The sequence below is a fragment of the Methylomonas sp. MK1 genome (genome assembly GCF_000365425.1).
Classification (GTDB): Bacteria; Pseudomonadota; Gammaproteobacteria; order Methylococcales; family Methylomonadaceae; genus Methylomonas.
The window spans coordinates 748,927-806,597 of record NZ_AQOV01000001.1 but is presented as its reverse complement, the minus strand read 5'-3'; the positions used below and the strand labels follow the sequence as shown (position 1 = coordinate 806,597).

Here is a 57,671-nt window from a genome sequence, read left to right as displayed (position 1 = left end):
CGCATCCTACGACCAAATTATTTTTCTGGTGTCGCTGGGTGCGGTGGTACGGCTGATTGCGCCGCATCTTAAATCCAAGGATGTAGATCCCGGTGTGCTGGTGATCGACGATGCCGCCGAATTCGTGATCCCGGTGCTATCCGGCCATGTCGGCGGTGCCAATGCTTATGCCGAAAAAGTCGCCGCGTTGCTAAATGCCACGCCGGTACTGACCACCGCATCGGACGTGGGCAAAACCATTCCGGTGGATATCTTGGGCCGTGAACTGGGCTGGCAAGTGGAAGCCCCTAAGGTCAACATCACGCGTGTGTCGGCGGACGTGGTCAATCAACTGCCGATTGCCTTCGTGCAGGAAGCCGGCAGCTCAAATTGGTGGACGCGGCCATCGCCGTTACCGGCCAATATTCATCTGTTCCAGCGTTTCGAGGACGTTGATACCGAACAATACCGGTCGGTTTTATGGGTTACACACCGGGCCATCGATCCGACTGTTTGGCAACAACTGGCTGAGCGACTGGTGGTGTATAGGCCGCCCAGGGATCAAGCGTAAGCGTATGAAAGTCATGATTGGCATGGGTTGCGACCGCAATGCCAGCCTGGATACCTTGCGGCAAGCCTTGGCCCAGGCCTTGTGGCGTTGCGGGCTCGATGTATCTACGGTAGCCGGTTTGGCCAGCATCGACAAAAAAAATGATGAAGCAGCCTTGTTACAACTAGCCCAGATATACGATTGGCCGCTGTATTTTTATCCGGCTGAGGCTTTGGCCACCATCCCGGTACCGAATCCATCCGAGGTGGTCATGAAATACATGGGTACACCGGCGGTGGCGGAAGCGGCGGCACTGAAAGCGGCCAATGCCGAGCTGACGGATTTACTGGTCGAGAAACATAAATATTGCGGTGTGGACGGCAAGAACGCCACCGTTTCGATAGCGAGAATTAAATGACAAAAGCAGGCAAAATTTTACTGGTGGGCATCGGCCCCGGCGCGCATGAGCACATGACTGCTCGCGCTCGCCAAGCGATTGCGGAAGCCGACGTGGTGATTGGTTACAGCACCTACATCAAACTGGTGCAAGACTTGCTCGATGGCAAGGAAGTCATCAAAAAAGGCATGACCGAAGAACTCGATCGTAGTATCGAAGCGTATGAACATGCCAAGCAGGGCAAAATCGTCGCTATGGTGTCGTCCGGCGACATCGGCGTTTACGGCATGGCCGGACCCACTTATGAACTGCTGCTGGACAGTGGTTGGACGCCGGATGATCCGATTCAGGTGGAAGTGGTGCCCGGTAGTACCGCGTTGTCGAGTTGCGCATCCCTGGTCGGGGCGCCGCTGACCCATGATTTTTGTTCGATCTCGCTGTCCGACTTGTTGACGCCTTGGCCGGTGATCGCCCGCCGCCTGGAAAGCGCGGCGCGCGGGGATTTCGTGGTGGCCTTGTATAACCCGAAAAGTGGTCGCCGCACGCAGCATATCGTCGAAGCGCAAACTATATTGCTGCGTCATCGTAGCCCGGACACGCCGGTTGCCATCGTTAAATCCGGTTATCGTGCTCGGCAACACATTCAGATGGTTCGCTTGGCGGAGATGGCCGATTGCGATATTGGTATGTTGACAACGGTCTTGGTTGGCAACAGCAGCACCTTCGTCCGTGCAGGGTTGATGGTGACGCCGCGCGGCTATGCCAATAAATATGACGCCATGACCGGCGAAACCCGCGCAGGCGAACAGGCGGGGCGTTCGCTGAGCATGGGATTGGAAGGCTGGAAAGCTTGTGTGCGGCAATATTTGCGCGACACGCCCAAGGTGACATTGCAACAGGCGGCAGCATACTTCGCGCAACCGCTGGCGGACATTCTCGACGCCGTCAGCCAGTCCACGCCGGGCGATCAAGCCGGTTTATTCTGCGCGCAACGTGCAACCCCAGACAGTCATGAACGTTTACTTGTGTCACTCCAGGGCTGGGGCAAATTACGCGCCGTGGTGCGCAGCGAAGCGGGTGTCGTGGCGGAATTGTTGATCAACGCCGCTGATTTGCAAAGCAAAAACGGCTGGGTGAGTATCGTCAACGACGCCTTTCATTTGCACATCGACTGGCGCAAAACGCAGCAGATTTGGTTTGTCAGCCGTGATGATCAAACCTATGGCATTCAGGTACTCGATCAACACGGCGACGCCTTATTCAACTTATGGTTAGTCGCTGACGAAGCAGGATTCGACAGCTCAGCCCTACAACACTACCGCAATGACCGAGCGCAATTTAGCGTCCCAACTGTTCTGGAACCAACCCACCATGACTGATAACACCATCCCCATGCCGGAAAAACCCAAAATGGGTGACTACAAACGCCACTTGCTGGTGTGTACCGGCCCCCGCTGCACCGAAAATGGCGAAGCGCAGGCCTTATTCGAAACCCTGGGCGAGAAGTTCAAAGCGGCCGGCATCGACAAAGGCGAACTCAGGGTTAAGCGCACCCGCACCCACTGTTTTGCCACCTGCAAATCCGGTCCCATCATGTGTGTACAGCCCGATGGCGTCTGGTATTACAACGTCAATGAAACCAATTTACAGCGCATCATTGATGAGCATTTGGTGGGCGGTCGACCTGTCGAAGCGCTGATTTATCATCAAAGTACTTGCTCGGTTCCATAGCAGTAAAACAAAGGGTTATGGATTATTTTCCTCTTTTCTTAAAAGTTAAAGGCCAAACGTGTTTGGTGGTAGGCGCTGGCGAAATTGCGGCGCGAAAAATTGAATTACTGGTCCGAGCTGGAGCGAACATCGTCGTCGTTGCTTTGGATATTGGTAACGCGGTAGCTGCTATGCAACAGTCAAATCAAATCGTTATCCGCCAAAAAGTGTTTACGCATGAGGATATCGACGGCATGGGACTCGTGGTTTCCGCTACCAATTGCCGCTCCACGAATATAGAGGTCTCCAAGCTGGCGAATCAGCGAAAAATCCCCGTAAATGTGGTTGATGATCCGGCGTTATGCTCCTTTATATTCCCGGCCATTATTGATCGTTCGCCCCTACTTATTGCCATATCCTCAAGTGGTGTATCGCCCGTATTAACGCGACTTTTGCGCGCCAGGGTGGAAAGTTCCATTCCGGCATCGTTTGGCCTGTTGGTGCAATTGGCTGAAAAATTCAAATTATTGGTCAAACAACGCATTCCGCAACCGAGTCTGCGTAGAGTTTTCTGGGAAAAGATTTTACAAGGGCCTGTGGCTGAATTAGTTTTTGTAGGCAAGCAGAGCGAAGCGGAAGAACTGCTGCGGTCGCAGCTGCAGCAGGCTGACCCTACAGCAAATCAGGGTGAAGTGTATCTAATAGGTGCCGGTCCTGGCGACCCCGATTTATTAACGTTTAAAGCCTTGCGTCTGCTGCAGCAGGCAGACGTTATTGTTTATGACCGGCTGGTTTCTATAGAAGTGCTCGATATGGCCCGACGAGACGCCGAGAAAATCTATGTCGGCAAACAGAGGGATAACCATAGCCTACCGCAGGAGTCGATTAATCAACTGTTAATTGATTTAGCTTTGGCCGGCAAACGGGTAGCTCGGTTAAAGGGCGGCGATCCTTTTATCTTTGGTCGTGGGGGTGAAGAAATCGAGTCCTTTATACAACTAGGGATCAGCTTTCAGGTTGTGCCTGGCATTACTGCAGCGGCAGGCTGTGCCAGCTATGCGGGCATTCCGCTGACCCATCGCGATCATGCTCAATCCTGCACATTTGTCACCGGCCACTTAAATGACGGCAGTATCAATCTCGACTGGCAGCAATTATCTCGTCCCCATCAAACCATTGTGATTTATATGGGACTGGCTGGATTGGGAATCATCTGCCGATCGCTGATCGAGTACGGTTGTCCGGCCAATCACCCCATTGCCGTCATTCAGGAAGGCACAACCCGAAACCAGCGGGTTTTAACCGGAACACTAGCGGATATGCCCAGTCGTGTGGAACAGGCCGAGATGACGCCGCCGACGCTGATTATTGTCGGTTCGGTAGTTACACTCCATCAACAATTGGACTGGTTTCAGCGTTCGGACTAATTCACAAGCGGAGGTTAGCATTACCCGAAACTGAGGCTTTTTGGTAAACGGTCTCATTAGGATTAGTTCTGTGGCACAATATGAGATTCTTAAAAACGAGCCAATCAACAGACGATAGCGAGTTTATGTTCAAGAACTGATGAAATTCAGCCTCGGATGTCAACCCTCGGATAAGGATAGAATGCGTCATCACCACCAAGACATCACTAGTGTCCGGCTAAGAATCGAATAGATTCAATTGTTTAGCATGGGCATTTTGATCGGATATGTATTCGATGCCCTGTAAAGCCTGTTGAATGGGGATTTTCCCGAACAAAGTGATCGAAAAAATCTGTAACAAAGTGTAGAGAGAAGCATCCAGATTGAGTTGTTTTTTGATGATGGCGATCAGGACATAAACCGAGACGGCGATCCAGATTTGGGATTTGACGGCATTTTCCGAGGTGCCATAGAAACACTTTATACGAAGATGTTGTTTGATCCATTTGAAGAATAATTCGACCTGCCATCGGCTTTTATAGAGCGTGCAAATCGTTAGCGATGGTAAGGTAAAGTTGTTGGTTAGAAAGACCCGCGTCTTGCCGGTTTCCGGGTCTTTAAATCGAATACGGCGCAAGTGTTGTGGATAGTCTTTTTGGGTATAGAAGCCATCGAGTGCGATAGTTTGGTCGCAGATGATACCGAGGTGACGGTCGGTTGGGGTTGAATAAATGCGATGGGCATCCAGATTGGATTTGGCTCGCGTCACGAAGAACGCACCGGCCAAATGCAAGACATACAATCTTGCGAAATCGACATAGCCGCGATCCATCACATAAATAGCTCCCGGTTCGGGTATCAGCAAGTCGAGCGCCTTGACGTCATGCATTTTGCCGTCCGAGATAGGGATAAAGCTTGGAATACTGCCGCGCAAATCCAGCAAGGTATGCAATTTGACCGCCGCCTTGGTGATGCGAAACTGGGCCCTGGGAAACACGGACAGACACAGATCAATCGTGGTCGAATCCAGTGCATAAACGGTATTGCTCAAGTCTAGCCCTAAGTCCTCGCTGGCGTAGAGTTTCCGCGCTTGCGCGATCAAACGCTGAGCAAATTCGGCATAGATGCGCCAATCACGGTTGGCATTGGCGTCGGCCAGTGTCGAGCGAGAAACCGTAGTGCGGATGCCCATGTGATAAAGCTTATTGGATTGAGCCGACAACCAGGCTTCGATGTCACGCAGACTTTCCCGATAGGTCAGTTGCGCGAAAGCCAGAATCCGAAACTGCTCGGCGCCACTGAGTGTTCGGATTCGGTAATCGCCATCGTAACGGGTCACGATGCGATGAAAGGTTTTCCATGGCAAAACGTCCATGATTTGGGCGAACAAAGTTTTGCCAATGTACATCGCGCTCTCCACCGGTTAAAAAACCAGCAGACTGCATGAAGATTGGTTTTTCCTTCAAGTTGGAGACAGCTTTTAGTCCTTTGAAACCCTTGCTACATAAGGCTAACCGCATTTTAGAGGCTCTTTTAACCGGACGCTAGTGGTTTCTTATCACTATTCATGAATGGAACTTTAGCGTGATTTCATTTGCGGTGATGAAAACGAGCGCATTATCCGGCTGGATAATGCGCTCGTATATAAAAGAGACTTAGCTACCTATATCAGCTACAAGTGTTTGCGCTTGAACGGATTTAGCCGCTGGATATGCCATCACCGAAGCCGGTTTGCCTTGCTGATCCAACTCTACCACGAAGGTTTTGCCGTACAGCGCAGGACAGCCGCAAAAATCCGGTAACAAGCGTTGCATAGCATTAGCTGGATCGCTGGCGGTATTGGCCACCACAAAAGCAACGAAAGCATCAGAATCGCTTTCAAAGGTCGATTCCTGAAATTCCTCGTATTCGCTTCTGAAGCTGGCCATTTGTTGCAACACCTGAGCCGAGCAATCGCCTTTGGGTACGATGATGTCATCGGCGTTTTCCTGCCCTTGGTAGCAGGCATGATCCCTGATTTCAACAACATCCCGCCCAAGCCGGATTTGGTAAGCCTCGCAAAACCGCACGTCGATCCAACACCAATCACCTTGGAATTGAGCCTGATGGGTTTCATTGACCGTTTCAATCACCAGCTCTTCATCATTGAGATGCCGAATTAATGTATGAATCCAATGCCCGTTATCCAACGTACCGTGGTAAAGCAAATAATCCCGGCCCCAGGCAAACAAATAACGCCCTGCGCCGTCTTGCTTGATGTCATCATCAATCGAGACGATGCCGCGAGCCGCTATGTCTGCACGAGTCATGGCTTTTTCCGGTCGCTGCTCAAAGCTACCAAAAACTTCGGTATCGCAAACTGGATAAGCAATGATTTCGCGCAAGGCTTCTGGCGGTACTACTGGCACATCGTTGAGTAGCTTCAACAGCTCCCAATGCCGCAGTATTTCATAAAAACCTACGAAATCTTCCGCAGACTGAGTGGCTTTCATCTGGATAAGCCGCTGTTCGATGGTTTGCGCCAGAACGGCTTTAACCAGTTTGATGACATCTGCTTCATCCACCAATTTGTCACGATCCGGCAAGCGGGCGTGAAAACGAGAAGAGTCCAGATGAATAATATGGCGATGCGATGTGTAGCTATGCGAAGAATAAATGGGCAAACCTTGCAGATAAATATCGAACTCATATTGCGCCCCATTGGGTTGGTCCATACCATGCAGATAGATTGCGCCAATCTCGGTTTCCACAAAGGTCAATCCGCAATCCAGCGCGCATGAGCGTTCAAGTAATTGATCGTTGAACAGCACTGGAATGGGGAAACCGAGTACCAAACGCTTTAGAGTCGTGGTAATTTGCCTCATGTCCATATCCACATCCTGCAAGGTAGTGTGATGCCGTTCCAATCTTGGACTGGTGTGATCGTCACCGGCTTAAATGCCAAAATGTGGTCGGTTTCGACGTCAATCGAGCCACTTTTACTAATGACGCTGATTTTCCGACAGGCAAACAGTGCCGATAAAAAGTCGGGTAAGGAAACAGCATTGCTGCTGCTTCCTCCCCTAAGAACCGGACATGACAGTTTCCCTTCATCCGGCTCAAGCCTCTACAAAGCTTCCTTACGGAAACCGGTGACACAGCTTACTTATCGGTGTTAGGTTTGGTTTTATACAGACAGTTGGGATGAATTAGGGTCAGATTGGATAGATTGTCCTTGCCGCCTTTGGATTTTGAGAGGATATGATGGATTCGCCATCCCGTTTCCTTCGTAATCCGCTGGCTACAAATGGAACATTTTCCCGCCTGTTCCAGCCACAATATCAGCAGCTGCCTTTTTCCTTTCGGGCTACCTTTCATCTTTAGACCAAGTCGGCCTTCAAAATAGGGTTCCCATTTCGGATCATAGGGATTGGCGTCCTTCTTGATTTTGTCGTGTCGCCGAATAGCGGTATCAGTGGCCTTAACCAGTGTCATTCGCTTCGGTTTTCCGTCTGATGCCAAGAAGGCTGCATTAAACCCCCAGCCGCGACTGCCGTTTGGACTGAAATATTTTCGCCTAATCCATACGCCACTCTTTTTCGGATGTCTGCGCACTGCCCATCGCCATAACAATTTCCAAATCTCATTGTCTACCTTGGAAAAGATAACCTTTGCGACCGCAGCTTTGTGATAATTCGCCCAACCTCTGATTTTTGGATTCAGGAGTCTTATCAGATTTATCTGCTTTGCTTGATTATTAGCCTTTACCGTTGCTCGGATTTCATCCAGAAAAGCCTTCACATTTTTCTTTGCTGGCTTGATGAGCAATTTCCCTTTGTACTTGCGTACATTCCATCCGAGAAAATCAAAGCCTTCGTCGATATGCGTGATTTTGGTTTTTTCCGCCGAGAGCAGTAGGCCGCGCTCATGCAGGAAGTTTTCAACCATGGGCTTGATTTCACTTTCCAGTAATTCTTTCGATCTACTGGTAATGATAAAATCATCCGCATACCGAACCAAGTTGACCTGATGCCTTGCTGCCATGCCATGACTAAACCGCCAAGTTCTATTCGATAAGGCGAATCTGTTCATTAACAAGGTTTCTAGCCCATCCAGAGTCATGTTGGACAACGTCGGCGAAATAATACCGCCTTGCGGGGTACCCGCTTCCGTTGGGAAGAGCTTATTTTGGTAGACGTATCCGGCCTTCAACCACTTTTGGAGTATCGATTTATCCATGGGGATATTTTCAAGCATCCATTGGTGACTGATATTGTCAAAACAGCCTTTGATGTCACCCTCTAAAATCCATTGCGGAGCATACGCACGACTCAATACCGTGAAGCATTGCTCTCTTGCATCCGCCGTGGATCGTTCAGGCCTAAATCCATAAGAATTCGGATCAGCCGTGGTTTCCGAGACGGGATCCAGGGCAAGCCGATATAGCGCTTGCATAGCCCGGTCCTTCATCGTCGGGATACCCAGCGGCCTTTTTTTCCCGTTACTCTTTGGAATATAGACCCGTCTCAGCGGAAACGGTTGGTAACCGCGTCTTCTGAGAGATGACACCGCCCGAGATTTGGCCTTCGGAGTTGACCAGATTTCCCCATCCACACCCGAAGTTTTCTTGCCTTTGTTTTCAGTCACCCGCTTGACGGCAATGGCCTTGCCGCTAAACGAGTGGGTCAGCAGCCATTGCAAGGCCTTCACCTTGCCCCAGCGACCTTCCTGTATTGCCTTCACGATACGCGATTGCAGCCTCCTGACTTGTTGATGGCACTGGCCCCAATTGATATTGTGCCAGTCAATTTCAAAGCCGGAGGCTGCACACGCTGATGTAACGACGTTCATTTGCTTTTCCTCCTTTTAGTAAGGTTCTAAAACCTCTCTCGTGACGAGAGACCAAGCGGAAGTCTGCACCGTTGCCGGTCGGGATGATGTTGCCTTGCAGCTCAATCCCTATCTACCCCATTACAGGGCAGCATTCGCTTTTTCCGCCATCCTATGCCCGCCCTCCATCAGCCTTCCTTGCGGTCGGCTTGCCATCGCTGGCGAAGAGTCGGGTTTACCGTGTTCCGCATAAGTAACAACAGTGGGTTAGGTTCTGTCTTTTCTCCGATGGCTTGATGTCCCTGTGATCTGAATCGGAAACAGATCAACCAGCCACATACCATTTTGGTTTAAAGCCTATCAGCACATTTGGCTTATGTTCGTCACGGAGTTTATCAACAGTTCACATATGTTAACCGTACCACCAAGCCTAGCCCCCTTCCGCGTTGTGCTCGCAGATACACTTCCCCCTCGCGGGATTGGTTTACCTCATATCGAGGATGGGTTTCATTGTCCCGCCAGCTTCACACCGCTCTGTTACCAGAACCGCATGTGGCGGTAGGCTACTGCCAAGGGAATGGCAGGTTTCATTGCCGCCGAAGCGGCCGAAACAGTTACTTATGCGACTTCACGTCGCACTCCGATTCCAAACGGATGGTCATGGGCAACCACGTCTGCATCCCAACCGGATTCGGCGACTGTCAGTAGTGTTGCAATCGAGTCGATGCCGCAGCCATCATCCAAAACCTGTAGCGTTTTGGTTTCAGAACAATAGTTAATCACCACCATGGCGGCATGGGCCCGGCGAGCATTTTGGATGAGCTCGCCGAGCACCGTGGTTTTGTTGGTGAAACTGAAGCGTAGACTTTTGACCAAGTTGGCTTGGTTCACTTTCATCGCGACTTCGTTAGTTTGTGTTTTCATGTGTTATATCCGGGTATAAAAAAAGCCCCGAGAACATGAAACAGACTACCCCCTTGGGGAGAACTGTTCATCTCCCCAAGGCGGGTGATACTGGGTTGACCAGTGATTATGTAAGCGTATTGCTTGAGGTTTTGTGCCCTGGCTATGAAGCTAAGGCCAAATTACTGTCAGGCAGACCATCCCAGTCCAATTGTCGGACACAGCCTTGATCGTTATCCAACAAGCTGTCGGGATCGATGCCTCGGCTGGCCAACACGCTGCTCATCGCCTGGGTTAACAGACGCTGGCCTTGTTCCCGTTCCGACGCGCCGCCGTGGTTGATGGCCCAATAGGGATTGAAACGGTAATTCCGACCCTCCAGTTTGGATTGCTTTTTCACTTCGGCATGAAACGCCTTATCGAAGCGTTCCGCTTGTTCGAACTGCTGCCAGAAACCTTGTCCGGCTTGCGTATCCACAGGCGGTAACCAGCGGCGCTGGCGACCAACCCACCGGTTCATCCGGTCGATCAGGGTTTTACTTTTCGGAAAAAAGTGGATGGTGCCAACGCCCGGATAATAGCGAACGTCAAAATAACTTCCACCGATCCATTCTCCGTTCCGAAGCTCTCGAAAATGCTGCCGAAACACCGACACCAAACTCACTTCCGCTTCGGTCTTGCCATCGAGCAAGGCAAACACCTTGTCGAAATCCGCTAATAGCCGTTCCGACTCCCAATTCAGACCGTTCTGGTAAGAACTCGAGCCATGGCCCGGCAGAATGAAGCGCGTGGTTTTGATCCGCATGCCCAGCGTGCGATGTTTATCATTGGATTTCCAGCCCATGTAAAACACCGCGTTATCGCTGTAATAGCGGGTGATCAAATCAAACACATCGCACACCATGCTCAGTTGAATTTCACCTTGCTGATCGATGATGCCCTGCAAAAAGCCGTAGATATTCGGCACGGTAAATTCCAAGGACTTGACCGTTTCAAAATCCGACTCCAAGCGTTTCTGCGCCGTCGTTGACAAGCGCGACGTCACCTGCGTAGAGCGTAAAATGCTGGCCCAGGCCCGATTCTTCAGATCGTGATAGCGTTTGAACAGCATCCGCTTCACCGCATCCGATGACGAGTCGTCTTCACTGCCGATACCTCCACCGCTTAGTTCGCCGAGCGTTTTACCCAGCATGGACCGATAGCGGCTGGCACGGGCTTCACTGACCACGCCCTGTCGCGCTGCTTCGACCGCTGCATTGAACATCAACACCGCGTTATCGATGAAGGCATTCGGCAAGGCCAACTCATGTGGCAGTTGAAACTCGCCCACTAAATCGTCGGCCTCCCGCCTATCCTGGCGCAAATCGTCCAGAATATTGCCGAGGATGTCCTGTTCGAACGTCGAAGTTTTTTTCAACCAGACCAGGGCCACGTCGACTGGCGTTTTGCGTTCGGCATCCTCGCCGGCGAACATTTCTTGCAGAAACTCGACCTCGCCGTGCTGCTCGATCAACCGTAATAACAACTGGCGTTCTTTCGAAAACGGATTGCGCACAGTTTCGGCATTGAGAATGGCGACGATTTCACCGTCAAACAAGATCTCCCAAGCCTTCAACACGTGTTTGGCGCCTTCGGAAAACGGCGGATTCATGATGATGTGCGAATAGACACTGCCGCTTTGAAACTGCAGAAAATCCATCCCCACCACCGGATAGCCTTCATCGCGCAGAACCGCGTGTTTGCGGATATCGATTTCAATGCAATCGATCGGCAAACGTTTACCGTACTGGTATGGCCCTGGACGAAGCAAGTGTCCTTCGCCTGCTGAAGGCTCTAATACCCGCGCGAATTGCTGGTTCTTGAACAACGCCCAAGCTTTACGGCTCAGTGCTTCTGGCGTTGGGTAATATTGATAGGGGTCTGTCATGGTATTCTCCAAAGAGCCCCTGGCGACCGATTCAACCCCTTTGGGATAGAATCATCCCGCAGGGGTAGAGTGAAAATCTCGGCTTAACCGAGTGTCAAAAATGAAAACGGCGCGTCAGATCAACGCGAACCGCTTACCTTGAATGAAGTCCTGGTACTGACGGGCTTCAGTTTTTACTTTGAACCGGGCATGCACGCTGCCGTCGATCCAGATTTCCCAGGGCAAGCGGTTAAGCTCACCTCTGACCAGTTCCACCGTGCCAACCCGAAAGTCGTCGTGTTGGTAAAGCACCTGGCGGGGACTGTCGACACGGACTATGCAGTGATCCAGTAATGCCGGACCGCCGATATCACCGGGTTCGATCAACAACGGCACTTTGATCGTGCCGGTCGAGCGGCCAATCCAGCCGATGACATCATGTTCATCGAGCCAGGACTGACCGGTTGTTGGATCGCCGTAATACAGCCGAATTTTGCGCCGGCTATGCCGAAGCTGTTCCAACAGCTCGACCACCGATTCCGGTGTGTCGGCGTGATAACAGGTGCCGGAGGCCAAACGCTGATATTGGATGCAATGCCCGGTGCCGAATGTGTGTTCAAAGATTTGTGTCATGATGTTGTCCTCAATGAAAAAACGGAAACATCACGAATCCCCAGCGGGAATAGGACATTCCCGTTTTGGTGGAAAAAAATGAGCGCCGCATCGAATGACTTGGCTAACTCAGGCTTTTACGAATTACGCGTCTGAACAACGCGCGCTATTTGTTTAGGATTTGATTTCGAGCGCTGTTTTTCCCAAGGCTTGCAATGCCAGAGGGATTAACTGATCCAAATCGTCCCAATCGATACTGCCGCCGCCGGCTTCACCTTGTTGATAGGCTTCAACCAATCCCCGGCAAACCCGCATGGCCGCTTGTTCTTTCTTCAATTGCCGTACCGAATGATCCGGTGCCGGCAGCTGTTCAACGGCCACGCATTCCCATACCAAGCTTTCATCGCCCGACTCAAGGTATTCATCCGACAATAACGGTATGGCGGCGGTGTCATCCCAAATGGTGGCGTCATTGAATGCCTGTTCGGCAATCTGTTGTGCCGATTCGGGACACTCCGCGGTGATGCCTACCGACACGCGATGGACATAGTCGATCTCGTAGGACACTACGAATAGTCGATTCATGCCTTCCGGCGTGGCATTGGCTAAGGCTGGTTCTTGGACTGGCGAGTCGGTTTCCGCCGATTCACCCTCGATCAATGCGCTTTCATAAGGCTCGATCTCCTTGTTACAGTCCGGGCAGCGATCGTTACAGCCGCTATCCCATACATCCGCCCATTCGGTTTTGCAGTAAGGGCAGCGGTACTGATTCAAATACCGAACACCTTCAATTTCAGAATGCGAATGGCTAACGCCATTTTCTAATGTTGATGACATGGTCATTGCCTCCAAAAAATCGCAGGAACGATCACCCGGCAGGATGACGTTCCTGCAGGTAAATAACGCTGATTAAAGCCGAAAAACGGCTCGTTCAGCGGGGTTGAATTCGCGTAAAAATCGGTATATGGTGGCTAAAACTCATTAAAAAGCAGAGAAAAAGCCATGATTGACGATATTTTGCGCATTTTTGACTTCCTCAGTCCGAAGCGGACAGAGGAGCTGATTCCAACGAAAAAACCGATGGCTATTCCTGTCGACGAACCACTAAAAGTCGTTCGACATTGCCAACAAATTTTCCAAAAATTGGATGTTTTGGAAGCCGACGTGCTCAATCGGGTTGACGATCCTGAACAAGCCTGGCCGTTTCTAAACAAAATTCGCCAAATACGTCGGGAAACCCAGAACGACCTGTTGTCGTTATTGCCCGAAGGTAGCTGGGTGTTTGCTGATGAATCCAACCAACGCGAGATTCCGGTTCGCAGCATAAATACAGGAACCGGAATCACGCTACGAGTATTCAATGGCGGGCTTGCTGATTAGCCGGTGCGTTGGCATTACCTTTCAGCGCTTCCCTCAATTGAAATACCTGTTGGGCAGTCTTAGCGGATTTGTCGTCCACCAGGGCTGAATCGCCCACTTTTTTAGACCGCCGACGGGGTTTATCCTCGGTTTCCGCCGAGACGATAGTCGGTTTGATTTTCAATAAATCCCGCTCTAGTTTGGCGATTTCAATATCCGCCTCGTAGAGTTTGATCGTTTTCTGTTTGGCTTGATATTGGAGTTCCAAGCGATCCAGCTCGCGATTCGTTTCACGATTGCGACTATGAATTTCCTGACGCACCGAATCTGACATCGCCAACCAATCCACTTCATGACGGATTTGGGGCAAGATCACCGGTAATCGGTTTCGAGCTAGGCGCTTTGCACGAAAGCTGTGAAACGTTTGAGACGCATGTTTCAATGCGCCCAGCAGTTGCAATGCTGTTGCCCAAATCACCCGCAAGGCGAGGATAAACATAGCCAGTAGGATGATGCCGAAAATAAAGTTCATTGAAGTTCCCCTTTGAAAATTTAAGAAAACACTTCGAATGAACAGCGCCCAGTCGGGCGATGGTCGCCCGAAGTGGGATGAATTGCAGACAATTTGCCAGGGCAAACTGCGATTAACATCGGGCTTAACGCACCCGACACGATCACGACTTAACGTGCTCGCCGTCTAAAGACGGAACGCCGACCGAAGTCGGATTCAGCATTCTTTGAAAAGAACGCATGAAATGTCTGTTTGTCGAATGGGCTCCAGGAAGTGAGTGCATTCGACAAACTGCGCTTGCAATCAGCTACCCATAGCCACAATCCAAGGCATTACGCCAAGGATTGGGCTACGGATAATTGACTGGCCGAGACTTAGGCCGCCAACAACACCGCTTTCGAGAGCTCGAACAATTGCGCTCTCAGCTCCTGAAGATCGTTAATGGTGATGGCAATCGGGAACAGATGACTCACATCCAGTCCCAAACCAATGCCGACAGTTTCAATACCGCTATCCCGGCAGCGCTGTAATATATCCAGCGTACTCAAGGTATCGTTGGGTTGGCCATCGGTCATTACCATCAATACCTTGCGCGGTTCCCGGCAACGCAGCAGTGATGCTGCACCAAACCAAATCGCTTCGGTCATCGGCGTACTGCCGGTAGCCGCCAGCGAAAAGGCGCCGGTTCGGGCATTCACGCGTTGTCCATGCTCAAGCAGACGAAAAACCGAGTCATCTTGATGTCCGGGAAACGCGGTGACGCCAGGATTAACCCCCGGAATACTTTCAAATGCCAACGCCAGTGCCAAGGCGGCTTCCAACGCAATCGGCATACGCGATCCGATGGGTTGGCCTTGGCTATCAGTCACCTGGTAACCCATGCTTTCGGATTTATCGAGTAACAGATGTATCGCCGTATTGGGTGCTGGTTTGGCCTGTTTGCACTGAAACACCTTGGTTTCACCCAAGGACAAACGGTGTAAACGCTTGCCATCCATCCGCCGTCCACGACAGGCGTGTTGCGAGCGGTTCATGGTTTGCGATTGCACCAGGCCTTGCAAAGCGGCGCGGATTTTTCCCGATTCGCCTTGCACCTTACGCAGCAAAAACGCACCGGCCCGATCATCCATAGGCGGCTCGTTGCCGCTCGGCATCAACAGTTCCGATACGTTTTCTGCGGCCAACGATAACGATGATTTCAGGGATTCGAACAGATCCTGGTCGATGTCACTGTCAGCAGCGGACAATAAGGTTTGCAAGACGCCTACAGGATCGGCATTCACCGTGCTCTCTTCGTCATCTCCTTGCGGGTCGGATGAAGAATTTTCTGCCTGCGCACTGGGTTCATCGTCAGGATTTTCCGGATTGGAATCATAGTTACCACCGGATTCTGAAGACTGTTCGTCGTCATTATCGGCAGGTAAACGTTGATCGTGTTCCATATCATCCTCGGAATCCGAGCCGTTCGAACCGTTCAAATCTGCAGATACAGCGGCCTGATCCGTATCATCCGGTTCAGGCGGTGTGTCCTCATCGGTCGATGACTGTGCCTGATTACGCTGCCGTTGTTGCTCGAATTCCTGCTCGATCATCGTCAGGATACGGTCGGTCAAGTGCAGACAATCGCTTTCTGACTGCAAACCCTGCGGCACTTCGGACAACAAGCCTTTCACCCGCGTTACGGCACCTTTCGGAAATTTCGCTTTCAGTGCCACTTCCGTTTGCGCGACCAAAGGCAATAAGGCCGTTTGACCCAGTACCCTTGCACGCAAATTTTTCAATACAAAGCTGTACAGAATATTGGCCGGATGATCATCGATACTACTGGCCACAAAGTCGCCTTTGACTATCATCTTTTCAATCACGGTGCGTATCGTCAGCCGTGTCCCCGGAAAGTCCTTGGCCAGTTCGTGCTCAATGCGGACATCTTCAATTGCATTGCATAAGCGCCGGCGTAAGACTGAGTTGCCATAACGCAAACTGAAATCCGAATACCGAATATGTGCAGCTTCATGAGCCAGCAAGCCCCAGGCGTAATCCTGATAATCTGGATCATCACCTTCATAGGCCGGCAGCCAAATGGTTTGGCCATCGGTTTCGGCTTGATCGCCGCCGACACAGACTTTGATGCCGAAGCGATTGCCGATGGCCGCCGCAACGATGGGGAACGCGTTGTGTAAGGTTCTATTTTTCATGGTGTGCTCCAAAAATCAGGGCAAACCATGATCCCAGCGGGACATGAATTTGCCCCAGTGGGTGAATGGTTAAATGGTGTTAGCTCATTCAGAACCAGTAGTCCTGGTCAGATTCGTCCGCCTCCTCATCGTCTCCGGCAGTCACCGTTGCCGGTTCTGCTGAATGCTCAGAAGAGTTGGATTCATCTGCATCGCTGTCGGTCACCAGTTTGGTCTGATTTTTATCCATCAAAACCTCAAGCGCCCAGTCCTCCGATACCGATTCAGGTTCTATTTCATCGTCAAAGATGCCGTCAAACAGATCGGAAAAATCGTGGCTGTCTGAAACGGTTTCAGCGATGACAGTTGTTGCTACTGTTGGTGGCTCTGTCTCCGCGTGTTCGATGACTTCATCATCAACAACGGGTGGTTGAGCTTCCAACAAGCCTTCACCGTGCCGCCGGGTTTTATCCGGATCGGACAACAGCATGGCCGTGGCCAGAATCTCCTGCAAAATACTGCCTTCAATGGCGCCCTTGGTAGGAATTCTCGCCAGTAGATCATCAATCGTGCTGACCACCGGTGCGACTCGATGATCCAGGAAACCTAAACCATCGAGTTTGTCCCGCATGCGGCGAATTGGCCGTAACGCATTGCGCGTCACTTGCTCCTTGCCGAGTAACGATTGCTCGACCAGCAAGTTGGCGTCCACCGCGATTTCATGGAACATCTGTTCGCTCAACGAACCGATTTTGCTTTCCAGTCGTGCGACATCCGCCGGCGGCAAGCTATCGGGTAAACCGACACTGACCACCAGAAAATCAAACGACAACCGCGTCGATACAAACTCCACTGAATCCACCGCTTGCTCGATGATGCCGGCAAATTCCGGATGGCGAACCACCCAGTCAGTCACCGCTGCATCGTAACCGGCAATAAACTCGGTTTTAGCCGCTGCAAAATCTAGCGCGATGCGTTCCAGTTCAGCGGTAATGCTCGAAGCAGACTCAACCGGTACGGCAAAGCCACCCAGAAAGCGAGTGCCGACGCGTAAACAAATGCGTTCGGCTTCTTTCTTCAGGCGGTTAAACACCGTCAACTGGTCAGGATCGAGCAAACGCTTGGAACCTAAGCTGGCTAAGTCCTCCGGCGGCAGTTTGCTACCGTCGGCCAGCACCAGATCTTCTTTTTTCAGTTTCTTGCGGGCACCGTAGATATTGGCTTCGACTTTCACCAAGACCACGCGATCTAAGATCACTTGCGTTTCATGCGACATGGGAACCTCCTAAAGAAAAGAGGCACAACCATCCCGCTGGGGCCGATGTGCCCCTTTCGGGTTAAATGAAAATTACAAACCGGTTAAAACCAGCAGTCGTCCGTGTCGGACATAGCCGCTGCCAGATTTAATCGGGGTTTGAGCAAACCTAAGACTTCAGCGGTTTCTCTGATGCTGTCCAGATCGGTGCCGAAAAATGCCAGCACCTCCTGTTCAGCTTTCAGATCGACCGAGAGGTCTCGGGCGGTTTCGGTGGCAATATCAATCTCCACGCCTTTGAAACCTTGATGCTTGAGAGCCAGTAAAAACAGACATGGCAAAACGCCATGAACCTGCTTGATTTGTCCGCTCAATTCAAAGACTTCGGTATGGGTGGTTGCATCAATCCACTGTTGCCAGCCATCCCAGTCTTGTTCAGGGTTAGACTGCTGATCCGACACGGTTTGAATAGCGCCGATCAGTCGCCTGACCTCGATACCCAAGTCTTCTCGAATTGCCTGTTTTGCACGACATTCGATGGTCCAATACAGCGACTCGACTGGTGGTGTTGGCAGGGGTTCGGGATTAGGATCAGGGCCTTGTGATTGAGTTGCCGAAGTCTTGCCCGGAAACACCACATTACCGTTCACATCAATATCAACTTCGCCGACCAACACATAGCCTTTGGCCTGCTTTTGTCGTTCGATGTCGAGCTGCTTAACGCCGTATCGGTTGCTAATGCCCGGCAAACTATCTGCCGTTTTCCCCCAACGAGTGGTGATCGAACCATCCGAATTACTCCTGACTGCCCAGTCTTTGGAACTGCCGTCACTGTTACGATGACGATATAAATTCCAGGCAGCCATGACTAGACCTGCCAGTCATCGCCGAACACATCCTTGGCGATCCGATGAATCGCTTCGCGTTCGGCGGGTTCGGCACGAAAGGTCAAGGCCCTATCCAGCGAATAGGCCAAGGCATTGGGCGCACTTTTGAAAGTGGCCACCAATGACGCCCAACGCACTAAACCGCGCGTCGATAACGTGACTGATAACATGCCGCCGCCATCCGCACCGCCGATAAACACCTTACGAATCTGGTTGGCCACTTTGATCATGCTTTCGCGTACCGTTTCCGGCATGCTCGGCACCACATCGGCCAACAGTTTCATTTCGTCTTCCGGCTCCGGGTAACCGACTTCCATCAGCCGAAATCGATCCAGAAACGCCAAGTTCTGACGTAACACGCCTTGGTACAAGCCCGATTGATCGCCGCTACCTGCACTATTGCCGGTGGCGACCAAACGAAATTTGGGGTGCGGTGTGATCACATCGCCGGTCTGCGGGATCGTCAAAGGCTTGCCTTCGACGATTTCATTCAGGCCAATCAATTCTGCGGGGTCGATGGCATCGATTTCGTTAATCAACAGCACATGGCCCAGGCGTACTGCCAGGGTCAAAGGACCGTCGATCCACTTCATCGCACCGCCGTCGACCAGCATGTACTGACCCAGCAGATCGTTGAGTTCCAGTCGGCCGTGACCGGTGACCGAATGCACGCCCCAATTAAGACGCGCCGCGACTTGCTCCAACAACGAGGTTTTACCGGAACCGGTGGGCCCCGTCAGGTATAAGCCGTCGCCGTTGTGCGAGCCTAAAAACGCCAACACATCGCGTAAGTGATCCTTGCGAAACACATACGGCTTTTGCGCGGGGACATAGGCGTTTTGTCCGGCCATAAAGCCTTCCACTTTCATGGTGGCCGGTGCAGGAATGCCGAAGGTGTCGGCGATGGAATACGATTGATACATGGTGAGCTCCTCGAGGACTAGCCTCAAATGACAAGGGGCGCACCACCCCGGTGGGGGTAATGAGCCCCATCGGGTGATTTAAACCCTGGCAAACCAGGGCAGATAAAAAAATTAACGCAACTGCATCACACAGTACATCGCCCATTCGGCGCGGGCCAACAGCTCCCGATCCATCAAGCGCAGGATGCGGTGAATGTCGCTTCTCAAACCGGGGTCCGAGATTTGACGGTGCATCTCCAGCAGCAACCGCTTTTTGGCCTGGATGTCGTCGCTATGCGCAACGTTCAACCAGCCGTGCAAGGTTTTCCAAAAGTCGTGATTCATGATGACCTCCTTCAATGATTAAAAGGGGTCACCGAGTCCCGTGCGGGTGATGAACCCCAACGGGACAAACTAAACACACCAGGCTTGACGCACCTGGCACACGAGGCAAACGCTCATGCCGCTTAACAACGGAACGCCGGTCGAAACCGGATTCGGGATTCCACGAAGGGAATGCCTGAACGATGCGAGTTTTGGGTTGGACTTTGTTGAAAGCTCAGCCTAAAACCGACATTGCCGAACTCAATCATGCCGTCAATGAATGAACATCCTGTAACCACTAGGGTTACAGGATGTCTTGAAACGAAACATCAAAACCAAAAGTCCACGCCCGCCAGGTCTTTCAAGGCCTGAGCGTCGAACGGGACTTCGGCGTGTTTACCGTCGTCGTCCCGGCAGGTCACACGGACTCGCGTGGCCGACGGTTTTCGGTAAACTTCCAGCGCCGAGGCCTGAACATCCGGTTGCAAGGCTTGGAGTGCTGCCTTGTAATCGATGGCGCCTTGGCTTTGAAAACGGCTGATACGCAACCCCGAGTGTTCGGCAGCCACGTATTCGCCCATCAGCAACACCAAAGTGTTTTCAATGGCCGCCTGACTATCCTCTAAGGTTTTGAGCTCCGCTTTCAAATCCGCGATTTTCACGGCACTATTGCGATAACTCGCCGCCAGTTGCTGCCACTGCTGCTCAGCATGACCTTTGGGCAAGAACAAATCGCGTTCGGGATCCTTACTCGGTTCCTTTTTCGATTTGACCGCCGACCAGAAATCCATCGCGGTATCGACCAGCCGGGTGAGAAAAGTCTCATCGCGCTGAATCTCGAATTCCACATCCTGGCCTTGGTGGTAGAAAAACAAAAAGCCGCGCTGTGCTTCGGAAACCAGCAATTGTTGCTGGACTTGGCACCAGTAAAGTTGATAGGCATCAGATGCTTCCCGATTCAACACCACATCCAAAAACGTGGTCTCGTGCGGGCATTTGATTTCGACGGGTTCATTCGCTTCGGACAAGCCGTCAAACGAGGCCCGCATCAAAGGATACTTTTCCGACTCGCCGCACAGCGGCAACAACATCAGATCGTGTTTATCCTCGAAACGCTGTAAAGCCTCGGGCTCTTGCTGGATGCCGGCGCGGATCAACGGGTTGTTGTCCAAGTTGGCTTCCAGTACCAGGCCGATTTTCTCGGCCCAGAGCCGCCACGGGGTTTTGTACGGCGAACGATTCATGATGACGGCCGCTTCGCTGGCACTGACGCCTTGTAATCGCCAATGCCGCCATACGTCGGAACGTTGCGATACGTCGACGACCTTCATCGCGAAAATCCGGTCAACTGTACCTGGCAGCCGAAGCGCACCGTCTCGATGCCGAGCTTGTGCAACTGGGTCTGGCAACGCCGGGCCCAATGGCCATCGCCGAACAGCAACAGCAGTTCGTCTTGCGCCGGCAGACACACACCGCCAAAACTCTCGGCCAGTGTCGTCAATTCAGGTCGGCTCAAGGGTTGCGGATTGGGTTCGTTGGCCTGGGGTCGCCACAGACGTTCCAGAAAACCACGGCCGTGACGGCGTAACACCGTGGGTGAATCGTAACGTTGCCAGTCGGTATGACAGGGCACGCGGTTTAATGATTGATCGTTTGTTTTCATGACCTCTCCTTACAAAAAACAAGAGCGTCATCTCCTACCCGGTGGGCGAATCATGACGCCCTCGTGGGTGGTTAAAGAAATTGGAATTGCAGCGCTTCTAAGCCGCGTGACCCAGGGTTTGACGGGCCTGATTCATCGCCATGTCTTTCGCGGACAAGGGTGGCATGCCAGTGTTTTCGGTTTGTTCCAGGGCTTGTGTTGCCTTGGGTTCAACTTGCGATACCTTGTCCAACTCGGCCAACGCAAAGGTCAGGTCGATGCCTTTGAACTTCTGGTGGGCATAGTCGTAGGCTGCTTTCCAGGCACCTGCCGCCTTGGTACGACGTACCAATTCCGCTACGGCCTTTTGCACCTTGGGATGGATTTGCGACAAGTTGATCACCTGAGGCGTGTGCTCGGGTGATTCGGCAAACCGATCCCCTGCATCGCCTTCCCACACAGTCGCTTCGCCATCAATGACGGTAGCGTCGGTGAGGTCGTCGAGCGTTTTGCCATCCATTTCCTCGGCGGCATAGCCGCATTCCTCCGGAAAGGCTGCCCTGAGCGACGCTGCTTTACCGCATTTGGATAATTGCCCCTTGGGGCGTTTGATCCACATGGCGGTCGGCACTTGCGAGTTTTTACCGCCGGCCGTGCTATAAGCCTCCAGCCAGTAGACTTCCTCGGTAAAGGCGCATCGTTTGCCGCCGACGATCCGATACACAGTAACCGCCACCCATTCGGGAAAAGTCACGGTGACACTAGATTCCTGCCATTGCTCGTTGTCGTCCTTATAGCGACCGGTAAAAGTCTTGGTAACATCAGGACCCCAGACGGGCCTATCCATGCCGGCCCAAACACCGGTTCGGGATGCGGTGGTCTGAATTTCCATGATGGACGGCCAGACGGTTTCGACATTGCGGCCTAAAGCGGCACTCCACATCGGCACGATATGCACCGGCTTTTTGAAGATGTCGAGCTTGCGGGCCTTGCAATAATCCAGCGCCATCAGGATGGCTTCCGGTGTTTTGGCTGTCGGGAAGGTCACTTCCGTCAGTACTTTCCAGGACTGTTCCGATAGGCCATAGCTTTGTTGCGCAGTGACCGGCATCGGCAGGTCGCGGGTTTTGGGTAAGTTGTTGCGGTTGTTTTGGCTCATGGTGGGTCTCCTTCAATAAAAAAAGGGAACGCCATTGCCCGCCGGGGAATGGAATTCCCCTTGGGGTTGAAATACCGAAGCCTGAAAAGGATCGGCGGTGTAAACGTTATATCCACGAACGCCAATAATCGGCGCGCCGCGGATTAATGCATAGGCATATCGCTGTAGTCGTCCTCCCAATCGGCATCTTCGGGCGCCGCTGGGGATGATGACGAGCCGCTTGCGGATGCCGATGCATTGGGACGATCCAGCATCTGCAATTCAAAGGCGGCGATTTCGGTACGGTAGCGCTTATCGCCCGCTTGACCCCATTGCTGGGTACGCAAACGGCCTTCGATGTAGATCTGACTGCCTTTGTGCAAATACTGTTCGGCGGTATCAGCGAGTTTTTTGAAAAACACCACCCGATGCCACTCGGTCCGCTCCTGTTTACCGTTTTTGGGATCGTTCCAGATTTCGCTGGTTGCCAAACGGATGGCGACGACTTTGCCGCCGTTATTGGGCATAAAGCGAACGTCCGGATCGGCGCCGAGCCGGCCCAGCAAGATGACTTTGTTCACGCCGCGATTGGCCATGATGACATTCCTCCTGTCGGCCGCGCCCGACTCAACGATAACAATACCCAGCGGCGCGGCGATGGGCATGCCGGCGCCTCGAATCCGAGGGGGAATCGATACGCCCGGCAGGGTTAAACAATTAATACTCACATCAGGCTTGACGCACCTGACACGCCGATGGAAAACCACCGTCGCCGCTTAAAAACGGAACGCCGACCAAAGTCGGATCAAGGCGGCCATGAAAGACCAGCCGAGAAAGTCTGGGGTGAAGCGGAAGGCTGATGGCCAACCATTTCAGTTGGCGGGTATTGAAGCAGAATTATTTTGAAGAGCTTTTGCAGCTGACGCCGAATTCGCCATCAGCTGCGGACAGGTTAAAAAAAATCTGGCTTACGATCACTGCCCATTCGTCCACATCAGGAAACAGTCATGTCCGAAACAGCTCCACAGCCTAAACCAGTCCCGCGCCGCGCTATCAGTCGGCCGATTTTCGAGCGTACGTTTAAGATCAACAGCGAACAAGCCATTCGCGTCATCCGGAACAGCTATCACCGGTTGATGGTGTCCTTGTACGCAATCGACGTGATCCTGCGCATCATCGGCCGGGAAGAAACCGTCGATGAAATCGAAAGCCTTGTCAGTCAGATGATTGCCGAATGCGCGGAGCAACTGCAGCAGGAAAAACTACGGTTGGAAAAACTCAAAGCCGACAACGGCATCACCGAAACGCCTACCTATACCCACCCCAGGGAATTTGTGGCGAAAATCGCTTCGCCGCAGATTGCGCAATTCGTCGAGTTGATTCGTTTACTGGACCAATTGATGATCGTAATGGACACATTGTGGCTATGCCAGGTCATCTCCAACAAGCATTGCATTGAGGCCCGTTATCAATGGCAGCAGCGGTTGCAGAGGCTAGCGAATAAAATTGTGACTATGGAACGGCATGCGCATCAGGCGGCATATGAGCAGGGGCATGGGGAAGAGGTGCGGGCAGCAAGAGAAGAGTCAGGTTTGATGCCAGAGCCAGAAGCGAGGAACACTCAAGATATCCCTCATGGTGCTGACTTTTGAAAATTGATTAGGGGGAATAAGCTAACCGTGTGATGGCTATCTGAGCCAATTCCTTTAATTATCTGGTTGCATGAATCGATAAATCGCTAACCTTAACTATATAATTACAGCGGAGGTATTCTTATGGCAGCTAAATCACAAATCGAATGGACAGAACAAACGTGGAATCCCACAACGGGTTGCACGAAGATTTCACCGGGTTGTAAGCACTGCTATGCTGAAATCATGGCAGGCAGACTGCAAGCTATGAAAGCAAGCGGATATGAGAATGGGTTCCAATTATCCATTTTACCTGAGAGGCTTACTCAGCCTTTGCGCCGTAAGAAACCAACGCTATATTTTGTAAATTCGATGAGTGATTTGTTTCATGAAGGTATTCCTGATCAATTTCTGGATCAGGTGTTTTCGGTTATTCAACAAACGCCCCACCATACCTATCAAATTCTTACAAAGCGCGCTGAACGATTACCTGATTATTTTAGCAAACGTCCATGCCCAGACAATGTCTGGTTAGGCGTGTCAGTTGAAGATCAGAAATATGGTGTGCCACGTATTGATTATTTACGGCGGATCAATGCAAAGACCCGTTTTCTATCAGTCGAGCCTCTGCTTGAAGATTTAGGCGAAATTGATCTGACCGGAATTCATTGGGTCATAGTGGGGGGCGAGTCCGGTCCAAAAGCACGCTTCATGAAATCGGAGTGGGTCGAAAATGTAAAGCAGCAAGCTGACAGCGTGGGGGCCGCCTTTTTCTTTAAACAGTGGGGTGGTTGGGGTGTTGACGGAAAAAAACGGGATAAAAAAGCAAATGGCCGTATGCTAAATGGACGCATTTTTAACGAAATGCCTGTCAATTTATAAGGACTAGAATGGCGAAAAAACACTATGAGTGGAACCCTGACTCACCGGCTGACATAGATCAACACAGCCTAGCCAAGCATGAAATATTACGATCATATTTGGTTAATTATGTACAAACGTTAATTTCAACCCCTTATCAAGAAGAGCTCAAATTAACATTAGTTGATGGCTTTTCAGGCGGCGGCATTTATAAGCACAGCGCTACAAACCAACTTGTTTATGGCTCTCCTATTATTATGCTCGATGCTATTAAAGAGGCTGAATTCTTAATAAACCGCGATCGCCGTAAAAAAATCGTTTTTAAAGTGGACTACTTTTTTATCGATAGCGATAAAAGTGCCTGTGCCTGTTTAAGCAGGGTGTTAATTGACAAAGGCTATGAGAGTTTAATTGGAAAATCCATATTCATTCACCAAGCAACCTTTGATTCTCAGGCAAATAGCATTATCGAATTTGTAAGCAAAAAAAGTACACGCTCTAAAAGGGCTATTTTCCTGCTCGATCAATACGGTTATTCAGATGTACCTACTGACCACATAAGAAAAATCCTGACGTCACTACCCGGTTCAGAAGTCATTCTAAATTTTAATGTTGACTCTTTTATAAATTATGCAAATGACGGACAGTTGACCAAAAATTTACTCAATAAAGCTGGTATTCCGAATGCCCTCAGAGGTCGTTCTATCGCTGATATTAAGCGATCTGAAAAGGACTGGCGTTTTTTTATTCAAAGTTGTTTATATCAAGAGCTAGTCCAGAATTGTGGAGCGCGTTATTACACTCCCTTCTTCATTCGATCATCTGGTGGTCATGGCGATTATTGGTTAGTGCATTTGTCGCAACATCACCGAGCACGGGATGTGATGACGCAAATTCATTGGCAAAAAAATAACTATTTTATCCACTACGGCAGTCCAGGCTTGGACATGTTTCAGATAGTTGGTTATATCCCTGAAAGAGATAGTGCTTATACGGGACAAATGGAGTTGGATTTTTGTTTTGATGATCCTGCTCAAGAAGCCAGTATTGATGCGCTTTCTCATGACATACCGCATCTGGTCTACGCACGAGACGAAGGCATTTCCTTTGGTGAATTATTTGCAACGACCTGCAACAATTCTGCAGCTTCGGCTGAAATTTATAGGGAAGCCATTGGTTGTTTAATTGATTATAAGCAAGTAGAAGTTATTTCAGAGAATGGTGCTAGACGCAAATCACCCAACACCATCCATGATAAAGACCAGATTATTGCACCCCGACAAAGATTGATATTTGAGTTTTCGAATTGATGTCAATCTATAAGTTGTTGTTGATGCTGATTGAGCATATTCCAAGCCGTTGACGAGAATTTAAAGCAGCACTAGAGCGATAATTTCTATCGTCTAATGCTCAAGGTCTGATTGACCATCAGTTTTGGATTGGGGACTTGGATTTGTTAATCGAGGATCATCCTCCCAGCTTTTCGCGCCGTCTTTTAACGCTTGAACTTGGTCGGTGCGTTTTTTCTCGCGCCGTTCAATTTCTTTAACTTCCGACCTTAGTTCGCGTATGTCTTCCAGTTCTAGCCATACCCGGCGTAACAGGAATAAGGAAAGCATCAGGGTGCCAAAAGCGATTGAAAAAATAGCTGGAGTTATCGCTAACCCGCCATCTTTCATAAACATTGGCACGTTTATTATTAAGCTGCATATCCCTAGAACAACCGCGCGAAACCAAAACCATTGCAATCTAAGGCGTATTGCCGACTCTAATCCACGGTGTTGCTTGTAATCGATAGCGGCCAGCTCGGTTAAGTCGTAAAGCTTGTTATAGACAATCATTGAAAATGCCCAAACGATGCCGAGCAAAACCGTCGAATATTTTAAAAAGGAAACCAGAGTCTGATCCGGCAATACGCCCGTAATCCAAAATCCAAAACTAGCGCCCGCCACAATACAAGTTCCTCCCAAGAATAGGGTTCGAAACAGACTTGGATTCCGACGCGAGGCTTGGCTCATGGCTCAACAACTTTTTTCTCAAGCAAATCCAGCAGCCATTGCTGCATTTTTTGAAACAACTCGTTATAGCTCGGTATGCCGTCGTGCGCCTCAATCCGAAGTAGCGATGATAATTTCAATTGATTGCCATCGACCTGACCACCGCCAACCAAATGCAATTTCACTTCATCTCCGTCGATATTACGAATCGCCAAGGCGATATTGTCGAGTAACTCATGAGCTTTCTCTGTGGTTTTCTTTTTGTAACGAATTCGCAAACTGACTTCGATATTGCCGTCCAGCGCATCCGCCAGTTTCATCGAGTCAAGTTGATCGCCCAAAATCTGCCGAACCATGTCCAAACCAATACCCTTGAAGTTGAAAGCAGTATCTTCGATGATTTCTTTGTTTGTGCTCGGCAGGGCGGCCTCAGCTTCAATAAACGGCGCGCCGATTTCCACCTCTTTGACATGCGCGTTGCGTATGCGTTCTTTGGTTGCCGCCGCTATTTGATCAGACAAGCCAACCGCATTACCGGCTGCAACAACCTCGGCTTGCTTCAACAACCAATTGAAATGGGTTTCAATCTGTTTGGAGCCAAGTGCGTTGGATTGAACAACCAGGACATGATTGCCAAATAGCCCGAAATAACAGACACCTTCCAGGAACTCACGACGCTTATTGTCATCGCCTTTCGGTGGCGCAACCTGCTCAATGCTCAAGGTTTCGGCGTCATCGTCTTCGGCAACGATCATTTGCTGCGTACCTCGCTCATACGAGGCGAAAATGCCGAACAGCATGTTGGCATGGATACGGTGATAAATGATCGAGCGAACGTGCCGATTATCCTCTCCCAGTACTTCTTTTCTGTCGCCCATCCGATGAAGCTTCTTCAGCGCCAATTCCATTTTCTCTTGAATGGTCGGAGCGTCCTTCTTATCAAGAAAAACAGCGTGTTTCAGATATACGCGCTTGGTAACGACTTCTCGTGCCATTAGTTCTCCCTAAATTTCATGCTGAGATGACGGCTGGATTATTGAAATACCCGTTCCAGCGTGGCTGGAATCAGGGCTCGATTGGCAGCGCGGATTACTGCATGTTTGTCCTTGAGTGCTTGGTAAGCGTCGAACATTTTTTCAATCCGTTCTTGTTCCTTGAGTGGTGGTAACCATATTTTTCGATGCAATATTTTTTCTGGTTGGATGCGAAGTCTCCTATCACCTACACCCTTACTCGACATCGCAAGCTCTTGCCAATCCTGTTCGGTCAGAAACAAAGTGATTAAAAACTTGGATGTTGCTTTTTCCAGGTCAATATCAAATGTAGGAAATTCATTCGAAACATAGTAGCCATCGAATTCAGGTGGTACCAATGCGTATCCGCCTTCAAATGCGAAGAGACGGCTATAGATAAACTGCCCTTTTTTTATTTGATAAAGTGTTTTTGCACTGGTGCGGCTGCCTTCGATTGGAGGTTTCTCGAATAATCCCTTGGCAAAGCTATAGATACCTATATTTGGGTAGTTTTCATTGGCGTCTACGGTAACCGGAGAGAGGGCTAGCTTAGCGAAATCGCCAATAGCAATTTCTTTCCAACCCATTGACTTACGTTGCTCATCAGATAGATCACGACGGGTTGCCATCAAAATCAATAGCCGAAAAGCATCATTCTCAGCGGCATCCAGATGTTCATTGACTTGCCGGACTTTGTTCGCCAATTGATCGAGGCGTGCGACGATGGTTTGTTGTTTCTCTAACGGGGGTAAATGAATCTGTTGGCTTAGAAAACGATCATCTTTAATCCGAATCCTGTTAGTTGTGCCTTCGCTGGCGGCTTTGCACAGTTCTACAAATTGGGTCGATCGCACTAGCCAACCCATATATGCGGAATCGAGCTTTTCGGCAAATTCGAATGATGGAAAATCGTTACTAACGATTGCACCATCCAATTCCGGGGGAACAATGCCGATCGCACCATTTCGAGCATCAATTTTCGAGAGAATAAGTTGATTGGCTCGAACCACTTGGCGAGATGTTCCTACATCACCGCCTCTTACTCTACCTCTGCTGATAACGCCTTTGCCCCAAAGCCGAATCGTTACTTCATGATATTCAGTATCGAAATCAAGTATTGCGGTCTCATTGCTTCGCCTAAGCAACTCACCTAAAGGAACTATGGGCCACCGACTCATGCTTCACCTTCATTTTTCGAGCCTACCAACCTCCGCGCCTCTAATTCGATCCTCGACCGCTCCAATTCCTCCGCCAACAGCTTCTCATCCGGTAGCACGGTTTGATATTCGGCGGCCAGTACCTTGTTCGGTAGGTTGTCCAAGGCGTAATGGGCTTCTGCGGCGCCTTTGGCGGCGCACAGAATCAGGCCCACCGGCGGGTTTTCGCCGGGCTTCATCCAGTGTTCGCGGGCATAATTCAGGTACAGGTGCATTTGGCCGGCGTCGGCATAGCTGAACTTGCCGACCTTGAGATCGATCACCACCAGACATTTCAGGTGGCGATGGAAAAACAGCAAGTCGATGCGAAACCAGGTATCGTCGAGCCGCAAGCGGCGCTGGCGACCGACAAAGGCAAAGTCGTCGCCCAATTCCAGCAGAAAATCGGCCAAATGCTGGATCAGCGCGTCTTCGAGATCGGATTCCGAGTATTGGTCTTTCAGGTTGAGAAATTCCAGCACGAACGGATCCTTGATAGCTTGTTCCGGCGTGATGGCGTCATCCGGTTCGGCGTGTTCCGCTTGCTCCAGCATAGCCATTTTGTTTATCGATAATGCCGTTCGCTCGTAAAACTGGCTGTTGATCTGCCGATCCAATTGCCGCACCGTCCAGCCGCAACGCAGAGCTTCGGTTTCGTAGAAGCCGCGCGCTTCCGGTTTTTTGACCGAAAGCAAGCGCACGTAAGCCGACCAGGGTAGCGGGAAGGCTTCGGCCAAGGTTGCGAGAGTGAGTAATTGTCCAGACGCTGTCTGGATAATTGGCGTTGAAGATGATTCTGCAGACACTGTCTGCGGATTTAGGGAAGAAATGCCAGACACTGTCTGGCGAATGTTATCCATCGGCCAGGCCAGATAAAACGCCCGCATTTGCTGGAGGTTTTGGCGGCTAAATCCACGGCCAAAACGATTGCATAAATCCAATGCCAACCGCTGAATCAATGCCTCGCCATACGCGGCGCGATCTTCACCGCCTTGTTCGAATTCGACGATGCGGCGGCCAATTTCCCAATAACTGGCGGTCATTAAAGCATTGACGCTACGGGCGGCGGCGCGGCGCGCGTTTTCCAGCAGCTGGACGATGTCGGTATGGATCTCGCCGTAATCGCTGGGCAGTTGACTGGATTCCCTCATTGTTCCACCTCATGCACCAAAGTCTCGATCTCGCCCAATAAACGCATCACTTCGGTTTCGTGGCTGCGCATGCTGGCAATCAGGTCTTTGGGATCGGCATGTTCCAGGCCGGCCTTGGCGTGGGGATTCTTTTGATCGAGATTATAAATCGGCCAGTACAGCGCATCGCCTTCGCTTTGCGAGGCTTTGGCGGCGGCATCGTGGGCTTGTTGTTTGGCTTTCAGGTCGCGCAGATGGGTTTGCAACGCGGCTTTGTCGCCATTGCCGGCGGCGGAGATGGCTTGTTCCTGTTCGCGAATCTGTTTGCCCAGGGCCAGTGCGGTGGTGCGTTCGCTTTCGGCACGTTGCCAGTGGGGTTCGGCGGCGGCAAGGGCATCGGCGCGTTTGCCGGCGAAATTGATTTTCCAAGCTTGCGGGGTTTCCTCGCGGTTGTGCCACCAGTTTAAGGCTGGTTCCAGTTCTTCGAATTGCAAGGGTGCGGTTTTACTGTATTTCTTGCGACCTTCCGGTAGCGGCTGTTCGTAATACCAGATGGTTTCGGTGGGGCCGCCGCGCTCGAAAAACAGCAGGTTGGCTGGAATGTCAGTATAGGGTGCGAACACACCTTGAGGCAGGCGCACGATGGTGTGTAGGTTGAATTCTTTCAGCAGCTCTTCCTTGATAGTGGCGCAAACGCCATCCCCAAATAAAGTGCCGTTGGGCACGACCACGGCGGCGCGACCGCCGCGTTCCGCGCCGAAGCCCGCATAACGCAATTTGCGCATGATAAATTGCAAAAAGAGCAGGGCGGTTTCGGCGGTCTGCATGTTGGCCGGGAAATTGGCTTTGATGCCGGCTTCTTCCTCGCCGCCGAATGGCGGGTTGGTCAGGATGACATCGACGCGTTCACTATGGCCGATTTCAGTGACGCGGCGCTCCAAGGTATTGCCGTAAGCAATTTGCGGGGCTTCCAGTCCGTGTAGCAGCAAGTTCATCTGTACCAGCATATACGGCAGCGGTTTGGCTTCCTGGCCGAACAAGGTTTCCCTCTGGAGTTTTCTTCGATCCTCCGGTGTGATGACTTGTTTTAGCAAATGGTCATAGGACTCCACCAGAAATCCGCCGGTACCGCTCGCCGGGTCGAGTACAGTTTCGCCGAGTTTGGGGTCGGTGACTTGCACCATGAAACGAACTACCGGGCGCGGGGTATAAAATTCGCCGGAATCGCCAGCCGCGTCGCGCATTTCCCGCAGCATCGATTCGTACAGATGCGACAGCGTGTGAATTTCTTCGCTGCTATTGAAATGAATGCCGTTGATCTTGTTGATGATGTCACGCAATAAAAAGCCACTGACCATGCGGTTTTGCACGCCTTTGAACACGTTGGCGATGACTTCGCGCTGACTGCCTTTTTCGCCTTCGCCGGCCAAGCCGCGCAGATAAGCGAACAAGCCTTTGCCGCGTTGACCGTCGGGGCGGATGGTTTCGTCCTGGTTGATGAAAGACAATAATTCTTCGCCAGTCACGCCGTCTTCCCGTGCCGCCCAATCCCGCCAGCGATAAGGCGATTCGACGATGCCTTGATAGCGTTTGCCATCCAGCTCGGCTTCCTGTTCATGCAGGAGCTCCAGGTCGTCGAGGAATTTCAGAAACATGACCCAGGTGAGCAGCGGCAAGCGGTCGACGTCGCCGTTTAAGCCTTTGTCTTTACGCAGGATGTCGCGCGCCGATTTGATCAATGCGGACAGTTGTTGTGCGGTGGTTAGCTGAGTATTTACGGTTTTTTTAGGTTTGACCATGCAAAGAATGAATAATTATTGGTAGATGGCGGACTGTAATTGCGACACAGCCGCTTTCAGGCCCTGAATGCCGCCGAAATGGCGGTTGGCGATTTCCGTGGGGGTGCCGTATTGTTCGAACGGCTGAACTTTCATCAATTCGGATAAGGCGTTGAATTGGCTAATGCCGCGCTCGATGTATTTATCCAGCATCAGCGCGAGGATTTCGCGGGCCGTTTCGCTGTGCTGGCTGAATAGATTCTGGGCCGATTTGCGGGCTTGCTCGGCACGTTGCCGGCGGGTCAACAACGGCGCATTCCAAGCCAGATTGCAAAGCAAATCGAAGGGATCGGCATCCGGCAAGTCGGACGATGCGGCGAGTTCTTCGAAGCTGATGCCACGTTCGGTGAGTTCGCGTAGCAAGTCGCTACGGGTATCCGGGTTGGCCCAGTCGCGCTGAAATTCATGGCTGCCGGGATACATCGAACGCACCGCGCGGCCGGAATATTCGGTGTAACGCACGACTTGTAGCTTCTTGCCGTCGGTATCCAGATCGTAGACTAGATGGCCGATGACTTCGACTGTGCCACCATCGACATAGAATTTACGCGGTTCGGGCGGCGGATCGGTGATGATTTCACCTTCGCCGTCTACGGCATTGTCTTCGTCAGGTTGGTATTCACCCGGTGTTTCCTGGACTTCGTTGTCGATGATCTCGACCGTGGTATCGATAATTTCGCCTTCTTCATCGATGGTGACTTCTTCGATACGTGCAGGATCGCCGTCAAAGTCCGGATCGGCAAAATGCCGCGTCGCCGTGCCGGTGAAATCGATGATGTTGAAATATTCCTTGCCGTAATCGACCTTCAGGCGCGTGCCACGGCCGACGATTTGCTTGAATTCGGAGCGAGAGCCTACCACGCGAGCCAACACCACGTTCTTGACCATTTCGGCATCGACGCCGGTGGTGAGGAGTTGCGAGGTGGTCAGGATGGCGGGCGTGGGTTTGTCGATATCCTGGAAATGGGCCAGATGGGTCAGGCCGATAGCGCCTTCGTCGGCGGTGACGCGGCAGACGTAATCAGGGTATTGCTTGACCAAATCGCTATTGAGATTGAGCAGTTCCTGGCGCATTTCCGAGGCGTGTTCCTGATCGACGCAAAACACCAAGGTTTTGGCAAAGCGGTCAGTGCCTTTCAAAAAATCGGTGAGATGCTTGGCCATGGCGCGAGTTCTTGCGCGTAAGGCAATCACCCGTTCAAAATCCTTGGTCTGATATTCATCATCCGGTACTGGGCGACCGAAACGATCCAGTTCGTCTTTCGAGGGTCGCCAACCCGCGGCATCGACGGTGGTAATCACGCGATGTATCCGATATGGCGCCAGAAAACCGTCTTCGATGCCTTGACGCAAACTGTAGGTGTAGACCGGGTTGCCGAAATACTCGTAGCTATCGCGAGAATCTTCCCGTAGCGGAGTTGCTGTCATCCCGACTTGAACAGCCGGTTGGAAATAATCCAGCACCGCCCGCCAACTGCTGTCATTTCGGCTGGAGCCGCGATGGCACTCATCGATGATGATCAAATCGAAAAAGTCCGGACGGTACTGACGAAAAACATCGCTATAAGGATTGGTCAGTGCCTGGTAAATGCCGAAATACATTTCCCGGCCCTGGCTGACATCGTTGCCGGAAATTTTGAAGCGGGCATCGCCGAACGGGGCAAACATCTTGGCCATGGGATCGTCGACCAGGATGTTGCGGTCGGCGAGAAACAGAATTTTGGGTCGTCGATATTCGCCGGTTCTGTTCCAGCGGCTATTCCACAACTTCCAGCACAATTGAAACGCCACGCAGGTTTTACCGGTACCGGTGGCCATGGTAGTCAGGATGCGATTTTGTCCGAGTAAAATCGCTTCGATGATGCGGTTAATGGCAATGACCTGGTAGTAGCGGGGAATCTTGCCCGACACCAAATTAAAGGGTTCCAGCAATTGGTTACTGGCTGTTTCAGACAGCGAAGAGGAGGCGGTTAGGCGGTGCCAGAGGTCATCAGGACTTGGGTATTGGGCGATTAGCTTTTCGGTGCCGGTAGTGTAGTCGATCTCAATAATTTGCCGACCGTTGGTGGCGTATGCGAATTTCAGACCCAGGATTTCGGCATATTCGCGGGCTTGCTGGACGCCGGTTTCGGCGGGAAAGCTAATACTTTTAACTTCGACGACGGCTAGCGGGAAATCGCGCCGGTAGTACAGCAGATAATCGGCACGTTTTTGTTGACCGCGGCGCACTTTGCCACCGGTGACAAAGATCCTGCCATTGGTGAAACTGCGTTGTTCGCCGATTGAATGGGGTGAGATTGACCATCCAGCTTGAACCAATTTTGGGGTAACAAATTCGCGACTGGTATCTGCCTCGGTCATGATCGTATCGCGTTTGGTGTCCCTGTCCATTTAGCTGTTTCCCGATTAAATACCTAGCGGTTATGATGGGGTATAGGTCAAATACTGGAATATTAGCAGCTAAGCGGCTGAACTCATAAGTATTCGCTATCCTGGGAAGTAGTAATCGGGCTTTCTGGTTACAATTGCCCCGTGTAACCTAAGCCACGGGCACTAACAAAATCGCAATTTAACCGCTTTTTATAAACAGGAAATAACATACATGAACAAATCCGATCTCATCGACGCCATTGCCAGCCACGCCAATCTAACTAAAGCCGACGCCGGTCGCGCACTGGACGGTATCACCCAATCGATCCAAGCTGCTCTGAAATCCAGTGATTCCGTGGCGTTGGTGGGCTTTGGCACCTTTGAAGTGAAAGAACGCGCCGAGCGTGCTGGCCGCAATCCACAAACAGGCGAAGCCATTACGATTGCCGCTGCCAAATTGCCATCCTTCAAAGCCGGCAAAGGCTTGAAAGACGCGGTTCAGTAAGTTGCATGCCGCATCACTGCGGCCCCATTCCCCAGCCTTCCAGTTCCGACTGCCGTTTGACCGTGGGTACGTCCAATTCGGTCATCCGGCCTTGGGTGCGGGTCAAGGTATCTTGTCGGCCACTGGAGGCCGCACCGTATTTCTGCGGATTGAGTCGGCTGCCTGTGCCGGTGAGTTGATCCAGATTGAGCATAGATGCAGCATTGGCAGCGCTCGGCAAATGCCCGGTCTGAGCCAGAATCGCCAACCATTCGTCCAGATTGACCTGGGTCCAATCCACGCGGTCCAGATCCGAGACTTTGATGCCGGTACAACTGGGATTTTCCTGCGTGCCGAAATCCATGCTCAGCTGCGGTTTGATTTGTTCGTTGAGGATGCGTGCTAGCGGCGAGTTGTAACAGCAGTAGCTTTCCTTGCGCACCCAACACACGCCAGCCACCTTGCTCTCGCAATAGGTACCGAGGTCCGTGCAGACCTTCAGTTGTTTCTTCGCTGCGAGTTCGTACTCCGGTTCTTCGCAGGAATAGACGATCTGGATAATCATGATGATGATCATGACCACCGTATAAGCCGTCATCAAGGTACTGAGCAACTCGCCTGCGACCGCGGCACCGCCGCCCAACTCGACGCCACCCGATTCCGCTGCCGGGGTCAAATTGCCCGCCGAATCGAACGCAGCCTGACCGCCAGCGCTGAACAAGGCATTGCCGGCCGCTTCGCCAAAGGTCTGGCCTATCCATTCCGCCACGGACTTCATTAATTCACCTTTGAGTGAATCCAGTAAACCTTGCGAGGCAACATCGCTGGTACTGAGCATGTCGGTGCCGACCAAGTCATTCACCGTCGATGCAAAATCCGCCTGAAAACTGTTCCAGGCATCGCCAGCCAAGGTGAACGGGGTGCGCATGGTTTCCCAGGCGCCTCGAATCGCCGAGGTACTGTCCATGGCCATGACAGCGCCGTCCATCTGACTGGTGGCGATCAGCAGATCAATGTAACGTCCCAGCCCCATCGCACCCGAGGGCGTTTCGCAGCAATCGACCAGACTGAGAGCGCCGCCGACCATTTTGCAACTGGCGGGTTTACCCTGGAATACCTGACAGGTGGTCGGATCCTTCTGCTGCAGATCGGCGTTGGCATAGTCACAATGCAAATCCATCGCCATTTGTTGGGCGCTATTGAGTAAGGCGACCGCCTTGCTGAAATCCTGGCTCTGGGTGCGGTTCATGGTGATGCAATCTTCCCCCATACACCGAATCGGCCCGGCACATTGCTGTTGGGTGTTGCTTTGAATGCCGGGAATGCCCACCGTTTGCCCGCAGTCATAAGTATCGACGCTGTCCCAGCAGGTGCCGGAGGCCAACACACTGGTACATTGGCTTTTGATGAACGAGCAGCCTTGCGTTTCCAACGACGCACAGGTCTTGTTGGGTATCCCGCTCGCCGGCGGTTCTAAACAGTGGGTGCCGGCGGTATCGGTCCAGCATTGGCCATACTGATTCAAATCGCAGCGTCCAGAGGACTGGATATTCATACAGGTATTACGAATCCCGGTCGAACTGGCCACTGGGGCTTGGGCCAAATCCGAGCCGCAGACCATGACTTGCGAAGTCGGATCGACGTAACAACCCGACGCATTGGCCGGATCGTTCGTGCAACTCAATTGGCTGCCGGCTTGGCAAATGCCGTCAGTAATCGCATTGGCTAAGTTTTGGCAATTCGGACCGCTCCAACTCCATTGGTCCTGGGTGATCAGTTTCGACAAATCATAGCGGAGCCGAATCCTGGAATAACCCTCACCATTACCACCAACCATGGTTTCCTGTTTGAAGACTTTGTTGCCCGTACTGTTGAAGGCATAGGTGACGTCGCGATTGGGATGGTCGACCCAGCTATTGCTGAGCTCACATGAGCCACCCCAGCCGGTGGAACCGGTATAGATCAGATTCCCGCCGTAATAGACGCGGGCATGGTCATCGAACTCGACATCTTCCAGCGTGGCACTGATGATGGCTTCCGGGTGCAGGACGTTGTAAGTCACTTCCCAGTTGAATATGCCGCAGCCGGCTGACCAATAGTTATCGCCCACACGCCCGACGTACAAATCCATGCAGCCAGAACCACAGCTGGACATGCCTCCGTTACCGGAGACAAAACTCAGCAATGTTTCGACGTTAACTTGATGGGTGGCAGTACAACTTTGCGGTACCGTCGGTTGGCGCAGACACAACTGATAGTCGGGGATACGGACCGAATGGCTGGTCTCGGTTTGCGTGGTCATGGTGGTACAGTCCGAAAACGACTGCGCCCAGGGCGTGAAATTGGCAAACACCTGATCACCGGCAGTCCAGACTGCATCGTTGTGTAAATCCGGATGCGACTGGTGGGCGTTGTCGATCAAGGTGCGATAGGCTTCGCCGGTGAAGCTGGATTCGCCGTTCAAGGCGGTCTGCGCGTTCAACCCCGCCGCCAGTGTGCCGGGGTTGTTGCCATAGAGATCGGCAAACTCCTGGGCCGTGGTCGTAGCGCTGTTAGTATCCGGAAACAAGGTGCCAATCGATATGGCACTTTCCTGAGCAGTCCCCGGATTCAAGGTTAGCGTGCCGTTGCCGGTATCGAGCGGAAACGCAAAACCATCGAGGACTTGCTGACCGAGTTGTTGGCCATCACGCCCGGCCGCCTGAATCGCATCGGCCCAGGACACACCAAACGGTGTCCAGGCCAGCGTGACGCACAGCACCGCTGACAGGATTTGCGTAACAAATGTTTGGGGATCAAAGAATTGTCTCATCGCCTCATAAACCAACGCAGCAATCTTGCCACCTAAATAGGATGTATAGATGATCTTCACCCGGCCCCGGATACGTGCGTCCCGCCCCCCATTTGAACGTGGTTTCGCCAATTACATGATTGGACTCTGTTTCCGCGACCGGATAAAACATCGATAGCCGGTATTGCGACTTGGGAATGAAGGGATAGATATAGCCGCCACATAAAGCATCGTTGCCCGAGGTTTTCCAAGCCAACCCGCGGCGATGCAAGGATGCCGTGGCACGGGTGGCTAATAAACTGGTGATGCGTGGGTCGGTGCCGTAACTGGTGGGTGAAATGCCGGATAAGGGATACATATGCCCCCAAGCACCGGCACACCAGAACAAGGCATCCAAGGGATTACCGGTGGCCGCCGCCGCGGCATCGGCGACACAGGCGGAGATGGCCACCGGATTGGCGAACAACGCCGTTTCCGGACTGGTAAAAAACGCCAATAAATCATTGTTCCAGGTGGGATCGAGCTCGGATACATACAGCAAATCGAAATCCCGGTAGCCATCACTGTTGCAGCGACCATCCCAAAACAGGTCCAGCAGGATGGTCAGCGGGAAGGCGAAATAGTGGTAATTGAAAAATGACATCTCGCTGGCATCGAAGTCCGCCTTGCCGGTGGTGGCGATCAGACGCACGTTCGAGGCACTGAATTTATGGCCTCCCAAAGCCGGCGAGCACCAGGGATTGCGGACAATCTCGATCAGCCTCGCCGGATTCCAAAGACCCATGGTCATGCCCAGTTCCGGAATTCCCATCGGATCGGTGCAGAAACAGAATTTCTCATCAGTTGCGATGCTCGGTACGTTGCCACCGCCCAGCGAAGCTCCCGCCGCCCGAATCGGAAACAAACAACTCCAGCAAATATCGGTGACCAGCTTGCCGGACCACAGTTCGGCGTCGGAGCATAACGGATCGACGCTATTGGTTGTGGTGTCGGCATAAAGCGGGGTTGCCAGTGTTATCAAGCCTCCCAAAACCCAAGGGAAAACGAATCGTTTCATGACCGCTCTCCCGAAGAGACAGGCAGTTTTCGTTCATGAACAATCAGACGGTTGCCTGATTGTTCGATAAATGACGGCACATGCTGTAACTGAAAACGGCTGCGTACATCCGGTGTCAGTAAATACACCGGTGCCTGCATGGTGTTTTCCAAGTGTTTAAGCTTTTCCCAGCCATCTTGACGCGGCAGAGACGTGGCCAAATACATCACGTGGGCCTTTTTGTCCTGGCAGGACTGATGCTGAATCAGCTCAACTTGCGCCGGCACCGTGGCATCAAATACCATCAGGCATAAGCCAAACGACATCTTGTCCAACGGATTGACGGTTTGTCCGGCTCGGACAATCAATTGACCGTTGGGTGCCGTTAAATCTCGCGGCGCGGTGATGGTCAGATCGACGGTTCGATCCCGATCTTCCAGAGCCACCGGCAACACTTCGAATTTCTGCTGTTCCCAGAATCGAGCTATGGCCTGTTGCTGCTTTTGTTTCCAGTCGATGGCCGCCATCCGGCGTTTGATCTCTTCCAACAAGTCGATTTCGGCAATCTCGCTGACATCGCCCAACGTTCCCAAATCACCCTGTTTGCCGGCTTTGATCTGCTCTTCTAGCCAGGACAGACTGCTGACACCTCGAACATGTAAACGGGATTTACTGTCTTGTTCGACAACGATGTCCGGCACGGAGGCCACCGACCAACGTTGAAAACGAGTGGGATCAATGACGATGTTCGGGACGGGATCAATGCTTTTCAGTAAACGCTTGAGGTCTGCCATCAACACCGGTAGTTTTTGTCCGGGCTTAGGCCCGCGAAACACCAGCAACACATCATCCCGTCCTGAAGCTTCTTCAAAGATGCCTTTTAGCGCCGCATCACCGAGCGAAAAAGAGACAAATAACAGTGTGTGTGGTTGGCTCGATAGGTTTGTCGAAAGGCTTCTTTCCGTTTCTGTCGATAACGCAGGGTTTTGCATCGATCGCGCGGTTTCAAAGACCTGCATCGCCTGGCGCTTCAGGTCCAACGGTGCAGTCTGACCGTTCAGCCACTCCGGTCGAGGCTGGCCTTCCAGGGCCTGCAAAATGGCCTGCGAGCGTGTTAACCAAGCCTCGTCTGCGAAAGCTGGAAAAAATGGAACCCCTAAGATCAGACAGAATACCGATCGGATTTGCCGAACCAGAGCTTGATCAAAACAACGCATAGGCCCGTCCAATCACTTGGTGGTCGTAGACATAGCCCCAGTAACGCGAATCGAAGCTTTTGTCCGTTTGCCCGGTCACCCAATAGGCGGCGGGTGGAATCGTTTCATGGCGTTTGAAAGAGGAGGGGGCTTTGTTCAGTTTCTCCGTCAAAGGTAGGCCGTCGATGATCCGTTGACCGTTAATCATGGTGTGCTTTGGATCGACATGGACGGTATCTCCCGTGACGCCGGCGGCAATTTTGACGATGATCTGGCCGTCCTTGAAAAAGGGCGCCATGCGCTCGGCGCGGAACGCAATCAAATCGCCACGCCAGATGTCTTTATTTTGGGTATCGATCAGATACACCCATTTATCCGGCAGGCAGCGATCGACCTGGTCATCGCCGCCAATCAGAAATCGTTGGCCTAGGTAACGTTCCACGGCTAACACCAGCAACAAAATCGGTATCGCCTTCAGCAAGAAGAGGCCTAAGCGAGGGCGAGTGACACGGGGCAACGATGGCGAATGGAACCGGGGTTTATTCATAGGCTTAGCGTCCGGTTTGTCGTACATAGACATCCTCCGGTGCGGCCACCACCCCTGTAGAATCGATGACCAGATAACCCGCATCACTGAGCTTTTTGGCTTGACCCTGCCAGTCATCGACGATCTTGGCCATCTGCTCCTGACTGGCATTGGGCGGTATCGATTGAATCAATTTGGCTCTGTCGAACACGAATACCGGCGTCACCAAATTCAAGCGTTCTAAGGGCTGTTGTAATTGCTGTTGCGCAGCCAACCAGCCACCGCAACATCCCAGACAGACAGCGATTAAAACAGTGCTGAGCCATTGTGATTTAGCGTCCATAGTTCAACTCCCGAGTTTTAGACTGGCGGCTGTCAATGAGTTGTTGAATGGCATCGCCCAGACTCAAACCTTGCCGGCGCAACTGTTTCAAGGCGTTGACGTCTTCGGGTTTGGTGGAGAACAGAATGCGTTTGAACGGATCGACGATCAGCCGTCCGATACCGGAACCCATCTCGGTGATGAAGAAAATCTCGGAATAGGCGCCGGGCAAGGTATGCACGGTTTTGAGGAGTTCATATCCACCGTCGGACAACGGCAAGCGCCGATCTTGCTTCATGCCTTCGATGACTTCGGCTTTTTGACCGAGCAAGTACATATTGGCGGAGTTCTCGACGATGGCTCGCCCTGCGGCATTGCGGTACAAGTCGTTCACCGATTGGGTGATGGTGACTGCAGCACCGCCGTATTTCCGAAAGCGGCGGTAGCCGTGTTCCATGAACTTGGCCACATCGCCTTCGGTGAGCAAATCCCAGGCTTCGTCGATGATGACGATCTTGGGCCGGTTGCGTTCGCCCAGATACATTTCCTGCTGGATTTGGTAGATCAGTTGCAGCAGAACCACTTGTTGCAGATGCTTGCGACCCTTCAGCTCCTCCAATTCCAGTACGGTAAAGTCGCGAGCGAACTTGGCGTTGTTCTTACCGTTAAAAAAGCGGCCATATTCGCCTTTCGTGGTAAACGGAAACAACTGCTCGCCGACATCCTTCAAGCGTTGATCGGCTTCGGCGCAGAGTTGCTTGGCAATGTCGTCGACCGACATGGCTTGGGCTTTTTCGGTCCAGAGTTGCTTTAATATCCGTTTCAGACCAGCCGTCTGGAAATCGGTCAATTTCTCGGTCGGTGCGGCCATCTGGCTGACTAATCCGGCTAACATGTCGGCTTCTTCCTCAAAGTTTTGCACGATCTCAAACGGGTTCATGCAGATGCCGGAGCCGTGGGTGAATTTGACGAAATCGCCTTCCAGCACCTCGCAGAGGTTTTCGTAAGAGCGGCCGACATCGATCGCCCAGATTTGCGCGCCTTCGGTCAGATAGCTGACGATGATCTCGTTGGTCAGAAAGGATTTACCTTTGCCGGATTCGGCGGCGATACACAGGTTGTAGTTGCCGGTGGTATCGAACAGCGACACCGCCATGTGTTCGCCGTTACGGGAGACGAAATTCAAGGTCGGCGTGCCGGTGCCAGCCCAGTCGCCGAACAGCGGCAGTAACGGAATGGCATGTCGCGTGGCCAGCGTGCGGTAGCGTTTCAGATCGGCAATCGCCGAACGCTCAGGTCCGAACGGCAAACAGTTCAGGAAAAATGGGAGGCAGAAGTATTTGTCTTCCAGTAGCTGAAAACCCAGCTCGCGAAAATACACTCGGGCATTGGACACCGCTGCGGCTTCCTCGGCTTCATCGCAAAACAGCAGCACCCCGAAATAAGCCCGAATCGGCCGGTCGCCGTCGCGGTAGGCATCGAACAACACGTCGAAATGGTGTTTGCGTTGTACCAGCACCGGCAGAAAACGGGCAATCGGCGTATTGACCTGGTTGGTGATGAATTGCCTAACACCTTCATGTTTTGACCGGGTCGATTCGGCATCGGGATAATGCAAGATCAGACTGATCAAGGTATTTTGCCGAATGCCTCGGGTACCGGACAAAATGTCGCCGAGATAGCTCTTGGCACTGCCAAAGTAAAAATGGTCGGGCATGCGTTTGGCAGATAGCGTCTTGACACGCTTACTACCGAGCCACAGACCTTTTTCATCCAGTTCGAGGGCGTTGTCGTAATCCAATAACTGATCACGAATCAATTGGGTCGGATCGCACTCGGGTACCACCCGGTCTTTCCAGCCGGCATCAGGCTGCCAGTTGAGCAGCGTGTTCAGGATGCGGACATACTGATCGGCGCCCAAAATTTCCGGGTACAAGCCAATGGTCGACAGCGATTGCTGGGTCGCCAATTGCAATTCGCTAGCCCGACGGATGTCGGTTTCACTAGGACGGGGGGATGCCATCGGTAGTTTTACCGTCACCAGAATGTGGCTGCGCCGGAGACGTGCCCCCGAAATTGCTTCCGGCGCCTTGGTTGTGCCGCGCCGCAGAAAATCGACGCTGGCCTGGGTCATGGTTTTATAGGTCGGTTTTTGCTGTTTCAAGCGTCGGGTCTGCATGATCGCCAGCGCTTCCTCGATGTCTGGCGAGGTCCATAGGCTCACCTGCAATAAGGTGTCGGTCGGCCAATCCTGATTCAGCAACACGTTGACCCGCGCGGAGACGCTGGCATCGGCACCGGTCATGGGTCGACACAGAAAGCCAAAGCCAATGCTGCTATCGGCCATCAGAAACAGATGATGGTCGTATTCGTAAGCCAGCACCGGGAACAGCTGATCGGCACGGGGACGTTGCGCGGTGGTCATGGGGTGGTCTCCTCGGCATACAGTTGTTGCATGGCTTCGGCTTGATGTTCGGCATGCAGGCGAATCGTAAAGGGATGTCGGCAAACCCGAATCACCCGCTTTTTGCGTAACAACTCTCTCGCCCTGGCCGGATGGCAGGGGTTGAGCGGGTGGCCATTGGCGGCTTGAACCTGAACGGTTCTGCCGTCTTTGAGGCAGAGCGACGGGCGACGGTTGCCCATCGCAGTCTCGGTATCCGAAAAGTCACCGGTCATGATGGACAACCTTAAATCGTCGCGGTGACGATGTTGGTGATGATAGTCGGCGCCGCAAACAGGCCGACACCGCTAGCAATCCCTAGCACAAAGCCCATGATGCTGCCGCGCACGACACCGGCAACCAAACCGACGATGACGAACACGATGGCGATGATGCGGCCGAGCAAGCCTTCTACCCAGCCGGTCAGCAAGGTCCAGACGTTGTTGAACTCGGTACCGCCGGCACCGGCCATGGCGTCGGATGCCATCAACATAAAAAATAACGATGCCAGGGTCACCAAGACCCCGGTTCGAGTGGACGATTTCATTCAAACGACCTCGATTGTTAAGAAAAGGACAGTTGCCCGTCCGGCCTCGGAAATGCAACTCCGGCGCTTGTTAAGCGATTGCCCGCTCACTCTCGCAGGGGGTGTGGCCTGCGGTGAAAAGGAATTAAGGTTCAGGGCAATTGTTTGCCTAATCGATTCACTGGGCTTTCGTCTTCAGCGATATCGATGCTGGATCGTTTCTCAGGTGGACGTTGCTCCACTTGTAAAGGAATCAACGACGAACTGGCTGTCGAACCCACCTTGCCGATCATCCAACGCCGGGGTTCCAGTTCGGTGTAGACGTAGTTGGACACCATCAAATCGCCCTCGGCATCTTCCCAAGGCGCGATCCAGATGCGCATCACCTGGGATGGCGTCCGAATAGGCGTGGGATCTTCGATCTTGGGCACGGGTTGTTGTAACGGTGGTGCGAGTGCCGGTTTTGATATTGGCTCTGATTCCTGGCTGGTTTCGGGAGGCGCTTCCTTTATCGCCGTATTGGTCACCTGGTAGGCCTGCGTCGTCGACAGACAGCTGGGTTCGTCCGGCATGCCTTTACAGCCGTAGTCGGTGGCGCAGCCGGTGGTGATGGCGATCAGCAGTACACTGAGTCTATAAATAGAAAACTGATGAAAGCGTTTCATGGCTTTTTCTCCGTGGCGTTTGTGTTTTGTGCATTTGTATCGGGCGTTGTTGCCAGACTGGGCGACGGTTTCGGTTTATCGGTCAACCAATCGGCTAACGATTCTGGCGCGCCACTGTGAGTGCGGCCGTCAGGAGCAATCAGAAATGGCACACCCTTAAAATCGAACAACTTGGCGGTGACCACGGCTTTTTGCAGCGGCTCTTTGTTGCACTGCACCGGCGTTTCGGTCGGCAAGCCCGCGTAATCCTGTTTCAACAAGCGGACGCGCACGGCGTCTTTGGTTTTGGCATCGCTCGCACCCAGCTGACAGGCCAGCTGCACGACGAGGTTTTGCGATTCGGGGCCGAGGATGGGGACCATCACCAGTTTGAAGGTGTATTGGTCTTGCAAGGCTTGCAGGTCTTTCATGACCTTGCCGCAGTATGGGCAACGCGGATCGATGAACACCAGCACTTGGGCTGTACCGTGACCGACCGTGACCGCGCCGAGATCGTCGGCCTTGAGCTTCATCCGTGACAGGTCGATGCGGTTGGCGATTTTGTCGATATCGGCCAATTCCTTGATTTCCTGTTGGGTCCAGATGTCCATCAATTTGCCGCCGTAAAAGGCAAAGCGGCCGTTACTGGAGATAAACACCGTCTGCTCGCCAGACTTGACCATCTTCAGGCCCGAGATCGGCAAGTCTTGCATGCCGTCGATTTTGATCGACAGCAAGCCGGCGGCGATGTCCGAGACCGGCTGCTTTTGCGGATTGGCAGCCAAGGCCATGGAGGCACTGAATAGCGTGGCTATCAATAAAGAAATTTGGCGTAGCGTCATAACGACCTTTGGAGTTGGGTTAAAGAATCAGCTCGGCGACTTCAGCTTCAGCGCCGTGCCTTTTTGCACGATGAAGTTGACTTGGCGGGTGGCATCGACTTCGATGACCGGGTAAATCTCTTCAGCCATGTCCATGTAAAAATGCGACAGTCGCTCCATGGCATAACCGGCGCCTTTCAGGGCACCGCCTTCCATCGACTGCGAGGAAAACGCGCTTTGAAACGGTGTAGTACCGGATAGCGCACCCAGACCGCCGGTCATCAGCATCGGAATCTGGTTGCGACCGAAAGCATCGGAAAAGCCGCGTAAAAAACCGGCCATCATGGATTGGGCGAGTAGCGCGCCTTGTTTGGATACCACCCTGCCACGCACTCCGTTTTTGCCGTCTTCGCCGGTAGCGTAGGCATTCATCGGCACTTCGATCACGCCACCGTCCTGACGGACACAGGAAAAAGTCTCGCCGCGAAAGTAGGCGCGCTCGGCACTCAAGTCACCAAACCCTGCGGCCAGCAGAAAGCACTCCCGCACATCGGCATGGAAACGGTTAGGTAGAATGGCTTCCTTCTTGATCCGGAACAGCACCGGCATCGGTTCTTTCTTGGCTTTTTTGCCGGTCGGGGCATCGAGACCGTTCAGCAACACGCCGGTCAGAATGCTACCGGCCGGAATGAAGACATCGCTGCTGGCGTGATCACGGTTCGAGCGGCCTCGACCCTCGCTAGGGGCTGCGTCTTTGTCTTTACCATTGGACTGCTCAGCGCCTTCTTGGATGACGCGAATTTGCATCGCCGCCGGCGCTTGGTTATTGGCTCGTGCTCCTGAGACGCCGGTATTGCTAGCAATCGGTGCGGAAATAGCGGCTTGCTCGAACACGCGGTTGAGATCGTCTTGCCCGTTGTCGAACGGCGGATTGCTCGGGCGGCGGTATGACGGTCTTCCCGGTGCCGTTGGCTCCACAGCAGGTTGATTGGCGTCACCAGGGTTGCCAGCCACTGCCGTTGTAGACGCTTTGTTCTTCAACGTCTCAACTTCACCGGTGACCGCTTGAAGCTTGGCTTCATAGGCTTCCCGCTCAGCGGTGGTCCATTGTTTGAAACGCGTTTCGTCGGATTGCTGTTCGCGCCGTTGCTGTTCTTCGATAGCCGCCAGACGACGGGCTTGTTCCTCGTTTTTCTGCAGCAGATCGCGCAATTGCGCGGAAATGCCGTCGATCCCCAGCGAGCGAGGATCGCTATCGGTGAGGATGTGTTGGATGGTGGCCTGTTTACTCAGCGGCTTGCTGACTTCCGGGGTGACGGTGGCCAGCGCGATGATGACGGCCAATACCACGGTACCGATGCCACCGACGGCCAGATTGCGTTTGGCTGCCGGACTCAAGCGTGTCCACCAATTATCGACGCTGGCCATTAGGGTTGGCCTCCGCTCAGTAACGATGGACGTAAACTGACTGACGCCTCTGGCGATTGTCGGACCACAACATACAATTCGGTCGCTTCCTGCGGTTTCAACACCACGTTGGGCCAGACCGAAACGGCCAGCACGTCCTGTTGCGTCGTCGCGCAACTGCGTTCGTCAAACTCGAGCATCTCGCTGCCAATATTCTTGGCAAGACCCACCAGAATCAGCCGATCTTGGCCTTCAAGGGCTTGACCGGTTTTAATCTGCACGCGGTCTTGCAGGCAGCGAATTTGTTCTTGGGGCTTGGGTTCGCGGAGTGAATATCCGGCCGGGGTCTTTTGCAAACCCAAATCCCGAAACAGCGCTTTCAGTTGGCTGATGTAGGCTTGTTCCTGTTGACTCGAGGTTCGACTTGCGGAATCGGCGCGTTGCCATTGGTTCAGCAATTGGTAGCTGTCCTTATCCAGATCGAGGTGGATTTCCCGCGCCGGAATGCGTTTGGGGATCAGGGTTAGGGATAGTGCGATGTCCTGGTTGTCGCCGGGGGTGATGTATAGCGTGACCGGCGTTTCGTCGGCGGTGGCGACATAAACGATTTTGCCTTTGGTGCTGGTAGTAGCCTGGCTGGTGGTCGTGACTACCGGATGTTCGAACGGCGTGACCAGGCGATTCAAGTGGCCGACGGCAATTGGCATCAGTTCGTTGATGCCGGGTTTAACGGCAATGTGTTGTGGACCGATTGAAGTGGCGGTCGTTGATGCCGACGCCTGTTGCTTGGCCGCTTTCAAGATGCTGGCATCGACTGGGGGTAATTCAATGCCAAAATCTGGCTGCGATGGGACAACTGGCTGTGATGAGGAAGAATCTTCGGCCACAGTGGTTGCCGGTGGTAACACAGTCACGGGTAATTCATCCGCAGACAAGGCAGTGCTAACGGTCAGGAATAACAAAATTAGCGGGAATGAGCGATTCATGGTCGAGCCTCGCGGGTTTGGCCTTGCATTGCTTTCAGACGATCCAAGGTTCTGGGGGAATCCGGATACACGTCGATGTATTCCAGCCGGGGGCGATAGTTTTTGATGGCGATGATGAATTCGTAGGTACGAGGCTTCACGTCCGGTTTGGAACTTGGGCCCTGGCTTTTGAGTTCGCCGCTGACAAAGACTTTGTTGGTCTCGGCTTCGAAATCGACGTGACGCGGGGTGAAACTGATCGCGACCCGGTCCATTTTGATGGCCTTGATTTGATCGCTCATGGCATCCAGGACACTGCGGTAAATATCCGGCGCCAATAGCGGTTCGACCGCGGTTTTCAGAAAGTCGGCATTGGCCGGCGTGGTGTTGCCGAGCAATTCGGCCAGGAACAATCCCCAGGACTCTTTGAACTCGCTGGACGCTTGGCTGCGGGTGACCTCGACTTCCTGCGTCAAGCTCGGCGGCACCAGAATGATGCTGCGCTCGGTGCGCCAGGCGGCCAGCGAAGTAATCACGCACACGACGAGCAATCCAATGATGACGACGCGGCTAAACCGGTTCTCGGTCTCGTGCCCGTCCCAGGTTTGCAAAAAATCCGACCATCTCATGGCAGGAACCGGCGGATGTAGGGATTGGGGATGGTCTGCGCGCGATTCGGCAATAAACCCAGCCAATACAGCGCGTGCAAGGTGTAGCCGTCAGGCCTGTTATCGCGGAAACGCCGGTAAAACTTGACCGCGATGAAGCCAATCGCCAAACCGGGAATGAACTGATCGATCAACATGCCGGTGAGCATGCTGACCATGAAGGGTACGATCTCGTCTGCACTCCACAACAGAATGTGGATCGGATCGTCTATCGATTGGGGAATGGCAACGGGTTCCATAATGACCTCCGGTTGGGATGGTCATCATTGTGAAGACTAATTTGAGAAGGGCTTCTGCAGCTGACGACGAATTTGCGCTCAGCTGAAAGAATTGTATCTATACGATATTTTCAAATCTCTTACCAAAGAGTCTTTTAGCGAGATGTAAGGTGAACCGCAGCATAGACAGTGCTGGAGTCTTCGACCTCAGAGCCTTGCCAGGTTTTGACATAGGTGTAGTCCGCTACCCACACGGCATTCGGCCGCCCGGCGCTGAACTGCCGATTCGCGTGATCCAAGAGGCAAGCTGCATCGGCCTCTATGATCCATGTTTTTTTACGGTTTTGCCGCGCATAATGCCCTTCAGCCCTAGGCTTCGCATCAGGCGTTCCACGGTACAGACAGTGGCTTATCGGACGAAAATCCGGTAAATCAAATCAAATCAAATCAATCAATCTGGGTTCACTATCTGCCCGAAGACGGTCTATGTTTCCGGATTTTCAATCTCGATCAGATAAGCCTTTGCTTTCAACCCACCGGCAAACCCTGTCAGTTCACCATTGGAGCCAATTACTCGATGACACGGTATAACAATAGATATCGGATTGCGGCCGTTAGCGGCTCCGACCGCTCGCGCTGCCTTTGGTTTGCCAATTTGTTGAGCGATTTGCCCGTAGCTACGGGTTTCGCCAAATGGGATTGTAAGTAGTGATTGCCATACTTGTTTTTGAAAATCCGTACCGACAAAATTAAGCGGCAACACGAATCGCTGCCGCTTTCCGGCAAAATATTGCTCCAGTTGCAAGCGAGTTTGTATCAATACCGGATTCGCATCATCTCGCTTCATCGAGCCAAGTGGCACGCGATTTGGATTGTCATTCGCCCACAAAATTGCCATCAAACCCTGATCACTGGCTACCAACTTTAATTCGCCTACTGGAGACTGAAATGCTGTAAAAACATAGCTCATTTTAAGTCTGACCCTGTAAACTCAATCAACATGGTTTCAAATATATCGTAAACATTGTTATCAATATCTGATGGAGCGTCCTTTGCTTCGAGATAACGCCATCCTTGAAATGGGCGGCGCGGATCTGGAGCTACACGGATCAGCTGTGGGTCATAAACAATCCCACAATGCTTTATGCCGTCATACATCATCGGCCGTAATTCAAGAATGCGGTTACGCGCCCTGATATGGCCTTTGATCACCCAATAAATAGAACCATTATCAAGCAACTCCTCTGCACGCTTAGGTGTGTGACGGGTAATGTGTATAAGCGCGCCGTTTTCTCCTTTGGCGGCTTTTTTACAAGCAAGTTGAACTTGCCATTCTTTAAGATCGTTAAAAGAATTTGTCCCTACAGCAACTTTGACTAGATGGATATGTTTGCTCATGTTGCACTCTCGTTATCGTGCGTGGTGATTAGTGCTGTAACAAAAACCACATTGTTTTATGGGATTACTGACTTGCTGCATGGCAGCCAGTTAATATAGGAGAGCTATGATTGCCTAACACAAGCTCTGTAAGCGCTTATTAAACACCGCCCTTGATTGAGTGCATTAACTTATGACGGTGGGTGTGAGTTGCCAAGGTAACAGGGCTTCAAAATCTTCTGCCGTTTTTGCCAAAGGCAGTTGCCGGAACACGGCAATCAAATAACCATAAGGGTCAATGCCATTGGCTTTGCAGGTTTCGATGAGCGAATAAAGATTGGCACTAGCTTGTGCGCCACCAACCGTGTCGCTGAACAACCAGTTGCGGCGACCAATCACAAAGGGGCGAATCGCATTTTCGCAGGCGTTATTATCAATCGGCCAGTGGCTGTTCTCGACAAAACGGATCAGTTTTGGCCATTGGGCTGACAGGTAATGCAGTGCTTTGCCCAGTAAACTGTTAGGCATCACGCCATGCAGGTGTTGTAGCAGCAGTGTTTCGATATTGGCCAGGATCTCGCGACTGTGCGTTTGCCTGAATTGCAGACGTTGTTCGGGACTGGCGTCTTTGGTCCGTGATTCAATGGCGTACAACTGGCCAATCGCGGTGATAAAGCGTGTCGCTAATGGCTCAGACACTCGGGCTGGTTTGGGCTGCGCGGCTTCGGCTTCGACGAAATAGCGTCGGGCATGCGCCCAACACCCTAAGTGAATCAGGCCGTAACCGGCAGCCAAACCGTTATAGACCTCATAACCATCGCTCATCAGAACGCTGCCGGGTTTGATGCCTTCGTATAAGGGTTGCCCCTGGCTACGACCACGCCCCGGGGTATAGTTGAACAAGCGGATCGGAGGCCCAGAATCGGTCATCTGCACCCACAAATAGCTCTTGGTCTGTGCTGCGCGCCCCGGTTCTTTGAGCACTTGCACCACGGTCTCATCACCGTGAATGACATCCGCTTCCAGTAGTCGATCCCGCAACAGATTAATCAAAGGTTGCAACGCATGTCCCACTCTCACCACACTCGCAGCCAGCGTACTGCGGGATAAATCACCGCCAAAACGGCTCAACAGCGCGGCTTGCCGGTATAACGGCAGGCCATCCTGATATTTACCGGTAATGACCCAGGCCAGTGCCGCCTCGGTGAGCAAGCCTTTCGGAATAATCCGTGCCGGCGCCGGGGTGACCCGGATGCTGTCATCACAGCAAGGGCAGGCATATTTAATGCGTTGATGCTGAATCACCCGAACCTGTTGCGGAATGATGTCCAGCTGTTCACTGATTTCGGCACCGATTTCCACCAATGGGCTGCCATCATGCGCGCATACCCGTTCCGACTCTGGCAATTCATGACGGACAATCTCGCGAGGCAGATAAGGATCCAGTGGCTTGCGACCGCGTTTCTTGCGGCTATGGGGGGCGATCTGGACTTCAGCGTCTGGAATGCTTTCTTCAGCCACCGGCTGTCCGGCGGGCGCCAACGCTTCGGCTTCGTTGATGAACAAGTCGCGCTGAGCCGGATTAGCTCGGGCTTCAGATTTGGCAGCAAACAGCTGCCGTAAAAAGGCATCGACCCGCTGCTTGAGCAGATCACGCTCGACGGTGACTACACGTAGTTGTTGGGTGAGCGTATGCACCAACTGCTGGTCAGCTAACCACGACTGCCGCTCGGCCAATAAGGCCGCATATTCGTCGGATGTCAGCGTGATAGTCGTCGTCATAAGTGCCTATTTTACAAGGTTTTTGACGACGAAACCTCAGCTAATTTGGCTGTAGCTTCGGGCGGGATGTGGGCGCATGGCGGCCAGATCAATGCCCTCTAATAGCCAATGGAGTTGTTCCACGCTCAGCACCATCAGCGCCTCCTGCTTCGGCCAACGGAACCGGTCAGCCTCCAGGCGTTTAATCATTAACCAGAAGCCGTTGCGATCCCAGGCCAGTAACTTGATCCGATCACGGCGGCGATTGCTAAACACAAACACCGCCGACTCAAACGGGTTGAGGCTGAGTCCCTGTTCGACCAGCAGCGCCAGACCATTGATTGCTTTACGGCCGTCCACCGGCTCACGGTGCAGATAAACCTTTAACCCCGGGTCGAAGCGGAACATGGCAAGTGGGCCAAGGTGTTTAATAGCGGTGATAGCTCAGCCAGGTCAATGGCCTGGAGCGTCATCTGCACACCGTTCACTAGGGTAATGGACAGCATCGCTTCGCACGTCTGAGACTTAATAACCGGTGTCAGCACCGGCACAAAAGCCGGTAGTGGCGGCACTAACTCATCGGCTTGGGTGTCACGCGCAGCGGCCTGATAGTGATTGATCCACTTTCGTAGTAGGTTAGCATTGATGCCATGCTCCAGCGCTTTGCGTGCAATCGACACACCCGGCTGCAAGCAACTCTGAACCAGCTCTCGTTTAGCGATCGGATCATAGCGGCATCGGCCATCACAGCGGTGACCGATGACTAACCGCCTGGATAACGCACTCTTTGTCTCTAGCATGTAGGTGTCCACTTAGTCGAAGGTGGACACCATCTTCTACTCTTTCATTTATCTAAAACAGACGTCGTTAAATGAACGCTTACCAAGCTCTACTTAATCTAACTCAATAATTCGGAGAAATAGCAAAAGCTTAGTTAAAGCAAATTTTATTGTTCCATCTCGGAGTACTCGACTTCTTAACGAGTAATCTCAACAAAATTCATACTGCCCAAATAGTCCATTTTGCCGATTTCAACGCCATTGTGGCGAAGAATATTGTAGGCGGTTGTCAAATGAAAAAAGAAATTCGGAATGATAATTTGAAGAAGATAATCTTCTCCTCTAATAAGCTTGCCAGGTTGCCACGAAACCGTAATCATGTGTTCGCCAGCTCCCTCAAATTGCACTTCTTTTACGCTTTCTGCAAAGGTGATGGTTTTCTTGATACGATCACGAGCTTCTTCAATCGTTTGTTCAGTGTCCTCATGCTTCGGCGGCGTTTGGCCAGTTAGCCGAGCCGAACCTGCTTTAACATAATCGCACGCGCTAGTGACCTGATAGATGAAATCTTTCATGTCAGGCGCGAGGCGGCTGTGCATGAGTATATTCACATCGAATTTCTTATCCGTTGCATATTGCTCAGCTTTATCAAGCCATGCCTCTATTTGTGTAAGGCTATGAATACATTGTGAAAGTATCTGATAGTACATGTGTCCCCCTTTTAGCATTTCAATTTGTTAGTGTGATTTTCAGATGACATTTTCCAAAGATGTATCACCGCATAGCTGCGATATGGCCGCCATAACTGTGATAACTCTTCTGCCTCTTGAGCAGTCACGCCGCCCAAAACATTGCGCACGGCGATATCTTCCTTCGGAAAGGCATCCGACCAGTTTAGGCCTCGCATAGCGATATTGTGAGCCGTCCACGGCCCGATCCCCGGTAGCTTAACCAGCTTTTCAATTGCTGTTTCTGGCTTTAATCTCGGCTCAAGAAGGAATCCTTCCGAAACAAAGGCTTGAGCCATCACAATAATACATTTGGCGCGTGCACTCACAATACCGAGCTCAGCAATAGCGTCCACCGTTGCCCTGGCGACCGTTTCTGCCTGTACGGTTAGTCGAGAGAGTTCGGGAAATGGCGTGATAATATTTTTGCCAAAAGCATTCGTAAATCGATAGAAAATGGCAGTGGCGGCTTTCACAGTGATCTGCTGACTAAGTATGGTACGAATCGCCATTTCAAATTCGTCAAATGCGCCAAGAACGCGCAGGCCGGGATGTTTTGCTATGCTGGTTTTGAGCAACTTATGTTTTATGAGATGCGCATTGATTAGATCGGGATCTGCCGCAAGATCAAACAGCTTGTGTAAACGATCCTGCAATGCTGGCAGCGCCGGCAATAAAGACGGCGAATATTCCATCTTTAGCGAATGCGTCTCTGGCACATGAGATACCTTGATCCATCCAATATGCTTGCCGATTCGCACAGTGCGCAAATAACATTCGTCCGTAACCAACTCCACTCCTTTAATTGACCGAGCTTTCAAGAACTCCAATGTTTCTATCCAATCAAACGGGTACTTATAAGGATATAGCTCGTTCATAGCTTCATATTACTCGCAGGTGAGAAATTTGATTGAGGCAATAGCTAATTAAAATTTGGTTTTGAGCCGATGCAATCACGGTAGTTAGATCAGATCTAATGTATTTAGAAATTGTCATACGAAATTCCAGGGAGAGGCAGGCCAACAGCGAGCACAAGTATTTCAAACGTGATCGGGACATCGTTTTTCTGCATTCACAACGTTTGATGAAATCTCTTTGCGAGTTTTCTTTTCAACCAATTGCTCATCAGTGCCATTAGGTGATGCGTATTCATTGCCCCAAACCATAATCATCGCCAAGACGGGCATGAAATCCTGACCCATCGAGGTCAGAACATATTGCGCACGCAACGGATTGTCTTGGTAGATTTTTTTTACCACCAGCCCTTCTTCGACCAGCATCGAAAGCCGTTTGCTCAGTGTAGCGGGAGAAATTTCCAGATTTTCTCTAAATTCTTCATAGCGTGTTAGGCCTTGGCCTAGGTCACGCAAAATTAATAGGCTCCAGGAGTCACCTATTTTGTCAATTGCTCTTGAAATTGAGCACATGTCTCGATGCTTTTCACATGTTTTTTTGTCTTTGCCTTTCATAAGCCCCTCTCAATAAATGACTTCGTATCGTTAATCGGCAATAAAACTATATCAACTACATTATGCATAGTCAATACAAAAAATATATTGACAGCAAAAACAATAGTATCTACACTAATTGCAGTCGCTTCAAAAAATGAAGCGATATGAGAAGGAAAGATTATGAATTATAAGAGAAAAATTTTTTATTTCAGGATTGTTAGATATGTTCGTTAGCTTATCTGGCGATGTTTTTAAAGCAGCATTTGTAGGCGAGCCAGGTGAATTTACCTGGCTTGCGGTGTCGAAATTTACAGATCTGAAGGCAAAGCAAGTCAATGACGCCATCATCGATAACTACCTCCGTAGAGTCTATTAAACAAACAATATTCAAAAGGGCATTTTATGAATAACGAAGCTTCTCAACGTTCAAACTTCGAACCGTACGTTTCTCAGCCTAACTCACCGATCTATTCACGGTTAATAAAAAAGCCCTTAAGCGGAAAAAAAATTAATCGTTTTATCATTTTTAGCGTTGTCATGATGGGTGGCTACTGTGCGCACGAACTTTTTGCAACCGAAACAACTTTAGAGCAAGTTATGACTCCACCGAGCGTGATCGTTAGCTCTCCTTTGAAAGGAAATTTTGAAACTCACTTAAAGTTCCTTGGTCAGTTTGCTGCCGTTGAGCATGTTGAACTGCGTCCCCAGGTCGGCGGTACATTAGAAAAGATACATTTTAAAGACGGTGATCTCGTGAAAAAGGGCGATCCGCTTTTTACCATTGACCAGACTCCTTACGAAATCAGATACAGTCAAGCGACGGCTCAACTGGAAAATGCACAGGCAAAGCTGCAGTTGGCAAATCAAGAATTAACACGGGCAAAAGTTCTGAAAGAAACGGATGCCGGTACTACACAAAACGTAGAGCAACGTTTGGCCGATCAACAAGCCGCTTCTGCTTTAGTGAACGTAGCGAAGGCGCTGGTACGCGATGCAAAGTTCGATCTTGATCACGCGAGCATCATAGCTCCCTTCAGCGGAAAAATAGGCACGCACCAAGTATCGGTCGGCAACCTGATTGCAGGTAATCGCGCAGGTACCGGGCCAACTACCTTACTGACCACCATCGTATCTCTCGACCCGATTTACCTAAATTTCGATATGAGCGAAGCCGATTACCAAACCTTCCAACGTCAGCGCATGACCGAGAAAGGCGAGTTGGCTAGCAAAGTTTATGTGGATCTCGGTGACGCAAAACTGAATCGCACAGGAACACTGGATTTCGTAGATAACGCCATCGACCGTTCCAGCGGCACCATCCGTGCTCGAGCCACAATTCCCAACAAAGATCTGTTACTCACTCCAGGCGGCTTCGCTCGTGTCCGCTTAGCTCTGACTTCAGCTGAATCAACCTTGTTGGTGCCGGATGCGGCGGTTACACCTGATCAATCCAACCATATCGTACTGACCGTCGATCACGATGGAACGGTGAAGCCTAAGCGAGTTGAAGTAGGTGACTTACATGATGGAATGCGCGTCATCAAATCTGGTATCGGCGCTAGTGACTTGGTGATTGTCGAAGGTATGGCTTCGGCTGCTCCCGGCGCGAAAGTGAAGCCAATGAACGCGAAAACCGAATCCGTAAATCAAAAAAATAAAGAGTAATCAACATGAAACTGACACATTTCTTCATAGATCGCCCGCGTTTTGCGATAGTCATCAATATCTTCATCATCGTTTTCGGGTTGGCAGCGATGGTTAAATTACCGATCGCACAGTATCCGAGTATTGTTCCCACCACAATTCAAATTACGACCACATTTCCTGGTGCATCTGCAGATACCATTGCCCGCACTGTCGCGACGCCGCTTGAGCAAGCGATCAATGGCGTGGAGGGCATGGACTATATCACTAGCCAATCAACCAGTGATGGCAGGCTGGCGATTACTGTCATTTTTAAGGTTGGCACTGACGCCAATACCGCTCTGTTGCTGACGCGAAATCGTGTGCAGGACGTATTGACACGCTTGCCGCAAGAAGTGCAGCTGCAAGGCGTGCAGGTGAAAAAGACTATCCAATCGCTATTGCTAGGCGTACATGTTTATTCACCGGATGGGTCGCGTAGCGCCGAATATCTGTCAAATTACATGCTTCATGTTCGTGATGAGATCGCGCGTATTCCCGGTGTAGCTGATTTTTGGGCTTTGGGAGAACGTCAGTATGCGATGCGTATCTGGATTGATCCAGACAAAGCTGCAGCCTATAACATCAGCGCCAGCGAGATTATGAGCGCCCTTCGCGCCCAAAACGCACAGGTATCGACTGGTAATCTCAATGCCCCGCCAGTGGCGACCGATGCAGCTTTCCAGATCAACGTAGAAGCTCTCGGACGGTTAACTTCTCCTGATCAGTTTGCCGACATTATCGTCAAATCGGATAATCAAGGTCGCATCACTCGCATCCGTGATATTGGCCGAGCTGAAATTGGTTCTGTAGATTACGGTTCAATCGCTTATGCTGATAAGCATATTTCCGCACCTTGGTGGGTTATCCCGACACCTGACGCTAACGTAGTAGAGGTAGAGCACGCCATTTGGGATAAGATGGCCGAGCTTAAAAAATCCTTCCCTACCGGTGTTGATTATATCAACATTTACGATCCTACCACCTTCGTAAGCCAGTCGATTCATGAAGTAATCGAAACCATCTTTATCGCCATTATTCTTGTAGTCGGCGTGGTGTATCTCTTTCTTCAAAACTGGCGGGCTACTCTGATTCCCGTGGTAGCTATTCCCGTTTCTCTGGTCGGTGCCTTCACTATCCTCTCGATGTTTGGAATCTCTATCAATAATCTCTCGCTTTTCGGCCTCGTGCTAGCAGTAGGTATTGTGGTTGATGACGCTATTGTGGTGGTGGAAAACGTCGAACGCAATATGGCAACGGGTATGCTACCTAAAGAAGCCGCGCATCGCACGATGAACGAGGTGTCTGGTGCATTAATTGCTATTACTCTTACACTCTGCGCAGT

General features: G+C 51.8%; 57 protein-coding genes and 1 pseudogene (2 of these 58 only partly in view). 12 read left to right on the top strand and 46 right to left on the bottom strand.

Going from position 1 to position 57,671, the window contains the following annotated elements; translation table 11 throughout:
* The 5 genes in view from G006_RS0103770 to cysG are tightly spaced (at most 17 nt apart) and all read left to right on the top strand, a layout consistent with a single transcriptional unit that may run on beyond the window.
* Positions 1-550, top strand: partial view of a cobalamin biosynthesis central domain-containing protein gene (locus G006_RS0103770; RefSeq protein ID WP_020481830.1) — the 3' portion only. 188 nt of this gene lie to the left of the window's left edge; 550 of the gene's 738 nt are visible here — the last part of the coding sequence; its start codon lies off the left edge, out of view; its stop codon occupies positions 548-550.
* 4 nt (positions 551-554) lie between these two features.
* Positions 555-947 (top strand): cobalamin biosynthesis protein, encoded by a 393-nt coding sequence (locus tag G006_RS0103765; RefSeq protein ID WP_020481829.1) that lies wholly within the window; start codon positions 555-557, stop codon positions 945-947.
* Positions 944-2,305 carry a precorrin-3B C(17)-methyltransferase gene (cobJ, locus tag G006_RS0103760; protein ID WP_020481828.1) on the top strand — a complete coding sequence of 454 codons (1,362 nt, stop codon included), beginning with the start codon at positions 944-946 and terminating at the stop codon, positions 2,303-2,305. Before G006_RS0103765 ends, cobJ begins: the two co-directional genes overlap by 4 nt.
* Positions 2,298-2,657: a (2Fe-2S) ferredoxin domain-containing protein gene (locus tag G006_RS0103755; protein WP_020481827.1), complete on the top strand. Its 360-nt coding sequence runs from the start codon at positions 2,298-2,300 to the stop codon at positions 2,655-2,657. The genes cobJ and G006_RS0103755 overlap by 8 nt, the downstream gene beginning before the upstream one ends.
* A 17-nt stretch (positions 2,658-2,674) precedes the next feature.
* Entirely contained in the window at positions 2,675-4,063 is a 1,389-nt protein-coding gene (cysG, locus tag G006_RS0103750) for a siroheme synthase CysG (protein ID WP_020481826.1), read from the top strand.
* A gap of 217 nt (positions 4,064-4,280) precedes the next feature.
* Here the strand turns inward: cysG and G006_RS0103745 are convergent, their stop codons facing one another.
* The 7 genes from G006_RS0103745 to G006_RS26880 form a co-directional block, all read right to left on the bottom strand.
* Positions 4,281-5,450: an IS4 family transposase gene (locus G006_RS0103745; protein WP_020481825.1), complete on the bottom strand. Its 1,170-nt coding sequence runs from the start codon at positions 5,448-5,450 to the stop codon at positions 4,281-4,283.
* 247 nt (positions 5,451-5,697) lie between these two features.
* Positions 5,698-6,948 (bottom strand): hypothetical protein, encoded by a 1,251-nt coding sequence (locus G006_RS0103740; protein ID WP_160167655.1) that lies wholly within the window; start codon positions 6,946-6,948, stop codon positions 5,698-5,700.
* 235 nt (positions 6,949-7,183) lie between these two features.
* On the bottom strand, positions 7,184-8,872 hold the full coding sequence (gene ltrA / locus G006_RS0103735) for a group II intron reverse transcriptase/maturase (protein ID WP_020481823.1): 1,689 nt from the start codon (positions 8,870-8,872) through the stop codon (positions 7,184-7,186).
* A gap of 597 nt (positions 8,873-9,469) precedes the next feature.
* Positions 9,470-9,775, bottom strand: coding sequence for a sensor histidine kinase (locus G006_RS0103730; protein ID WP_020481822.1), 306 nt, complete (start codon positions 9,773-9,775; stop codon positions 9,470-9,472).
* Between the two features lie 142 nt (positions 9,776-9,917).
* Positions 9,918-11,681, bottom strand: coding sequence for a DUF4942 domain-containing protein (locus G006_RS0103725; RefSeq protein ID WP_020481821.1), 1,764 nt, complete (start codon positions 11,679-11,681; stop codon positions 9,918-9,920).
* 114 nt (positions 11,682-11,795) lie between these two features.
* Positions 11,796-12,293 carry a hypothetical protein gene (locus G006_RS0103720; RefSeq protein ID WP_020481820.1) on the bottom strand — a complete coding sequence of 166 codons (498 nt, stop codon included), beginning with the start codon at positions 12,291-12,293 and terminating at the stop codon, positions 11,796-11,798.
* Between the two features lie 153 nt (positions 12,294-12,446).
* Positions 12,447-13,109 carry a hypothetical protein gene (locus tag G006_RS26880; RefSeq protein ID WP_020481819.1) on the bottom strand — a complete coding sequence of 221 codons (663 nt, stop codon included), beginning with the start codon at positions 13,107-13,109 and terminating at the stop codon, positions 12,447-12,449.
* 165 nt (positions 13,110-13,274) lie between these two features.
* On the opposite strand from G006_RS26880, the gene G006_RS0103710 reads away from it, so the two are divergent.
* Entirely contained in the window at positions 13,275-13,652 is a 378-nt protein-coding gene (locus G006_RS0103710; RefSeq protein WP_020481818.1) for a hypothetical protein, read from the top strand.
* Here G006_RS0103710 and G006_RS0103705 read toward each other — a convergent pair.
* From G006_RS0103705 to ssb, 10 genes are all read right to left on the bottom strand, one after another.
* The gene (locus G006_RS0103705) at positions 13,630-14,163 is read right to left on the bottom strand and encodes a hypothetical protein (protein WP_020481817.1); all 534 of its coding nucleotides are present in this window, start codon (positions 14,161-14,163) and stop codon (positions 13,630-13,632) included. The two genes, G006_RS0103710 and G006_RS0103705, sit on opposite strands and share 23 nt — an antisense overlap.
* A gap of 353 nt (positions 14,164-14,516) precedes the next feature.
* Positions 14,517-16,337 carry a VWA domain-containing protein gene (locus G006_RS0103700; RefSeq protein ID WP_020481816.1) on the bottom strand — a complete coding sequence of 607 codons (1,821 nt, stop codon included), beginning with the start codon at positions 16,335-16,337 and terminating at the stop codon, positions 14,517-14,519.
* Positions 16,338-16,425: 88 nt separating this feature from the next.
* Positions 16,426-17,592, bottom strand: a complete 1,167-nt coding sequence (locus G006_RS0103695; protein ID WP_020481815.1) for a DUF3150 domain-containing protein — start codon at positions 17,590-17,592, stop codon at positions 16,426-16,428.
* 83 nt (positions 17,593-17,675) lie between these two features.
* Entirely contained in the window at positions 17,676-18,437 is a 762-nt protein-coding gene (locus G006_RS0103690) for a hypothetical protein (RefSeq protein WP_020481814.1), read from the bottom strand.
* 2 nt (positions 18,438-18,439) lie between these two features.
* Positions 18,440-19,381 (bottom strand): AAA family ATPase, encoded by a 942-nt coding sequence (locus tag G006_RS0103685; RefSeq protein ID WP_020481813.1) that lies wholly within the window; start codon positions 19,379-19,381, stop codon positions 18,440-18,442.
* A gap of 111 nt (positions 19,382-19,492) precedes the next feature.
* Positions 19,493-19,705 (bottom strand): hypothetical protein, encoded by a 213-nt coding sequence (locus G006_RS0103680; protein ID WP_020481812.1) that lies wholly within the window; start codon positions 19,703-19,705, stop codon positions 19,493-19,495.
* Between the two features lie 308 nt (positions 19,706-20,013).
* Positions 20,014-21,015: a YqaJ viral recombinase family nuclease gene (locus G006_RS0103670; protein ID WP_020481811.1), complete on the bottom strand. Its 1,002-nt coding sequence runs from the start codon at positions 21,013-21,015 to the stop codon at positions 20,014-20,016.
* Entirely contained in the window at positions 21,012-21,347 is a 336-nt protein-coding gene (locus G006_RS0103665; RefSeq protein ID WP_020481810.1) for a hypothetical protein, read from the bottom strand. The genes G006_RS0103670 and G006_RS0103665 overlap by 4 nt, the downstream gene beginning before the upstream one ends.
* Positions 21,348-21,444: 97 nt before the next feature.
* Positions 21,445-22,485 carry a phage recombination protein Bet gene (gene bet, locus G006_RS0103660; protein WP_020481809.1) on the bottom strand — a complete coding sequence of 347 codons (1,041 nt, stop codon included), beginning with the start codon at positions 22,483-22,485 and terminating at the stop codon, positions 21,445-21,447.
* 143 nt (positions 22,486-22,628) lie between these two features.
* A complete protein-coding gene (ssb, locus tag G006_RS0103655) occupies positions 22,629-23,192 on the bottom strand; it encodes a single-stranded DNA-binding protein (protein ID WP_442785758.1) in 564 nt (187 codons plus the stop codon).
* A 279-nt stretch (positions 23,193-23,471) separates the two neighbouring features.
* Here ssb and G006_RS24880 point away from each other — a divergent pair, with 279 nt between their 5' ends.
* From G006_RS24880 to G006_RS0103640, 3 genes are all read left to right on the top strand, one after another.
* The gene (locus G006_RS24880) at positions 23,472-24,116 is read left to right on the top strand and encodes a hypothetical protein (protein ID WP_020481807.1); all 645 of its coding nucleotides are present in this window, start codon (positions 23,472-23,474) and stop codon (positions 24,114-24,116) included.
* Between the two features lie 123 nt (positions 24,117-24,239).
* Positions 24,240-24,977, top strand: a complete 738-nt coding sequence (locus tag G006_RS0103645) for a DUF5131 family protein (RefSeq protein WP_020481806.1) — start codon at positions 24,240-24,242, stop codon at positions 24,975-24,977.
* An 8-nt stretch (positions 24,978-24,985) separates the two neighbouring features.
* Positions 24,986-26,266: a three-Cys-motif partner protein TcmP gene (locus G006_RS0103640; protein ID WP_020481805.1), complete on the top strand. Its 1,281-nt coding sequence runs from the start codon at positions 24,986-24,988 to the stop codon at positions 26,264-26,266.
* Positions 26,267-26,359: 93 nt separating this feature from the next.
* Here the strand turns inward: G006_RS0103640 and G006_RS0103635 are convergent, their stop codons facing one another.
* From G006_RS0103635 to hsdR, 6 genes are all read right to left on the bottom strand, one after another.
* Positions 26,360-26,908 (bottom strand): hypothetical protein, encoded by a 549-nt coding sequence (locus tag G006_RS0103635; RefSeq protein WP_020481804.1) that lies wholly within the window; start codon positions 26,906-26,908, stop codon positions 26,360-26,362.
* Positions 26,909-26,970: 62 nt separating this feature from the next.
* A complete protein-coding gene (locus tag G006_RS0103630) occupies positions 26,971-27,948 on the bottom strand; it encodes a hypothetical protein (RefSeq protein WP_020481803.1) in 978 nt (325 codons plus the stop codon).
* Between the two features lie 38 nt (positions 27,949-27,986).
* Positions 27,987-29,144, bottom strand: coding sequence for a restriction endonuclease subunit S (locus tag G006_RS0103625; protein WP_020481802.1), 1,158 nt, complete (start codon positions 29,142-29,144; stop codon positions 27,987-27,989).
* Entirely contained in the window at positions 29,141-30,313 is a 1,173-nt protein-coding gene (locus tag G006_RS0103620; RefSeq protein WP_020481801.1) for a PDDEXK nuclease domain-containing protein, read from the bottom strand. The genes G006_RS0103625 and G006_RS0103620 overlap by 4 nt, the downstream gene beginning before the upstream one ends.
* Positions 30,310-32,091 (bottom strand): class I SAM-dependent DNA methyltransferase, encoded by a 1,782-nt coding sequence (locus G006_RS0103615; RefSeq protein ID WP_020481800.1) that lies wholly within the window; start codon positions 32,089-32,091, stop codon positions 30,310-30,312. The genes G006_RS0103620 and G006_RS0103615 overlap by 4 nt, the downstream gene beginning before the upstream one ends.
* Positions 32,092-32,106: 15 nt before the next feature.
* Positions 32,107-34,521: an EcoAI/FtnUII family type I restriction enzme subunit R gene (gene hsdR, locus G006_RS0103610; RefSeq protein WP_020481799.1), complete on the bottom strand. Its 2,415-nt coding sequence runs from the start codon at positions 34,519-34,521 to the stop codon at positions 32,107-32,109.
* Between the two features lie 211 nt (positions 34,522-34,732).
* Between hsdR and G006_RS0103605 the strand changes: the two genes are divergently transcribed.
* Positions 34,733-35,005 (top strand): HU family DNA-binding protein, encoded by a 273-nt coding sequence (locus tag G006_RS0103605; protein ID WP_020481798.1) that lies wholly within the window; start codon positions 34,733-34,735, stop codon positions 35,003-35,005.
* 13 nt (positions 35,006-35,018) lie between these two features.
* On the opposite strand, the gene traN is transcribed toward G006_RS0103605, so the two are convergent.
* The 23 genes and pseudogenes from traN to G006_RS24865 form a co-directional block, all read right to left on the bottom strand.
* Entirely contained in the window at positions 35,019-37,796 is a 2,778-nt protein-coding gene (gene traN, locus G006_RS0103600; protein WP_020481797.1) for a conjugal transfer mating pair stabilization protein TraN, read from the bottom strand.
* Positions 37,797-37,800: 4 nt separating this feature from the next.
* The gene (locus G006_RS0103595) at positions 37,801-38,832 is read right to left on the bottom strand and encodes a TraU family protein (protein ID WP_020481796.1); all 1,032 of its coding nucleotides are present in this window, start codon (positions 38,830-38,832) and stop codon (positions 37,801-37,803) included.
* Positions 38,829-40,028 (bottom strand): TrbC family F-type conjugative pilus assembly protein, encoded by a 1,200-nt coding sequence (locus tag G006_RS0103590; RefSeq protein ID WP_020481795.1) that lies wholly within the window; start codon positions 40,026-40,028, stop codon positions 38,829-38,831. Before G006_RS0103590 ends, G006_RS0103595 begins: the two co-directional genes overlap by 4 nt.
* Positions 40,015-40,581, bottom strand: a complete 567-nt coding sequence (gene lepB, locus G006_RS0103585) for a signal peptidase I (protein WP_020481794.1) — start codon at positions 40,579-40,581, stop codon at positions 40,015-40,017. Before lepB ends, G006_RS0103590 begins: the two co-directional genes overlap by 14 nt.
* Entirely contained in the window at positions 40,559-40,876 is a 318-nt protein-coding gene (locus G006_RS0103580; RefSeq protein ID WP_020481793.1) for a hypothetical protein, read from the bottom strand. The genes lepB and G006_RS0103580 overlap by 23 nt, the downstream gene beginning before the upstream one ends.
* Positions 40,866-43,280, bottom strand: coding sequence for a type IV secretion system protein TraC (traC, locus tag G006_RS0103575; RefSeq protein WP_020481792.1), 2,415 nt, complete (start codon positions 43,278-43,280; stop codon positions 40,866-40,868). The genes G006_RS0103580 and traC overlap by 11 nt, the downstream gene beginning before the upstream one ends.
* Positions 43,277-43,534: an RRXRR domain-containing protein gene (locus tag G006_RS0103570; protein ID WP_020481791.1), complete on the bottom strand. Its 258-nt coding sequence runs from the start codon at positions 43,532-43,534 to the stop codon at positions 43,277-43,279. Before G006_RS0103570 ends, traC begins: the two co-directional genes overlap by 4 nt.
* Positions 43,535-43,545: 11 nt before the next feature.
* The gene (traA, locus tag G006_RS0103565) at positions 43,546-43,845 is read right to left on the bottom strand and encodes a TraA family conjugative transfer protein (RefSeq protein ID WP_020481790.1); all 300 of its coding nucleotides are present in this window, start codon (positions 43,843-43,845) and stop codon (positions 43,546-43,548) included.
* Between the two features lie 131 nt (positions 43,846-43,976).
* Positions 43,977-44,489 carry a TraV family lipoprotein gene (locus G006_RS24875; protein ID WP_020481789.1) on the bottom strand — a complete coding sequence of 171 codons (513 nt, stop codon included), beginning with the start codon at positions 44,487-44,489 and terminating at the stop codon, positions 43,977-43,979.
* A complete protein-coding gene (locus G006_RS0103555) occupies positions 44,486-45,310 on the bottom strand; it encodes a DsbC family protein (protein ID WP_020481788.1) in 825 nt (274 codons plus the stop codon). The genes G006_RS24875 and G006_RS0103555 overlap by 4 nt, the downstream gene beginning before the upstream one ends.
* 27 nt (positions 45,311-45,337) lie before the next feature.
* Positions 45,338-46,717, bottom strand: a complete 1,380-nt coding sequence (locus G006_RS0103550) for a TraB/VirB10 family protein (protein ID WP_020481787.1) — start codon at positions 46,715-46,717, stop codon at positions 45,338-45,340.
* Positions 46,717-47,682: a TraK domain-containing protein gene (locus tag G006_RS0103545; protein ID WP_020481786.1), complete on the bottom strand. Its 966-nt coding sequence runs from the start codon at positions 47,680-47,682 to the stop codon at positions 46,717-46,719. Before G006_RS0103545 ends, G006_RS0103550 begins: the two co-directional genes overlap by 1 nt.
* Positions 47,679-48,290 (bottom strand): TraE/TraK family type IV conjugative transfer system protein, encoded by a 612-nt coding sequence (locus tag G006_RS0103540; RefSeq protein ID WP_020481785.1) that lies wholly within the window; start codon positions 48,288-48,290, stop codon positions 47,679-47,681. The genes G006_RS0103545 and G006_RS0103540 overlap by 4 nt, the downstream gene beginning before the upstream one ends.
* Positions 48,287-48,568, bottom strand: coding sequence for a type IV conjugative transfer system protein TraL (gene traL, locus G006_RS0103535; RefSeq protein WP_020481784.1), 282 nt, complete (start codon positions 48,566-48,568; stop codon positions 48,287-48,289). Before traL ends, G006_RS0103540 begins: the two co-directional genes overlap by 4 nt.
* A gap of 191 nt (positions 48,569-48,759) precedes the next feature.
* A pseudogene (locus G006_RS29030) lies at positions 48,760-48,947 on the bottom strand (IS3 family transposase); the annotation flags it as partial.
* A gap of 84 nt (positions 48,948-49,031) precedes the next feature.
* On the bottom strand, positions 49,032-49,517 hold the full coding sequence (locus G006_RS0103530; protein ID WP_026146823.1) for a methylated-DNA--[protein]-cysteine S-methyltransferase: 486 nt from the start codon (positions 49,515-49,517) through the stop codon (positions 49,032-49,034).
* The gene (locus G006_RS0103525; protein ID WP_020481782.1) at positions 49,514-49,945 is read right to left on the bottom strand and encodes a DUF1489 family protein; all 432 of its coding nucleotides are present in this window, start codon (positions 49,943-49,945) and stop codon (positions 49,514-49,516) included. Before G006_RS0103525 ends, G006_RS0103530 begins: the two co-directional genes overlap by 4 nt.
* A 165-nt stretch (positions 49,946-50,110) precedes the next feature.
* A complete protein-coding gene (gene tnpC / locus G006_RS0103520) occupies positions 50,111-51,706 on the bottom strand; it encodes an IS66 family transposase (RefSeq protein WP_020481781.1) in 1,596 nt (531 codons plus the stop codon).
* A gap of 36 nt (positions 51,707-51,742) precedes the next feature.
* A complete protein-coding gene (tnpB, locus tag G006_RS0103515; RefSeq protein WP_020481780.1) occupies positions 51,743-52,093 on the bottom strand; it encodes an IS66 family insertion sequence element accessory protein TnpB in 351 nt (116 codons plus the stop codon).
* Positions 52,069-52,485, bottom strand: a complete 417-nt coding sequence (locus G006_RS0103510) for a transposase (protein WP_020481779.1) — start codon at positions 52,483-52,485, stop codon at positions 52,069-52,071. The genes tnpB and G006_RS0103510 overlap by 25 nt, the downstream gene beginning before the upstream one ends.
* Before the next feature lie 176 nt (positions 52,486-52,661).
* A complete protein-coding gene (locus tag G006_RS0103505) occupies positions 52,662-53,174 on the bottom strand; it encodes a DUF1993 domain-containing protein (protein ID WP_026146822.1) in 513 nt (170 codons plus the stop codon).
* Between the two features lie 11 nt (positions 53,175-53,185).
* On the bottom strand, positions 53,186-54,070 hold the full coding sequence (locus G006_RS24870) for a DNA-3-methyladenine glycosylase family protein (protein WP_020481777.1): 885 nt from the start codon (positions 54,068-54,070) through the stop codon (positions 53,186-53,188).
* A gap of 162 nt (positions 54,071-54,232) precedes the next feature.
* On the bottom strand, positions 54,233-54,661 hold the full coding sequence (locus G006_RS24865; protein ID WP_020481776.1) for a winged helix-turn-helix transcriptional regulator: 429 nt from the start codon (positions 54,659-54,661) through the stop codon (positions 54,233-54,235).
* A gap of 384 nt (positions 54,662-55,045) precedes the next feature.
* Between G006_RS24865 and G006_RS0103485 the strand changes: the two genes are divergently transcribed.
* Positions 55,046-56,308 (top strand): efflux RND transporter periplasmic adaptor subunit, encoded by a 1,263-nt coding sequence (locus tag G006_RS0103485; protein ID WP_200860425.1) that lies wholly within the window; start codon positions 55,046-55,048, stop codon positions 56,306-56,308.
* A gap of 5 nt (positions 56,309-56,313) precedes the next feature.
* Positions 56,314-57,671: the start of an efflux RND transporter permease subunit gene (locus tag G006_RS0103480; RefSeq protein WP_020481773.1), read on the top strand. The gene runs 1,789 nt beyond the window's last position; the window shows 1,358 of its 3,147 coding nt (coding positions 1-1,358); the start codon lies at positions 56,314-56,316; its stop codon lies off the right edge, out of view.

Coding starts and splice junctions, on each gene's coding strand:
- G006_RS0103765 (WP_020481829.1), top strand. CDS start 555: ATGAAAGTCATGATTGGCATGGGTTGCGACCGCAATGCCAGCCTGGAT.
- cobJ (WP_020481828.1), top strand. CDS start 944: ATGACAAAAGCAGGCAAAATTTTACTGGTGGGCATCGGCCCCGGCGCG.
- G006_RS0103755 (WP_020481827.1), top strand. CDS start 2,298: ATGACTGATAACACCATCCCCATGCCGGAAAAACCCAAAATGGGTGAC.
- cysG (WP_020481826.1), top strand. CDS start 2,675: ATGGATTATTTTCCTCTTTTCTTAAAAGTTAAAGGCCAAACGTGTTTG.
- G006_RS0103745 (WP_020481825.1), bottom strand. CDS start 5,450: ATGTACATTGGCAAAACTTTGTTCGCCCAAATCATGGACGTTTTGCCA.
- ltrA (WP_020481823.1), bottom strand. CDS start 8,872: ATGAACGTCGTTACATCAGCGTGTGCAGCCTCCGGCTTTGAAATTGAC.
- G006_RS0103730 (WP_020481822.1), bottom strand. CDS start 9,775: ATGAAAACACAAACTAACGAAGTCGCGATGAAAGTGAACCAAGCCAAC.
- G006_RS0103725 (WP_020481821.1), bottom strand. CDS start 11,681: ATGACAGACCCCTATCAATATTACCCAACGCCAGAAGCACTGAGCCGT.
- G006_RS0103720 (WP_020481820.1), bottom strand. CDS start 12,293: ATGACACAAATCTTTGAACACACATTCGGCACCGGGCATTGCATCCAA.
- G006_RS26880 (WP_020481819.1), bottom strand. CDS start 13,109: ATGTCATCAACATTAGAAAATGGCGTTAGCCATTCGCATTCTGAAATT.
- G006_RS0103710 (WP_020481818.1), top strand. CDS start 13,275: ATGATTGACGATATTTTGCGCATTTTTGACTTCCTCAGTCCGAAGCGG.
- G006_RS0103705 (WP_020481817.1), bottom strand. CDS start 14,163: ATGAACTTTATTTTCGGCATCATCCTACTGGCTATGTTTATCCTCGCC.
- G006_RS0103700 (WP_020481816.1), bottom strand. CDS start 16,337: ATGAAAAATAGAACCTTACACAACGCGTTCCCCATCGTTGCGGCGGCC.
- G006_RS0103695 (WP_020481815.1), bottom strand. CDS start 17,592: ATGTCGCATGAAACGCAAGTGATCTTAGATCGCGTGGTCTTGGTGAAA.
- G006_RS0103690 (WP_020481814.1), bottom strand. CDS start 18,437: ATGGCTGCCTGGAATTTATATCGTCATCGTAACAGTGACGGCAGTTCC.
- G006_RS0103685 (WP_020481813.1), bottom strand. CDS start 19,381: ATGTATCAATCGTATTCCATCGCCGACACCTTCGGCATTCCTGCACCG.
- G006_RS0103680 (WP_020481812.1), bottom strand. CDS start 19,705: ATGAATCACGACTTTTGGAAAACCTTGCACGGCTGGTTGAACGTTGCG.
- G006_RS0103670 (WP_020481811.1), bottom strand. CDS start 21,015: ATGAAGGTCGTCGACGTATCGCAACGTTCCGACGTATGGCGGCATTGG.
- G006_RS0103665 (WP_020481810.1), bottom strand. CDS start 21,347: ATGAAAACAAACGATCAATCATTAAACCGCGTGCCCTGTCATACCGAC.
- bet (WP_020481809.1), bottom strand. CDS start 22,485: ATGAGCCAAAACAACCGCAACAACTTACCCAAAACCCGCGACCTGCCG.
- G006_RS24880 (WP_020481807.1), top strand. CDS start 23,472: ATGTCCGAAACAGCTCCACAGCCTAAACCAGTCCCGCGCCGCGCTATC.
- G006_RS0103645 (WP_020481806.1), top strand. CDS start 24,240: ATGGCAGCTAAATCACAAATCGAATGGACAGAACAAACGTGGAATCCC.
- G006_RS0103640 (WP_020481805.1), top strand. CDS start 24,986: ATGGCGAAAAAACACTATGAGTGGAACCCTGACTCACCGGCTGACATA.
- G006_RS0103630 (WP_020481803.1), bottom strand. CDS start 27,948: ATGGCACGAGAAGTCGTTACCAAGCGCGTATATCTGAAACACGCTGTT.
- G006_RS0103625 (WP_020481802.1), bottom strand. CDS start 29,144: ATGAGTCGGTGGCCCATAGTTCCTTTAGGTGAGTTGCTTAGGCGAAGC.
- G006_RS0103620 (WP_020481801.1), bottom strand. CDS start 30,313: ATGAGGGAATCCAGTCAACTGCCCAGCGATTACGGCGAGATCCATACC.
- G006_RS0103615 (WP_020481800.1), bottom strand. CDS start 32,091: ATGGTCAAACCTAAAAAAACCGTAAATACTCAGCTAACCACCGCACAA.
- hsdR (WP_020481799.1), bottom strand. CDS start 34,521: ATGGACAGGGACACCAAACGCGATACGATCATGACCGAGGCAGATACC.
- G006_RS0103605 (WP_020481798.1), top strand. CDS start 34,733: ATGAACAAATCCGATCTCATCGACGCCATTGCCAGCCACGCCAATCTA.
- traN (WP_020481797.1), bottom strand. CDS start 37,796: ATGAGACAATTCTTTGATCCCCAAACATTTGTTACGCAAATCCTGTCA.
- G006_RS0103595 (WP_020481796.1), bottom strand. CDS start 38,832: ATGAAACGATTCGTTTTCCCTTGGGTTTTGGGAGGCTTGATAACACTG.
- G006_RS0103590 (WP_020481795.1), bottom strand. CDS start 40,028: ATGCGTTGTTTTGATCAAGCTCTGGTTCGGCAAATCCGATCGGTATTC.
- lepB (WP_020481794.1), bottom strand. CDS start 40,581: ATGTACGACAAACCGGACGCTAAGCCTATGAATAAACCCCGGTTCCAT.
- G006_RS0103580 (WP_020481793.1), bottom strand. CDS start 40,876: ATGGACGCTAAATCACAATGGCTCAGCACTGTTTTAATCGCTGTCTGT.
- traC (WP_020481792.1), bottom strand. CDS start 43,280: ATGACCACCGCGCAACGTCCCCGTGCCGATCAGCTGTTCCCGGTGCTG.
- G006_RS0103570 (WP_020481791.1), bottom strand. CDS start 43,534: ATGACCGGTGACTTTTCGGATACCGAGACTGCGATGGGCAACCGTCGC.
- traA (WP_020481790.1), bottom strand. CDS start 43,845: ATGAAATCGTCCACTCGAACCGGGGTCTTGGTGACCCTGGCATCGTTA.
- G006_RS24875 (WP_020481789.1), bottom strand. CDS start 44,489: ATGAAACGCTTTCATCAGTTTTCTATTTATAGACTCAGTGTACTGCTG.
- G006_RS0103555 (WP_020481788.1), bottom strand. CDS start 45,310: ATGACGCTACGCCAAATTTCTTTATTGATAGCCACGCTATTCAGTGCC.
- G006_RS0103550 (WP_020481787.1), bottom strand. CDS start 46,717: ATGGCCAGCGTCGATAATTGGTGGACACGCTTGAGTCCGGCAGCCAAA.
- G006_RS0103545 (WP_020481786.1), bottom strand. CDS start 47,682: ATGAATCGCTCATTCCCGCTAATTTTGTTATTCCTGACCGTTAGCACT.
- G006_RS0103540 (WP_020481785.1), bottom strand. CDS start 48,290: ATGAGATGGTCGGATTTTTTGCAAACCTGGGACGGGCACGAGACCGAG.
- traL (WP_020481784.1), bottom strand. CDS start 48,568: ATGGAACCCGTTGCCATTCCCCAATCGATAGACGATCCGATCCACATT.
- G006_RS0103530 (WP_026146823.1), bottom strand. CDS start 49,517: ATGAGCTATGTTTTTACAGCATTTCAGTCTCCAGTAGGCGAATTAAAG.
- G006_RS0103525 (WP_020481782.1), bottom strand. CDS start 49,945: ATGAGCAAACATATCCATCTAGTCAAAGTTGCTGTAGGGACAAATTCT.
- tnpC (WP_020481781.1), bottom strand. CDS start 51,706: ATGACGACGACTATCACGCTGACATCCGACGAATATGCGGCCTTATTG.
- tnpB (WP_020481780.1), bottom strand. CDS start 52,093: ATGTTCCGCTTCGACCCGGGGTTAAAGGTTTATCTGCACCGTGAGCCG.
- G006_RS0103510 (WP_020481779.1), bottom strand. CDS start 52,485: ATGCTAGAGACAAAGAGTGCGTTATCCAGGCGGTTAGTCATCGGTCAC.
- G006_RS0103505 (WP_026146822.1), bottom strand. CDS start 53,174: ATGTACTATCAGATACTTTCACAATGTATTCATAGCCTTACACAAATA.
- G006_RS24870 (WP_020481777.1), bottom strand. CDS start 54,070: ATGAACGAGCTATATCCTTATAAGTACCCGTTTGATTGGATAGAAACA.
- G006_RS24865 (WP_020481776.1), bottom strand. CDS start 54,661: ATGAAAGGCAAAGACAAAAAAACATGTGAAAAGCATCGAGACATGTGC.
- G006_RS0103485 (WP_200860425.1), top strand. CDS start 55,046: ATGAATAACGAAGCTTCTCAACGTTCAAACTTCGAACCGTACGTTTCT.